Consider the following 55697-nt stretch of genomic DNA (forward strand, 5'->3'; position numbering starts at 1 on the left):
AGTCCTCGAGAATGAGGTGATCAAGGACGTGCTGCGAAAAAAATGGTGAGCGCACCGGCCCGTCGCGAGCAGGTGCGCTACATGGCAGGTAAAGGACTCAGCGAGCGGCGCGCTTTGCGCGTGGTGGGCATGAGCGCCAGCGCACTGCGCTACACACCTCGTCCGGATCGCAATGTCGAACTGCGAGAGCAGATCCAGGCATTGGCGCATCGGCACAGGCGCTACGGCGTGGGCATGATCTATCTCAAGCTGCGGCAAGGCGGCCATGCCGTGAATTACAAACGCGTGGAGCGGCTGTATCAGCAGGCCAAGCTGCAGGTGCGGCGACGCAAGCGCAAGAAGGTGCCGGTGGGCGAGCGGCAACCGCTGATCCGTCCGGTTGCGGCCAATGAAGTGTGGTCGAGGGACTTCATCTTCGACCGCACAGCCGACGGCCGCGTCATCAAGTGGCTGGTGATCGTGGACGACGCGAGCCACGAAGCTGTGGCGATCGAAGTCGAACGCGCGATTTCCGGGCACGGGGTCAGTCGTGTGCTCGACCGCCTGGCCCTCAGCCGTGGCCTGCCGAAGATAGTCCGAACGGACAACGGCAAGGAGTTCTGCGGCAAGGCGATGGTGGCTTGGGCGCACGAGCGGGGCGTGATGCTGCGCTTGATCCGTAAGCTCCCCCGTCAAGCAGACACTTCAAAAGTAGACCTTCGGGCGTGTTGATTGCGGTACTCGGCAGGCGTCAGTCCGCCGAGCGAGTCGTGGGGGCGCTCTTCGTTGTAATCGATCATCCACCAATGGGTGGCTTCGCGGATATCGTCGAGGCGGGCGAAGAGATGCTGGTCGAGCACTTCTTCCCGGAAGGTCCGATTGAAGCGTTCGATGAAGGCGTTCTGGTTCGGCTTGCCGGGCTGGATGTACTGGATCGCCACACCATTGACCTTCAGCCAGCTGGTAAATGCCTCGCCCAGGAACTCGGGCCCGTTGTCGGAACGCACGACCTGCGGCAAGCCATGATCGTGCTTGATCTGCTCGAACACGCGCACGAGACGATGCGAGTTGATCGACGTGTCGACCTCGATATGCAGCACCTCGCGGTTGAAGTCGTCGACCACGTTGAAGGTGCGGAAGCGTCGGCCACAGGCGAGCGCGTCGCTCATGAAGTCGACCGACCAGACCGTATCGGGGAGCCTCGGGACGTACAGCGCGACCCGGGCGCGCTTGGGCAGGCGCCGCTTTGCGGCGCGACGCAGGTTGAGTTGCATGGCCTTGTACACGCGGTAGATCCTTTTCGGATTCCAGTCGCGCCGTGTCCTGCGCAGCACGTCGCTACATTTCCAGAAGCCGCGGCTGGGCCGATCTTCGACCACGCGTGCGATGGCCGCGATCAACTCGGCATCGCGCACTGTCCAGTCCAGCGGCGGCGCGTACCACGCCGCACGCGCAAGCCCGACGCATGCACAGGACCGGCGCAGCGGCCGCGCGTGCACCTCGATCAGGTACCGCACGGCCTCGCGCTTGCGCGCCGGCCCTAGAGTTTTTTTGCGATGAGATCCTTCATCGCCGCGTTGTCGAGCGCCAGCTCGGCGTACATCCGCTTGAGTTTCGAATTCTCGGCTTCGAGCTCCTTGACCCGGCGCAGCTCGGATGCCTCCAGGCCTCCGTACTTGCTCTTCCACTGGTAGTACGTCGCTGTGCTGATACCGACTTGGCGGCAGATGTCCTTGACGGGCACGCCTGCGTCGGCCTGCTTGAGCGTCGCGACGATCTGCGTCTCGGTGAACTTCGATGTGCGCATGGAACCTCCTGGCTGGGGAAACGATGCCAGAAAGATCTACTTATGCGGTGTCTGTCAGGCGGGGGAGCTTACGCCATGACTCGCTCGGTAAGCCGACGCATATCGAGTGACTGTAACAACACCGCCGAAGTTCTACTTTTGAAGTGGTGGCTTGGCGGAGTAACTTTCCGACTTACCACCACCGCTTAAACGATTAATGGTGCTACCCGGCACAATATCTGACTTAATACCACAATGCTCAGACAGAAAAATCTGGATTCTGAACTTCCGATCTCGTGGCTGATCAGCTATCGAAGCCCCACCGAGTGATGCTTGAACTACAACTTTCTCGCCGGGAGCCAAATCAATCCATGCTACTCGCCTATTGTACTCATCAAGATTCACCGTGTAAGCGCTCCAAGTTCGTCCATTGTCGTCGCTAAACTGAGTCTCCACAAACCCGGGATGAACCTTATGAGTTGCACCAACAAAACTTGGGAGACGCAATACTGAATTCCCGACGTTTCTGATGTCAAATGAAGCTTGATCAAACTCCGGAGACATGTGCGACTCCCCTTTCCATAGAACCTCGACTAAGGGGCAATCGACGTGACCAGCACTATTGGCTACATTATTAGTTGAGCAGCCAGAAATAAGAGCTAAAGCCACACTAGCAATAAATCTCATTGGGCACCCCGTATTTTATTAACAGCTCGGTGCAGAGTGTTTCAAAGAGATATCCCACTTCGCCTTAGACGCACGGAATGCCGCCTCAACCGTCGACTTAAGCGACGCATCTAAATCTTCTTCGGAGGCAATTTTACACTCGCTCTCTGTAGCAAACGATCTGCGCTTCATTTCAGCTTCGATTCTCTCACCTGTCTGGCGTTCGCTGCTCACCCAGTCGTCTAGATCATTCACATGATCCATTTCATCTCTTCGGGTAGCTCGCCGTGTCGCTGGCGATTCAAAACGGCTCTTCATAAGAACAATGGGGGAAAAAATCGCTTCAATTTCGTCAAGAATAAACCCGCCTGGTCCACACACGCAGCGCGCTGTAATTGACCAATCCAGAGTCGTTCTCGCGCATGTGTCCTGATTGAACGCGCCTTGGTTAGCACCAGGATAGGAAGTTGTGGGCATGCCAGGAACAAAGCCACCTATCCACTGCACACTTTCGAACCTCCATACCAGCAAACCCAGCGGATCTATGGCGGTTAATGGTGAAGAACCTGAGTAAGCGTAAGTCGCCACACCTCCACGCAATCCAATCGGATCACTCTGGATGTAGCGCCCCGTCTCAGGCTCGTAATCCCGGTGATAGTTGTAGAACAGCTTTGACCCAATATCAAACTTTTGCCCCGGAAAACGCAGGTCGAATCGCAAGTTCCTGCCACCTTGGTCAGGATCTTGATCTGGTGGTGTCGAACCGAATGCTTCGCCCAAAGAACTCCATCTCCAGATCGCTTCATTCCTTTGCCTTTCTATGACGACACGAGGCGTCGCCAAATGATCTGATTGAATTAGATGGATTACTGCCGACGCCCCAGAACCCTCGACCAGCGCCACAGGCCTATCATCCAGCCAAATAAACTGAGAATGATCGACTCCAGCCTCATCAGATAAGCTCAAATACTTACCAAATTCATCAAAGTTAGCGACCTCGACCTCACCTTCCCAAGTTGACCTTATTCTCTGACCAAACGCATTGTAGTCATACGAAGCCTTGGTTACTCCAGCCTCGCGGTATACTTTAAGCCGACCCACCGTATCATAATAGAACTCACGATCCGAGCCGCCGATGCTGCTTAAGTTTCCAGCGGAATCGTACTCCCGAAGGACACCATTAACCGAAGCCAATTTATTGGATTGAGAGCCGTATATGTATGCAGATACTGCATTGCCGTGGGAAAATGCCTCTCTATTTCCCGTCAGGTCATAAGCGTAACTCTCAATACTAACATTTGTATCACCATCCATTGCCCCTGTTAATCTACCAGCCCCATCGTACTTATATCTCAAAAATGCAGCAGGTAAAGGCCCGTCCCGCAAGGCGGCCAACTCGCCAGCTGCGTTGAAATCCATTTCAAGCCAAATACCTCCATCGACCGAGTCTTTCATCGAAATCGGGCTTAAAGATTGATCGTATACCGTCTTAACGGAGCGGCCGCCCGAATAGTCAATGGGTTCTACCCCGTTTCCGCGGACGGTTTGATTAAGGCTGAAAACGCCCGGTCACGGCGGGCTACTCTACGGCGCATGCGCGGGTTGTGGAACCGCTCGAGGTAATCAAACAAGTCCGCACGCGCCTCGTCGCGGGTTCGGTAGTGTCGGCGGTGTACGCGCTCACGCTTGAGCAATCCAAAGAAGCCTTCGCATGCGGCGTTGTCGGCGCAGTGACCCACTTTGCTCATGCTGCTCACCAATGCGTTTCCGCCCAGGAACTTCTGGTAGGTGCCGCTGATGAACTGGCCGCCGCGATCCGAATGCAGGATGACTTCGGCGCTGCTCTGCCGTTGCCACACCGCCATCTGCACCGCACGCACGACCATGTGGCGGTCCTGCCGGTGATGCATCGACCAGCCCACCACCAGCTTGCTGTAGAGATCGACCACTACGCACAGGTACAGCTTGCCTTCCACTGTCGCGATCTCGGTGATGTCGGTGACCCACTTGGTCTCCGGTTCGCTGGCATTGAAGTCGCGATCGAGCCGGTTCTCGATGCCCACCGGGCGTGCACCCGGCTTGCCGCCGAAGCGACGCTTCCTGCGCCGGGGCCATCCCTGCAGATTGGCGCCCGCCATCAGCCTGGCGACGCGATTGAGGCTGATCTGTTCGCCCTCGTCGACCAGATCCTCGTGCATGCGCGGCGCGCCGATCACGCCGCCGCTGTCCTCGTGAATCTGCGCGATACGCGCAAGCACACGTGCGTTTGCGCGCGCCCTGGGCCCCGGCTTGCGGCCGGCCCAGCCATAGAAGCCACTGGTCGACACGTCCAGGCAGCGGCACATCATTCCGATGGAATAGTGGCTGCGGCAGCGCTCAATCACCGCGTACCGTTCGGTGACTGCTTCGCGAAGTACGCTGCCGCGTCTTTTAAAAAATCCCGCTCCTTCGTCACCCGTGCCAGCTCGCGTTTGAGCCTGGCGATGTCTTCATCGCGGGGTGTGCCGCCGCCGGGGAACGCCTTGCCGCCCTCGGCCTCGGCTTCGCGCACCCACCGGGTGAGCATGTTCGGATTGACCCCCACTTCCAGACCGATCTGACGGCAGCTCGTCTTCGATCGCCGGACCAGATCAACCAGCTCTCGCTTGTACTCGGGGCTGTAACGCTTGCGCTTCGACATAGACACTCCTTTTGCTCAGTGTGAGCCTTGATGGATGTGTCCGCGAAATCGGGGTAGAACCCGAAGAACGTCTTCTCGAGAAAGGCTCGTGATCTCGCCGTCGGCCAGGATCACTCCGTCGTCCCGAACCAGGTAAGGCCGTCCGCTCTTGGAATCTCGACCCATGCGGGCGATGGGACTGATTCCGACCTTGTCCGCGTGTTTGGCCATTACAGCGCGCTCAAACCAGCCCAAGACGTCTTTCTTCCTAGCGCCGCCGTTGGGGGCCTCAAACGGGTGAGGGCCTCGTCCAAGCGCCTTCTTGAAGGTGGTCGGGCTCATGCGGAGGTAAAACTGAGCCGTCGATCGCTGCATCCAGAACCCATCGTCGGCCTTGTCCAAGGCTGCACGAACGCCTCGGTAAGCATCTGGATCGTCGAAGCTGCTCTCGAGCTCTTGCCGTTTGCGCCTTGCCTCTGCCCGCTCTTTCGGCGTGGGCGCCAACGCTTCGTCGAACAAGGCCTCCACCGCTTTCAAGTAGCCCGACTGATGGGCCTCCGTCTCCGACGTCGCCATGCTTTAGACGTGATCCTTCGTGAGGATCAGGTCGTAGGACAGCGCTTTCAGTCCTGGCGAGTGAGGCCCCAAGCCATCCAGCTTCTCTCGCACGGAGAAATCCCGGCTGTAGGTGCCGTGGTGCTCGTCGTCAAGCTCGTGCCCCACGATTTGGGCCCGAAGCTCGGAGACCACGCCGATGCCCTGCAGCTCTTGGATCAGGGTCTTGCGCAACGAGTGAAACCCACGCTTGGCGGCGGGCCACCCCTTACCCACGTCACGCACATGGCGGCTGTAGGCTTTGGAGATCCAGTTGCCCTGCCCGTTCTTCGCATCGGCCTTGGCTGCAGGGAACAACCGCGTGTGCTTTGCTTGGCGCAGGCCTTGGACCCACTCCAGGAAACCCAGTCGAATCAGCTCTGGGTGCAAGGGCACGGTCCGAAGACTAACGTCTGTCTTCACTTTCTGATGCTCGCCCTCGTCCGAAATGCGGATGCACGCCACCCCGTCGATCTCCAACACGTCGGACACGAGCAACTGCCCGACCTCCGATGCTCGCGCCCCCGTGTAGAGGCCAATAAGCGACGCCCAGCGGGCTGAGGCCGACAGCCGCTCGAAGGCCGCGGGTGCGAAGAGCGCTTGGACCTGATCGCGATCAAACGCTTTGAAACCGAGCTTGCGGCGGGCACGCTTCTCCCGCGCCGAGTAGCTGACATGACCGCTGGCAGGGTTGTCGCCTTTGGGGTAGTAACCCGATGCAATGGCCCAGTCGAAAAAGCCCCCTTTGCCGCCCACATAGCTTTGCTTGTTCGTCAGCGTGGGTGTCGATGCACCAGCCGCTCGCATGGCCTGATACCAGCGCGCCAAGTCCGATCGGGTGATGCTCGCGACACGGGTCTTGTCGCCCAAAAACTTCACCAAGGCCTCGATGGCCGTCTTCTTGATCGTGTAGGTTTTGGGCAGGGTGCTTCCCTTGAGCGTGGCCAACCACGCATCCCGCGCTTTCCCCAGCTGGATAGGCTCTAGACCGCGATGAGGACGGGGCGGCGAAGGCGCAGGCTCGATGCCGTCCAGCATGTCTTGGATGGGATCGTCACCAACGCGGCGCTGCTGAATCTTCTGAAAGAGCAGAACATCTTTCTCGTCGTCGATCTGCCAGCGCTCGCTCACGGTCCCATCCGGGCCCAAGGTGCGATGGAGCGTTAGGTCCCTGAGGTTGGTGGCGCCGCTCAAGCGTTCGATCAACGCATCCGCATCTTCCCTGGACAACTTCGCCACGCGTCGATCCCTCAACAAACCGAAGAGCCGAGCATAGCTGGCGGCGAGTAGCAGGGCGCGCACGCGGGCCTGCGGAAGGTCGTTCGTGAGCAACGAGCGTTTGAGGAGACGGCAGCCTAGAACCGGCTGCAGGTCGAGAGGGACACGCTGGCGGAACGCCCAGCGCCCCGAGGGGGAGCGGCTCATGTGATGAGGAATACGCATCGGGTTGTGACCCGATTTGTGTCCTGATTTGCCAACCTCGGAATCGCCATTTATCCAATAAAATCAGATAGATGGAATAGATTGGCGGAGAGAGTGGGATTCGAACCCACGGAAGGTTTGACCCTTCGGCGGTTTTCAAGACCGCTGCCTTAAACCACTCGGCCATCTCTCCGATGTTCAACGCCCCGCCCTGCTGCAAGCGCGCAACAGGACCGATCACCCCCAGGAGCGGCCGCCACGCACTCGTGCGCGGCGCGTCGGAGTCAGGCCATTGTCGCACGCACCGCTTCGCCCGAGATACTCGGCGGCGGGACCGCGCCTGCCACCGGCCGCCTGTCGCAGTTGCGGCAGTCGAGACTCGAGGCTTCGATGAGGGGAGGCAGCTTTTCGGCGAGGAAATCGATGAAGACCCGTACCGCCGGCAACAGGCCGCGACGCGACGCGAATACGGCGTGTGCGATGCCTTGCGGCAGATGCCAGTCCGGCAGCACCACTTCGAGTTCGCCATTGCGCACCGCTTCGGCGCACAACGTCTCGGGCAGCATCGTGATGCCGAGTCCCTGCTTGGCCAGCGCCATCAGCATCGGAAAATCGAAGCCGGCGACGCGCGGCTTCAGTTCGACGCGGCGGGTGGTGCCGTCGTTGGCCTGCAGATCCCAGCGCTGCTTCACCTCGTCCTCGCCCATGCTCATGGTCGTGTGCTGGCCGAGCTCGTCGGGATCCTTCGGTCGCCCCATGCGATCGAGGTAAGCGGGGCTGGCCACCAGAAGCTCCTGGATCTGGCCGAAGCTGCGCATCACCAGGCTGCCGTCGTCGTCGAGCTTGGAGCGCACCCGCACCGCCACGTCGAAACCTTCGTTGATGACATCGACGCGCCGGTTGCTGACGTGCAACTGCACGCGTACCTGCGGGTAACGCGCAAGGAACTCCGGCAGCATCTGCGGAATGGATTGCTGGGCGATGCTCACCGGAACGCTGACGCGCACCAGCCCACGGGGCTCGGCGCTCAGGCGATCGACCACCTCGCGCGCGGCCGTGGCCTCGGCGAGCATCGACTGCGCGTGGCGGAACACGCTCTGGCCGACATCGGTCACTGCGAAGCGCCGGGTCGAGCGCTGCAGCAGGCGCACGCCCAGCTCCGTTTCCAGCTGGCTGATGCGCCGGCTCAGGCGTGATTTGGGAATCCCGAGCGCGCGCTCGGCGGCCGCGAAGCCGCCGTGCTCGACGACCATCGCGAAATAGTAGAGATCATTGAGATCCTGCATCGGGAAGCCCTGCCTTCAGAACAATCCCCAGCATTCCACCACGCATATTCCACCAGTGCAACAGACGCGCTGCCGGTCGCGCGGCCTCGAGGCCCTGCGATCAGGCGTTCCCTGATGGGATCAGTCGAGACGCTCTACGCCACCCATATACGGGCGCAGCACCGCCGGGACTTCGATGCTGCCGTCCGCGGCCTGGAAGTTCTCCATCACCGCAATCAAGGTGCGGCCCACGGCCAGGCCCGAGCCGTTGAGCGTGTGCACCGGCTCGGGCTTGCCGGTCTCGGGGTTGCGCCAGCGCGCCTGCATGCGGCGGGCCTGGAAATCGCCCGTGTTCGAGCACGATGAGATCTCGCGGTAGGTCTGCTGCGAAGGCAGCCATACCTCGAGATCGTAGGTGCGTCGCGCAGCGAAGCCCATGTCGCCGGTGCACAGCAGCATCCTGCGGTACGGCAGGCCGAGCTTCTCGAGCACGGTCTCGGCGCAGCGGGTCATGCGCTCGAGTTCGGCGTCGCTGTCCTCCGGGCGCACCACCGACACCATCTCGACCTTCTCGAACTGGTGCTGGCGGATCATGCCGCGGGTGTCGCGGCCGTGGCTGCCCGCCTCGGAGCGGAAGCAAAGCGAATGCGCGCTCATGCGCAGCGGCAGGCGCTCGGCATCGACGATCACATCGCGCACGATATTGGTCAGCGGCACTTCGGCCGTCGGAATCAGATAACGCGTTTCGTCGCCGAACGGCGTCGCGAACAGATCGTCCTCGAACTTGGGCAGCTGACCGGTGCCGCGCATGGTCTCGGCATTGACGATCAGCGGCACGCTCGTTTCCTCGTAGCCATGCTCCTGTGTATGCAGGTCGAGCATGAACTGCGCGAGCGCGCGGTGCAGGCGGGCCAGCTTGCCGCGCAGCACGGTGAAGCGTGCGCCGCTGAGCTTGGCCCCGGCCTCGGCGTCGAGCCAGCCATGGCGCTCGCCGAGTTCGACGTGGTCGCGCACCGTGAAGTCGAAACTGCGCGGCGTGCCCCAGCGCGACTGCTCGACGTTGTCGGACTCGTCGCGCCCCACCGGCACGCCGGGATCGGGAAGGTTCGGCACGCCGAGCACGATCGCCTCGATGTCGGCCTGGATCGCCTCGAGCCGCGCCTCGCTGGCCTTGAGCTCGTCACCGAACCCGGCGACCTCGGCCAGCAGCGGGGCGACATCCTCACCCTTGGCCTTGGCCTGTCCGATCGCCTTGCTGCGGGTGTTGCGCAGGTTCTGCAGCTCCTGGGTGCGCACCTGGATCTGCTTGCGCTCGGTCTCGAGAGACTCGATGCGCGAGACCGGCAATTCGAATCCGCGGCTTTCGCGCAGGCGCGTGGCGGTCTCGGTGAGGTGCTGGCGCAGAAGGTTCGGATCAAGCATGGCGGCTGTTCGTCTATCGCTGAGCGGACCGGCATTATCGCCCGGATCATCCCCGCACGCGTTCGCAGCGGGCGCGCCTGGCGGCGGGAAACCGTATGCAAGAATGCGGCGCCGCCCCCGAGATGCCGACGATGCCCGCTCCACTGCCGATCACCACCCGCCTGCGTCGCGGCATGCGCGACGCGATGCCCAGAGGTCACGCATGGTGGACCGTGCTCGGGGCATGCGGTCTTGGCCTGCTGTTGTTCATGAGCGTGTTTATGGGTCGCGGGCCTGCGGGAGATGACGGCGGCGACGCGAATGGCGAGGTGGGGTCGGAGCAGGTGCTGAACGATCTCCCCGCACCGCTGCCCGCGGCCGCCACTGCAGAGCGCGGATTCGACTATGCGGGTGCGCCCGGCAGCGCCGCGCCGGTCGCGATGGACAGGGAGCTGCCGCAATCAGGCGCGCCCGCCGCGCCGGCAGCGGCCACGACGCCGCCCACGCCTGCGCCTGCGGCAGCGGCACCCGCCCGCGCGGCTTCCAGCGATCCACGCCCGATCTCGAGCCCGTCCCCGCAGTATCCCCGGGCATCGCTGCGCCGCGGCGAACGCGGTGACGTGGTGGTACTGGTACGGGTCGGCGCGAACGGGCGCGTCACCGATGTCGAGCTGGTCAGCAGCAGTCAGCATCCACGCCTCGACCGCGCGGCCATGAGCGCCGCTCGGCGCTGGCGGTTCGAGCCCGCCATGCGCGACGGCCAGCCGGTGCCGGGCGAGCTTCGCATCCCGTTTTCGTTCGTCCCCGAGGGCGGATAAGCGCGAAGCTGCACGCCGCATCCACGCATTGCATGGGAGCCTCATCCCTCCCATTCACAATAGGGTGCGCCATGTACGATCCGGCCCAGCGTCCCGCTGATCCCCCGCCCCACGACCGGGATCGCCGGCGCAAGCGCTCAAGCCCGCTCCTGTGGATCCTGCTGCTGGCCCTCCTCGTCCTGATCGGCTGGTATGCGCTGACGCAGCGGAGCGCTCGTGAAACGGTCGAACTGCCGCCGACGCCGATCATCGGCGACCCGGATACACCGGTCGCGGAACGTGAACCCGAGAGCCGCCCGACCCGCAGCGCCCCGGCGCCTGCACGGCCCCCTGCCCAGCCGGCCGACCGCGCGGCGCGCCCCACCGCGCAGCCGGAGATTCCCTATCCGCCAGCCGCCGCACGCAATCGTGAGGAAGGCTCGCTGACGCTGCTGGTGCAGGTGGACGCGGACGGCAATGCCACCGACGTCAGCATCGCCGAGCGCAGTGGATCGCGCGATCTGGATCGCGCCGCGCAGCAGGCCGTGCGCTCCTGGAAATTCGAACCCGCCATCAAGGGGGGCAAGCCGATAGCGAGCGAAGTCCGGGTGCCGATCGACTTCAGCCTCCAGCAACCGCGCTGACCGCTCGACCCTGACGCGCGAGCCGCAACGCCCGCATCGCAAGGTGCGGGCGTTTTTCGTGCAGCTGCTACACAGCCTCGCGAGGCATCTACGCCAGGCAATGGGCGCGCGCACCCCCGCCGCGCGGATCAGTCCTCGCGCAGACCGAAGCCGGCGGCCTTCGCCATCGGCACGAATCCGGGAAACGAAGTTGCGACGTTGGCGGTGTCGTCGATGATCACCGGTCCGCGAGCACGCTGGCCGGCAATCGCGAAGGACATTGCGATGCGGTGGTCGCCATGACTGTGGACGCCGCCGCCGGCAAAGCCATCCGCACGCCCGGCGATGTGCGCGCCATCAGGTGCCTCTTCGATCGCGACCCCGAGTGCGCGCAGGCCTGCGGCCATGGTCGCGATCCGGTCCGACTCCTTGACCCGCAGCTCCTCCGCGCCAGTCACCCGGGTCACCCCGGCCGCGCAGGCAGCGGCGATGAACAGCGCCGGAAACTCGTCGATCATGTCCGGCACGTGCTGCTCGGGCACATCGATGCCGCGCAGCGGCGCATGACGCACGCGCAGGTCGGCAACCGGTTCGCCGCCCTCCTCGCCCACCTTGGACTCCACGATGTCCGCGCCCATCAGGCGCAACACGTGCAGCAGGCCGGTACGGCGCGGATTCATGCCGACGCGGTGCAGCAGCAGATCCGAACCGGGCACGATCGACGCGGCGACCAGGAAGAATGCCGCGGACGAGAAATCCGCCGGCACGCGCACATCGGTCGCTTGCAGGCGATAGCCGCCACGCAGACGTGCGAGGCCGGGTGCGAAGTCGACAGGCCAGCCGAAGGCGGCGAGCATGCGCTCGGTGTAGTCGCGGGTGGGACGCGGTTCGTGCACGACCGTCTCGCCGTCGGCATAGAGCCCTGCGAGCAACAGAGAAGACTTGACCTGCGCACTGGCCAGCGTGTTGTCGAACTCGATGCCGCGCAGTGCTTGACCGCCGTGGATCCGCAGCGGTGGCGTGCCACCCGCGCCGGTCTCGATGCGTGCGCCCATGGCCGCCAGCGGCCCGGTCACCCGCCGCATCGGGCGCTTCGACAGCGAAGCGTCGCCGATCAGCGTGCTGTCGAAGGCCTGGCCTGCGAGCAGGCCGGCGAGCAGGCGCATGCCGGTGCCCGCATTGCCGCAGTCGAGGGGTCCGTCGGCGCGCCGCAGTCCGTCGATGCCGACGCCGTGCACGATGCGCACGCCCGGCTCGGGCGCCTCGATCCCCGCGCCGAGGCTGCGGAAGATCGCCTCGGTCGCGCGCGCATCCTCGCCCTCGAGAAACCCATCGATGCGCGAGGTGCCGTCGGCGATCGACGCCAGCATGATCGCGCGGTGCGAAACCGACTTGTCGCCCGGCACCCGCACTTCGCCACGCAGCGGCGCGCCCGGAGCCGCGGTCCATGACGCTTCGCTCATGGCACTGCGACCGGATAGGAGCCGAGTACACGGACTTCCCCGGCGAACGCGTCGATCTCGCCCAGCGCGTCCTTCAATGGCGATTCGTCGACATGGCCGTTGACCTCGATAAAGAACGCGTACTGCCACAGCGCCCCGTGGGCCGGACGCGACTCGATGCGGTTCATGCTGATGTCGCGTCGCGCCAGTGGTTCGAGGATGCGGTACAGCGCGCCTGGCTGGTCGCGGATGAAGACCATCAACGAAGTGCGGTCGTTGCCCGACGGTGGGAACGCGCCGCGACCGATGACCAGGAAGCGCGTGGTGTTGTCGCTGCGGTCCTCGATAGGACCGGCGATGACCTGCATGCCGTAGACGTGCGCGGCGTTCTCGCCGGCGATCGCGGCAGCGTCGTCGGACTTCTTGGCCCGGCGCACCGCCTCGGCATTGCTGACCACGGCATGCTTCTCGACGCCGGGCAGGTTCTCGCGCAGCCATTGCTTGCACTGGGCCAGCGACAGGCCGTGCGAGTACACGCGCTCGATGTCCTCGATGCGCCCCGTGCGCGACAGCAGGTACTGGTGCACCCGCAGTTCCACTTCACCGCAGATCTTCAGCGGCGAGGTCAGAAACATGTCGAGCGTGGACTGGATGGTGCCCTGCCCGGAATTCTCGACCGGCACCACGCCGAAGTCGGCATGGCCCGCGGCGACCTCGTCGAACACTTCCTCGATGCTCGCCAGCGGCAGTCCCTTGGCCGAATGGCCGAACTGCTTGTGCACGGCCTGCTGCGAGAACGTGCCTTCGGGCCCGAGATATCCGATCTTCAGCGGCTCCTGCTGGGCCAGGCAGGCCGACATGATCTCGCGGAACAGGCGCACCAGCTCGGCATCGGAAAGCGGGCCGTCGTTGCGGTCCACCACGCGGCGCAGCACCTGGGCCTCGCGTTCGGGGCGGTAGTAATCGACGGCCGCGGCGAGCTTGCCCTTGGCCTTGCCGACCTGGCGCGCGAACTGCGCGCGTTCGGCGATCAGGGTCTGGATCTGGCGGTCGATGCCGTCGATCTGCGCCCGTACCGCGTCGAGATCGGGCTTGGCGATGCCTGCGGTGGCCGCGGCCTTTGCAGCTTCAACCCCTGCCGTCGGCTTCGTCGCTCCGGAAGCCGCCCGTGTCCTCTTCTTCGTATCAGCCATTGCGCTTCTGGAAATCCTGCATGTAGGCGACGAGCGCGCGGACGCCCTCGACCGGCATCGCGTTGTAGATCGAGGCGCGCATGCCGCCGAGCACGCGGTGGCCCTTGAGGCCGATCAGTCCCGCCTCGCGCGCACCCTCCAGGAACGCCGCGTTGCGGGTGTCGTCAGCGAGGAAGAACGGCACGTTCATGCGCGAGCGCACCGCCGGATCGACCTCGTTGCGGTAGAAGCCACCAGACCCATCGATCGCGCCGTAGAGCAGCGCCGATTTCTCGTCGCTGCGACGGTCGAACTCGGCGGTGCCGCCCTCGTCGAGCATCCAGCGGAACACCAGACCGGCGACATACCAGTTCCACGTCGGCGGGGTGTTGAGCATCGAGCCGTTCGCGAGGTGGGAGCTGTAGTTGAAGATATCGGCGCGCGGCTGGCCGGCGCGCGCGAGCAGATCACGGCGCACGATGACGACGGAGATTCCGACCGGGCCGAGGTTCTTCTGCGCGCCCGCATAGATCACGCCGTAGCGGGAGATGTCGATCGGCTCGGACGCGATGCTGGAACTGAAGTCCGCGAACAGCGGCACATCGCCCGTATCGGGCGGGACCGCTCCCCAGGCCGGTCGGTACTCGACCCCGTGGATGGTCTCGTTGGCGGTGACATGCACGTAAGCCGCGCCGGGCGTCAACTGCCAGGACTCGCGCGCGGGAATCGAGCGATACCCGCCTTCCTCGCCGCTGGCCGCGATGTTGATCCGGACCGCCGGCGTCAGCTGCCTGAGTGCGGTCTTGCCCCAGTGACCGGTAACCACGTAGTCGACCGTGTCGCCGTCACTGGCGAAGTTCAGCGGCAGCAGCGCCTGGGCCGTGGTCGCGCCGCCCGCCATGAACAACACCGCATAGCCGTCTGGCACCCCCAGCAGCGTGCGAAGATCGGCTTCGGCGCGCGTGGCGACCTCCATGAACTCGGGGCCGCGGTGGCTCATCTCCACGATGGACGCGCCGGCATCGCCCCATTCGAGCATGTCCGCCTGCGCCTGTTTCAGCACGCTTTCAGGCAGCGCGGCCGGTCCCGGAGCAAAGTTGTACGCGCGCGTCATTGCAGACTCCACAGGACGTATGGTCAGGGTCGGCAAGTATGCCGCAGCGCAACAGTTTGACGTGCCCGCAATGGTTGCGCTGGCAACGTATGTCGACCGGTCCACAACGGGCGCGCCCGCGCCGAGGAGCACCCATGTCATTGCGCGATGCGTTGCGGATCCGGGCGGCGGACATCACCGAAGAGGCGGTCTATCGCGATCGCCGCCGCCTGCTGGCCCTGATGGCGGCGGCGCCGGCGCTCGGACTTGCGGGATGCGCCGAGGCCGAGCCGCCGCCGGCCAGCACCACCCGCATCACGCCCGCGCAGGCGAGCAGCGGATTCCGCACCGAGGAGCCGCTGACCCGCTTCGAGGACATCACCACGTACAACAACTTCTACGAGTTCGGAACGGGCAAGGGTGATCCGTCGAGCGCGGCGAAGACCTTGCGCACCTCGCCATGGACGGTCGAGGTCGGCGGCGAATGCGCCAAGCCCGGCCGCGTGTCGCTGCAGGACCTGCTTCGCGGCATCGCCAGCGAGGAGCGGATCTACCGGCTGCGCTGTGTCGAGGGCTGGTCGATGGTGATCCCGTGGGACGGCGTTCCGCTGGCATCGGTGCTGCGCAAGTTCGAACCGAACGCGAATGCCAAGTACGTCGCGTTCACCACGCTCGCCGATCGCGAGCAGATGCCCGGGCTGCGCTTCCGTTCGATCCGCTGGCCGTACCGCGAAGGCCTGCGGATCGACGAGGCCATGCACCCCCTCGCCTTTCTTGCCACCGGGCTGTACGGCAAGCCGCTGCCGCAGCAGAACGGTGCGCCGCTGCGGCTGGTGGTGCCGTGGAAATACGGCTTCAAGAGCATCAAGTCGATCACCTCGATCCAGTTCGTCGAGCGGATGCCCAGCACTGCATGGAACGATCTGCAGCCGTCGGAGTACGGCTTCTTCAGCAACGTCAATCCGGCCGTCGACCATCCGCGCTGGAGCCAGAAGACCGAGCGGCGGATCGCCGGCACCGGCAATCGCCTGCTGGCGAACCGGATCGAGACACGCCCCTTCAACGGCTATGCCGATCAGGTGGCGTCGCTGTATTCGGGGATGGACCTGCGCAAGTGGTATTGAACCGTGCGGCGCCAGCGCAGCCTCGGCGCGCGACACCCGGCGGCATCGTTGCGGCCAAGGTACTCGTGCATCTGGCATGCCTGGCGCCGCTCGCCTGGCTCGCCTGGCGCGTCTGGCTGGTGCTGGGCGGCGCGAATGTCGACGCGCTCGGCGCCGAGCCGGTGGTCGCGATCGAACACGAGCTCGGCATCGGCGCGTTGCGACTGCTGCTGATCACGCTGGCGATCACCCCGCTGCGCCAGCTCACCGGCTGGCCGGCGCCGCTGCGCTTCCGGCGGATGCTGGGTCTCTACGCCTTCGTCTATGCGAGCCTGCACTTCGGGGTCTGGCTGGCGCTCGACCTGGTCGGTGACCTTTCGCAGGTCGCGACCGAGATCGCACGACGCCCCTTCATCACCGTCGGCTTCCTGGCGTGGCTGCTGCTGGTGCCCCTGGCGATCACGTCGACCAAGGGCTGGATGAAGCGACTCGGGCGCAACTGGGGTCGGCTGCACCGGGCGATCTACCTCATCGCAGCGCTGGCGGTCCTGCACTTCTGGTGGATCGTGAAGTCCGACTGGCGCGAACCCGCGCTCTACGCCGGCATCCTCGCGCTCCTGCTGGGCTGGCGCGCCTGGAAAGCACTGCGCCGGCGCGCGATGACGCACCAGGGGCAGCGGCGCGTGGACGCGCGCGCGGGTTGATCCAGGCGCCCGCTGCGTGCTGGCGGCCTGCAATTCCCCCTCGCGCCCTCAGGCAGCGCCGAACAGCAGCAGCGCCGCGAGCAGCCCTGCCAGTACCGCCGCCGCCAGAAGCAGCCAGGGCAGCGGAAGACCAGCACGTTGCCGCGCAATTCCATCGTCGATCAGCGGCTGCGGGTCGGGCACGCGGTCGTAGCCGCCCGTGTGCGCTGGACGCGCCGGCGCTTCGACGACGAATCGATGATGCGCATCGAACACGACCTGGTCGCCGGCCAGCAGCAAGCCGTCGCGCACGGCTTCTCCGTTGACGAGGCTGCCGTCGGCCGAGTCCAGACCGGTCAGGCGTACAAGGGCGCCGACGCGCTCGAGCCGGGCATGCCGGTCGGCGAAGCCCGGCTCGTCGATGCGGATGTCGGCCTCCGCGTGGCGGCCGACGAGCTTCGGGTGGTCGAGGGTGAAGCTGCGGCCGTGATAGCGCCCACCCACGCCGCGCAACACGATGCGCGGATCGGGCCCGTCTTCGGCGGCATCGAGCGTCGCGTCAGCGGAATGCGGCGCGACAGCACGCTCGGCGACCGGCACGGCCGAGACCAGCCGGAGCTCGAGGCCATCGACGAAGATCGCGTCCCCGGTCCGCAGCATCGCCATGCGCCGGATCTGCCGACCATTGACGTGCACACCGCCGACGCCCTCGCCGACCGACAGCCAGACGCCACGACGGTCGACGTTGAAGCGGACGCTCGGCGCCTCGCCTTCGGAGACAACCGCCAGGTTCCCACGCGCGCCACGGCCGATGCAGTGCACGCCGATATCCAGCGGGAGATCGGCTTGGTCGGGGGTCGGGAAACGCAGCTTGAGCGCGGTCATGCGGCGGCAATCTAGCACGGGCCCACATGACTGCCGCACGCTCACTTGGTCGATGCGGAGGCGCGACGCACAATATGCGCCCACGACACCGGCAGACGCGCATGGCAGGCATCGACATCATCCACCCCCACTCCCTGCCTCCGGCAGACGCCCGCAGCGCCGTCGAGGCGGTGGCGAAGAAGCTCTCCGAACGCTTCGACATGAAGTACGGATGGGAAGGCGACCGGCTCAATTTCAGTCGCTCTGGCGTGGACGGTGCGATCGCGCTGCAGCCCGACCAGCTGCACGTCACCGCGAAACTGGGCTTTCTGCTCTCGGCGATGCAGGGGCCCATCGAGGCCGAGATCCGCCGCATCCTGGCCGAAAAATTCTGAGCGATCCACGCCGCCGCGACGGCCAGGCCGTTCCGATCCGACGCCAGCAGGCATCGACTGCAAGAGGTAAGCGGCGGCGTGCATTCGCGGCGCCGCGTTCGCGTGCACGCCTGCGCAAGCACGCATCGTTCAGATCGCGCTCGGCTATTCTTCGCGGCTGCACGTGTACACGGACACCGGCATGACCACGCAGTGGCTTGGCGCGATCGGGGTGGCAATCGTCATCGGATTCGCGATTTCCTTCTATTTTCTCGGCTTCCAGCGCCGCCGCGACGAGGCCGCCGCCGGCATCGTCGCGCTGTCGGCGATTTCCTGGCGCGGCTTCATCGGCATGGTGCTCCAGGCACTGCGGCGCCGGGGCTATGTGCAGGTGGTCGATCGCGAGGACGTGTCCGGGGACCGCGACTACATGCTCGAGCGCGATGGCGCACGCTGGCTGTTGTCATGCAAACACGGATCGACCTATCTGCTCGGCCGCAACGCGGTCCAGGCGCTGTCGAGCGAGGTGCTGCTCAAGAGCGCCGCCGGCGGGTTCCTGGTGACCCAGGGGCGGATCGACGATGAAGCCCGCAGGGCGGCCGGAAAACAGCGTATCGAGCTGCTCGATGGCGCGACCCTTTGGCCCGAACTGCGCGACCTGATGCCGGCCGACGAACTCGAAGCCATCCGCGCGAAGACCGGTGCGGTCGCCCGTCAGCGCGTGTTGCTGGGATGGTTGTTCGCACTGCTGGCGGGCGTTGCGACGTACCTTGCCCTGCCCGCCCCCGAGCCGGCTGCGACGCCTTCGGCAGCCGGGGAAACCAGTGCCCCCGCCGAGCCGGTGCGCATCGAGGCTCCGCCCCCTGCGCCGGTGGAGCAGCAGCGCAGCGACCTTGCGCGCGCACTGGTCACGCTGCCCGGCGTGGATCGCGCGATCTGGATCACCGGCTCGACCCTGCAGGTGTTCGTTGCCCGCGTCGACGACCAGGCCACCGTCGATGCGGTCTGTGCGCTGGTCCTGCGCCATCCCGATCTCACGTCATCGCGCCTGCAGCTCACGCCGCCGGCGAACAGCGATCAGCCGACCCGCTTCCGGCAGTGCCGAAGCTTCTGAGACTCTATGGCGGGCCGCACTGCGTGCGCCCCGAGGCCGATCTTGTTCCAGACGCTTGTCGCCGCGCGCAATCGCCCGTAGAATTCGCGTCCCGATCGCGCCGCCCTTGTTGGCCGGCGCAGCGGAGACGGTCCGGAAACATGTGGACGCTCCGAGAGATCCGGGCGGTTAGCTCAGCGGTAGAGCATTGCCTTCACACGGCAAGGGTCACAGGTTCAATCCCTGTACCGCCCACCATTTGCACATCGCGTGTACGACAAGCCGGCCCATGGGCCGGCTTTTTCGTGCACCCGGCGTACGCCCGGCCCTGCACCGCGACTCGCGGAATGCTCCGGAATTCAGCGCGCCCTGGGCAATAGCGCCGGCTCCGTGCCTCCACGTCGGCTGCACGATCGCGCGCCTAGTCTGGCGCACCTTCAGGAACTCTTCCGCATGCGCGTCCAGGCTGGCTGCGAACTCTCGATCGAAACCGATGCGGCCAGTCCGGTCATCGCGATGCTCTGTCCGCGCGACGCATCGGCACGATGGCAGGTCAACGGGCGCCCGGGCTTCGAGCGCAGCCTGGGCTTCGACGAGCACGTGGACAGCTTCGGAAACCGTTGCCAGCGTTTCGTGCTGCCCGAGGGCCTCACCCGGCTGCGCATCGATGCGACCGTCGAGACCACGCCCGACATCCGCGTGGCCCGTGGGGCACCCGCGGTTGACCCTGCGGCATTGCCGGCCGACACGTTGCAGTTCCTGCTGCCCAGTCGCTATTGCCCCTCGGATCTGGCGGCGATGTGGACGCGCGCACGCGACATCGTGGGGGCCGCCGCGCCGGGCTACGCGCAGGCCGAAGCGATCCGGCAATGGATCGCGACGCACCTCGAGTATCGCTACGGTGTCAGCAACGCCAGTACCGATGCCCAGGCCACGCTGGCCGAAGGGGCCGGCGTCTGCCGTGACTTCGCCCATGTGGGCATCACACTTTGCCGTGCGCTCGACATTCCCGCACGCATGGTGGTCGGCTGGTTGCACGATCTCAAGCCGATGGACATGCATGCCTGGTTCGAGGCCTACCTCGGCGGCAGCTGGTACACCTTCGACGCCACCCAGTCCGCGCCGCGCGGCGGTCGTGTGGTGATCGCATATGGCCGCGACGCTGCCGACGTAGCCTTCCTGACCAGCTATCGGCCCCTGCGCACGCTGTCGCTGCGGGTATGGGCGGATCTCGACGATCGACCCGGCTTCGACGAAGACCTCGGCCACGCGGCCTGATCCCGGAGCGACCCTGCGATGCAACTCTTCAAGTGCTCGCATTGCGAGCAGGTGCTCTACTTCGAGAACAGCGAGTGCCTGCGTTGCGGCAAGACCCTCGGCTTCGTCACCGAAACCCTGACCCTGGAGGCGCTCGATCCCGACGGCGACGCCTGGACCACCGCCGCGCGGCCCGACCGACGCTACCGCTTCTGTCGCAATGCCAAGCATTCGGCGTGCAACTGGCTGCTCCCCGCGGACGACGCGCAGGCCTACTGCCGCGCCTGCCGCCACAACCGCACGATCCCCAATCTCGACAGCCCCGAGCGCCTGGGCGCATGGCAGAGGATCGAAGTCGCCAAACGCCGCCTGTTCTACACCCTGCTGCGTCTCGAGCTGCCCACTCCCACGCCCGGCAGCGGGGATCCGCAGCCGCTGTCCTTCGATTTCCTTGCCGATCCCGCGACTGGCGCCAAGGTGCTGACGGGACACGACAACGGCCACATCACCATCGCCCTGGCCGAGGCCGACGACGCCGTCCGCGAGGCCACGCGCCTGGCCATGGGCGAGCTCTACCGGACACTGCTGGGGCATTTCCGTCACGAGATCGGTCACTACTACTGGGACCGGCTGGTCCGCGATGCCGGGCCGGCCGAGCTCGCCCGCTGCCGCGCCCTGTTCGGCGACGACCGGCTCGACTACGGGCAGGCACTGCGGCGCTACTACGAGCGAGGCGCGCCCGGCGACTGGCAGGCGGCCCACGTGAGTCCCTACGCGACGATGCATCCCTGGGAGGATTGGGCCGAAACCTGGGCGCATTACCTGCACATCATCGACACGCTGGAGATGGCGTCGGCCTTCGGCATCCGCATCGCGCCCGACGTGACCGACGATGCGACGATGGAAACCGACATTTCCTTCGATCCCCACCGCGTCGCCGACATCCATCGCCTGGTCGATGCCTGGCTGCCACTGACGTGGGCGATCAACAGCCTCAATCGCGCGATGGGCCATGCCGACATCTACCCCTTCGTGCTGGCGCCGCCGGTGGTCGAGAAGATGGCCTATATCCACGGCCTCGTCCGCCAAGCCCGGCACACCGCAACGGGAGGCCGGGCGCCGCGAGGCGATGTCGGCCAGGACGCGGAGCGCGCCTGACTGATCCGCCCCACCTGCGCCACAATCCGGTTTCCCATGCACTTGCCGCGTCTGCAGCGGCGCGTTCCGGAGATCCCATGCCCACACGTTTCAGCGAAATCCTGCGGCAGTCCTGCGAGACCACCTGGACGCGCGCGATCGAGCATCGTTTCGTCCGCGAACTGGGCACCGGTGGGGTCGCCGACGACGTGATGGCGCGCTATCTGGTCCAGGACCACCGTTTCCTCGACAGCTTCCTGGTCCTGCTGGGCGCGGCGATCGCCAGCAGCGACCGCTTCGAATCGCGGCTGACGCTGGGCCGGTTCACCGGCATGGTCAGCGGCGAGGAGAACACCTATTTCCTGCGCGCCTTCGACGCTCTGGGCGTCGACGCGGATGCACGCATGCGCACGCCGGACACGAAGGCGACGGCCGGCTTCAAGGCGATCATGCGGGAAGCTGCCGCTACCCGCTCCTACGCGGCCACGCTGGCGGTGCTCAATGTCGCCGAGGGTCTCTACCTCGACTGGGCCCAGCGCGCGCCCCGCCCACTGCCGCAAAGCTTCGTGCACGCCGAGTGGATCACGTTGCACGACAACGCGATGTTCGCGGATTTCGTCGCCTTCCTGCAGGCCGAACTCGACCGCGTCGGCCCCGACGAGGCTGCGGGCGCCGCCGACTTCTTCCGCCGGACCGTGGATCTCGAACTTGCGTTCTTCGATGCCGCCTACGCACGGAGCGACCGCTGATGACGCTGTTCGAGCGCCTCAAGGCCGCAGCGCCGGATGCATGGCGCAGCTACGTCGCCCACCCGTTCGTCGCAGCGATGGGGGATGGCAGCCTGCCGGAGCACGCGTTCCGGCGTTACCTCGTGCAGGACTACCTGTTCCTGATCCAGTTCGCGCGCGCCCATGCGCTGGCCGCCTACAAGAGCCGCACGCTGGCCGACCTGAGGGCGGCCAAGGCTGGGCTGTCGGCGATCGTGGACATGGAACTCGACCTGCACCTGCGCCTGTGCGCACGCTGGGGGCTGTCGCCGGCCCAGATCGAGGCAACGCCGGAGCATCGGGCCACGGTGGCCTATACCCGCTTCGTGCTCGACTGCGGCATGTCCGGCGATCTGCTCGACCTGCATGTCGCACTGGCGCCCTGCGTGCTCGGGTACGCCGAGATCGGCCGCGCGCTCGCACCGGCGGGAGTGGAGGCACTGCACGCGCATCCGTATCGCGAATGGATCGGCGAATACGCCAGCGATGCCTACCAGGACGTGGCCACGGCCGCGTCGCGGCATCTCGACGACCTCGGCGCGCGCTATCTGGGCGCCAACAGGTTCGACGAACTCGCCGCCCTGTTCGCCAAGGCCTCGCGGCTGGAGGCGGATTTCTGGCAGATGGCGCTCGACGTCAGCGAGGCCTGAGGGCCGCCGAGTGCCGGGCCCGCCCGTCGCGACGGACGGCGCCGGCATGGGGATCGATCGCCCCGCCGGCAGATGCACCTATACGGCCGGCCGACTTTCACCCAGCCGGCGCGTGCGGTGATCGCCTGCCCCGCCGCACGGCGGCGGCCCATGCGTGGTGATCCCGCTCATAGCGCGGCCTGGCGCAGACCAGGCCGCGCGCGGCACTTACTCGCCCAGACCGGCGACCTGGCCGACCTGCTTCTCTTCCTCGGATGCCTCGCGCACGTCCACGATCTCGATCGCGAAGTGCAGGGTCTTGCCGGCGAGCGGATGGTTGCCGTCGATTGTGACCTCGGTCTCGCCGACCTCGACCACGGTGACGAGCATCGGGCCGGCGCCGCCGTGGGCCTGGAACTGCATACCCGGCTCGATGGTGTCGCTGCCCTGGAACGCCTGCTTCGGCACGGCCTGGACCAGGCTGTCGTTGCGCAGGCCGTAACCCTCTTCGGGCTTCACATCGACTTTCAGCGAGTCACCGGCCTTGCGGCCCTCGAGTGCATTCTCCAGGCCCGGCACGATATTGCCGCCGCCGTGGAAGTAGGACAGCGGACGGTCTTGGGGCGACTTGTCGATGACGTTGCCGTCGTCGTCGGTCAGGGTGTAGTGGAAGGTGGCGACGCGCGCAGCGACGATGTCCATGGATGGACTCCTTGGATGGAAGTGAAGGGAGGATGTGCTGCGAGTGCACCGGCGAAACCCACGGTGAGCAGCGATGGAACGCGGACCACGATACCGGCCAGCCCCGATGCGCGCAAATTGCGGGCAACAGTTTCGGCGGCGAGACGCCCGATGGGCGCCCTGCGCCCGGCGACCCATGGACTGACTGCTCGGCGGGCGTCACACCGGTTTCCTCCCCGCCGCGCTGCGTGAACATCTCCGCACGGCATTCATCAATCTTCCGCAGCGGATCGCGGCCATGTCACGCCCCGAGTAAATGCAATCGGCCGCCGATGCGTGGGCGCCAGCGCGGCTCGGGCACGGCCGGAGCCGCAATGCGGTCTAATACCCGCATGTCACATCCCAAGTCTTCTGCCAGGCCGCAGCTGCTGCATCCGCGCAACCGTCACCAGGGTCATTACGACTTCAAGCGGCTTACGCGCGTGTCACCTGCCCTCAAGCCATACCTGCTGCGCACGCCAGCCGGCGACACCAGCATCGATTTCGCCGATCCACGCGCGGTGCGCACCCTCAACCAGGCACTGCTGAAGGCCGACTACGGTGTCGCCCACTGGGAAATCCCGGAGAGCTACCTGTGTCCGCCGGTGCCCGGCCGCGCGGACTACATCCACGGCCTGGCCGACCTGCTGGCCAGCGACTGTGGCGGCGAGCCACCGCGCGGGCCCTCGGTGCGCGTGTTCGACCTGGGCACCGGCGCCAATGCGATCTATCCATTGATCGGCCACGCCGAGTACGGCTGGCGCTTCACGGGATCCGACATCGACCCCACCGCCCTGCGCATCGCCGACGCGATCGTCCGGGGCAACGGCCTGACCGACGCGATCGAACTGCGCGCCCAGACCTTGCGCGGGCATCTCTTCCACGGCGCCATGCGTCGCGAGGAGCGTTTCGACGTCACCCTGTGCAATCCCCCGTTCCACTCCTCGGCCACCGAAGCCTCGCGCAGCGGTCGGATCAAGCGCGCCAACCTGGCCGCGCACTCGGACGGTCCGCCCCGCGCCTCGCGCAAACTGCCGCTGAACTTCGGCGGGCGCGACGGCGAACTCTGGTGTCAGGGCGGCGAAGCCCGCTTCGTGCGCAAGATGATTCGCGAAAGCGTGGATTTCGCGGATCAGGTCCTGTGGTTCAGCAGCCTGGTGTCGAAATCTGCGCACCTGCCGGGCCTGCGCAGTGAACTGCGCAGGGCCGGTGCCGGCGAAGTCCGCGAAGTGCCGATGGCCCAGGGCAACAAGCAAAGCCGTTTCCTGGCATGGACCTTCCACGCCTCCGATGCCCGCCGCGCATGGTGGGCCGACAAGGCTGGCGACCGGACGCCGCCGACCCCGGCGCACGGAGACGCCTGACCCCAGCGCCGGCAGATGCCCGGCCCTGCGCCCGCCCCGCGCTGTCTAGGCTGACCGCTCCCTCCGAAGGACCGGACCGATGCCGAGCGCTCCGAGACTGCGCAGCCTCCTGTGTGCCATGGGCCTTCTCGCGGCGGGCGGGGTCGCCCATGCGCAGACCGGCGAGCAGGGCCTGATCTGGCGTGCGGGCGATCCATTCGTGTTCTGCCGCTACGGCCTGGACCAGACCCCGAAAGCCTGGTTTCCGGTGCCCGACTACGCCACCTCGATCCCCGCGATCACCCCGGGGTATTGCCCAGCGCCGACGACGTTCTGCTACTACCAGACTGGCTGGAGCCTGGAGGAGATCGCGGCCTACTTGACCTATCTGCGCATCTGCCCGCAGGCGGAGCGCTCCGGGCGCTGGGAAGGCACCGGCGACGGCACCCAGGCGCCGATCGCGCACTGAAGCGGTTGTTCACCGCGCGCGGCTGGAACCACGCGACCGGACCCGTTCCGAGCTGCGGTGCCCCCACCACAGCTGCAACTGCGACCCGACAAGGGGCTTGCCGCGACATGCTCCGCGGGCCCGCGTGCCGTGGGCCGCCGCCTTTGCCGGCGCGAAGGCTGTCCCGATCCGCGCGCCCCTGTCCGAGGGCGAGGAATACCTGTCGGGCCGCGCACTACGGTTGCGTGAGGAATACCTGTCGGGCCACGCACTACGGTTGCGTTTCGACGCGGTGCGCGACGACGGCGGGTTCACTGCCGCGCTGGCCTGATCAAGCACTTCCCGGGTCCGCCCCGTCCCACGAGGTTTTCCGATGGCTCTGATCCACTCGATCCTGATGGGCGCCGTCGCCGGCATGCGCGCGATGACGCCGCTGGCGGCCGTTGCCAACGCTGCGTGCAACGGCACCCTGCCGGCCGGTAACGGTGCACCGCGCCTGCTCGGCAACCGGCTCGCATCCACCGGCGCCAAGCTGCTGGCGGCAGGCGAGCTCGCCGGCGACAAGATGGAAAGTGCGCCGGACCGTACCGTTGCGGCGGGCATGCTGGCGCGCATCGCGACCGGCGCCATCGCCGGAATGGCCCTGGCACCGCGCGAGCAGCGTCCGCTGGCCGCAGCGCTCGGCGCCGCCGCCGCGGTGGGCGCAGCCTATGTGACGTTCAACATGCGCATCCGCGCGATGCAGCGCTTCGGGCAGAAGTCGACCGGCGCTGTCGAGGATGCGATCACCGTGGGTTGCGCTGCACTGATCGCCAGGAGCGCGGCCAAGTCCTCCCGCCGTTTCCCACTTCTGCGCCGCCACTGAGCCCGGGCTCCGGCTCCGCCCGCCGGGCGCACGCTCGCCTTTAGCGGGCAGGCGTCAGCCGGGCGCCGGCGCCTGGGTGTCTCGCGCCTTCCGTGGCGGTGGCTTCAGCCTCCCTGCAATAACAGCACCGCCTGAAATTGTTGTCCGTGCCATCACGAATGGCTGATCGCCCCGATCGGAGACTGCGGGCCAGAGCGAGGCGCCCACGATGCGGATCCACCACCTCAATTGCATCTCCACCTGCCCGCTCGGCGGGCACCTGATGGATGGCCGCACGCATGACCTCGTACGCGGCCATCTGACCTGCCACTGCCTGCTCGTCGAAGCACCGGACTGCCTCGTGCTCGTGGATACCGGGCTGGGGCTGCGCGACGTGGCGCATCCGCGCGCGCGCCTGAGCGCATTCTTCCTCGGCCTGCTGCGCCCCGAATTCCGCGCCGAGATGACGGCCGTACGCCAGATCCAGCGCCTCGGTTTCCAGCCGGCCGATGTCCGCCACATTCTGCTATCGCATCTGGACTTCGATCATGCCGGCGGCCTCGACGACTTCCCGCAGGCGACCGTGCACATGCTGGCGCGCGAACGGGATCACGCGGTACTGCAGAAGAGCTGGCTGGACCGCCAGCGCTTCCGCCCGCAGCAATGGGCCAGCCGCGGTCGCTGGCGCACCTACGAGCCGGGCCGAGGCGAGGCCTGGATGGGCTTCGACGGCGTGCCCGATCTCCAGGGCGTGCCACCAGGCGTGTTGCTGGTGCCGCTGCCCGGCCATACGCATGGGCATGCCGGCATTGCGGTCGACGCCGCCCCGCGCTGGCGCCTGCTTGCGGCGGACGCCTATTTCCACGAACGCGAAATGGACGCATCGCCGCAGTGCCCGCCCGGCCTGCGCTTCTATCAGTGGATGATGGAACTCGACCGCGGCGCCCGTCTGCATAACCAGCAGCGCCTGCGCGAGCTGCGCCACAGCGCCGCAGACGTCGACGTCTTCTGCTCTCACGACCTCGCCGAGTTCGAACGGCTGAGCGGCCGCTCGGCGCGCCTGCCGGCGCACGCACTGGCATGGCCCGCCTGAAGCCTGCCTGCGGCCGCGAGGCGATCGCCTGCCCCGGTCTCGGCATCCGGGAACCGTCGCCTCTACAATGCGCGCCCCCCGAAGCGGTCGCAGCGCATGAACATCGTCGTCCTGGAAGAACTCAAGGCCTACATCGACCCGTTGACGAGCGACGAGTACGAGGCCCTGGAGCGTAGCCTGCTGGCCGAAGGCTGCCGCGACGCGCTGGTGCTCTGGGGTGATGTGCTGGTCGACGGGCACAACCGCTACGGCATCTGCCAGAAGCACGGAATCCCGTTCAATACCCTGCAGAACACCCGGTTCCAGTCGATGGAAGACGTGCATCTGTGGATGATCGAACAGCATCTGGGCCGTCGCAGCGTGTCCGACTACCAGCGCGGCGTGCTGGCGCTGCGCAAGCGCGACATCATCGCGGCGCGCCAGCAGGCGCAGCGCACGGCGGCTGTGGAGCAGGCCGGCTCGGCCGATGTCGCCGATGCGCAGACCGATGATCGCCCGCCGTGGGACGATGCCCCCGCCCCGGTGAGCCGGGCCGAACTGGCACGCGAGGCCAAGCTCAGCAGCAACCAGGTGCTGATGATCGAGCGCATCCACTCGCAGGCCACGCCGGAAGTGGTGGGGGCGCTGAAGGCCGGGGAGATCTCGCTCAGCGCCGCAGCGGCGGTCGCCAGTCTGCCGGCAGACGAGCAGCGCAGCGCTGCCCAGGCGGGCAAGGAAGAGCTCAAGCAGGCTGCGCGACGCGCGCGCGAGGCGAAGAAGCGGCCGCGGCCGGACCAGTCCGGCGAGGGCGAGGACCCCGCGCCGGACGCGAAGTCGCTGCAACGCCGGGTTACCCAGCTCGAGCGCGAGAACGCGGAGCTCCGCGCCCAGGTCGAAGCCCTGCAGGCCCAGGTGCAGCGCCTGCGCAGCTGATCCAACCGGGGCCGGGGAGAAGTCGCCAGCCTCCCCGCGCCCCTGACGCCACGGCTGCCGACCAGACCCTGAACGGGCCAGCGGGCGGATTTGCGCCGTAGATGAGACAATGCGGCGCTCAATCGCATAGGAGTCTCCGTGGCCAAGCCCAATTACTCGTTCGAAAAGCGTCAGCGCGAACTCGCCAAGAAGAAGAAGCAGGACGAGAAGGACGCCAAGAAGCGCGCAGAGCGCGACGCCGCCAAGGGCGCCGCGACGCCCGCGGAGTAATCGACCTGCCACGCAGGTCTTGAGCCTCGGGAACCCGTCGCGCCCGTCCCGGGCCTGGTGGGTCCCGCTCCCGGCAAACAAATGGAATGCGCGCCCCGCGCCAGATTCCACGGACGGCTTCGCGGCAGTCGGGCGCCGGTCACCGCCATCGCGCCGTCGTCCTCATCGTCCGATCAGTCGGCGTTCTCCATCCCGCTCCGCAGCGTCGGCGTCGGCGTCGGGAAGCGCACTCGGCATGAGCTGTCCGCACTGACCTGCGCCACTGACCGCCCTGGCCGTTCCGCTTTCGTGCGCCGCGATCGCGCAAGTTGGCCTCCGGCACGTTGCCGCACGCCGGCAGCAATACTCTTGCGGGGTTCGCAACAGGCACCTGCGCCCCGCGAACGTGGATGCCTGCCGCCGTGGGCCTCGGCCCATGCGCGCGCGGCGGCACCATATCTTCGCGGCGGCCACACCCGCGCAGCCTGATGCTGCGGTCATGCCTGAAGGTCCATCGATCGTCATTCTTCGCGAACTTGCCCAGCAGTTCGTCGGCCGCAAGGTGCTGCACGTCGAAGGCAACAGCAAGCAGGACATCGCCCGTCTGCGCAATCGCACGTTGCGGGCGGTGCGCAGCTGGGGCAAGCATTTCCTGCTGGAGTTCGACGGCTTCAGCGTGCGCATCCACTTCCTGTTGTTCGGCAGCTGGCGCATCAACGAGACCAAAGCCGCAACGCCGCGGCTGGGCCTGGGGTTCAGCAAGGGCGATGCGCTGAATTTCTACTCGTGCTCGGTTCGCTTCATCGAGGGCGACCTCGACGCCGCCTACGACTGGGGTGTCGATGTGATGAGCGAGGCCTGGGACCCCGCGCGTGCGCGCCGCACCTTGCGCGCGAAGCCGGACGCCCTGGCTGCCGATGTCCTGTTGGACCAGGACGTGTTTGCCGGCGTGGGCAACATCATCAAGAACGAAGTGCTGCATCGCATCCGCGTGCATCCCGAAAGTACCGTCGGCGCCCTGCCCGCGCGCAAGCTCGGCGAGCTTGTCGCCGAGGCACGCGCCTACAGCTTCGATTTCTATCGCTGGAAACAGGCGTTCCAGCTCAAGAAGCACTACCAGGTGCACACCAAGACCACGTGCCCGCGGGACGGCACACCACTGAGCTATCGCAAGCATCTGGGTCGGGCGCAGCGCCGGGCGTTCTGGTGCGACACCTGCCAGCGGCGCTATGGAACGACCGAAGCATCGATGAGTGTCGCCGACGAGGCAGCGGCAGGCTGAGCGCCCGCGCTGCGGAGTGGCTTCGGAGAGCGGCGATGCCAAACGCCGCGCAGGCATCGCCTAGGCGACTGCGGCGCTCCGGCGCTCCACCCTGAAATCGATCGGCTTGTAACTGAAGTTGTTCGATTGTCCCGCCGAGCACGCGGTCATCGCGACGACCATCGGCATCTCGGCGCGCAACCGCACGAAGTCCCCGGCGCGGCTCAGCGGGGGCAGGACACTCACCACCCCAGCTTCGTCGAAAGCGACGTGCATGAAGATGTTGAAGGCCACCGGGATGCGGTCGATCCCGATGCCATAGGGCGCGAGCGCTGCCGCGAGATTGCCCTCGCAGCCCGGGCGTCCTTCCTCCTCGCCGTAGAGCATCTCGAACATCTTCTTGGAGCACGGCGTCAGGGTGAAATCGTGGCGGCCGCAGGTGTCCTCCAGAATGGTGAACATCGGCGTGCTCCGGTTCGAGTAGAGCAGATCGCCGGTGCTCAGCCAGAGCTTGGAGGCGTAGTCGATCGAGCGGCCGGATGACAGGTACTCCGCCGTATCCGCAAGCGAAAACGCGGTCAGATCACTGACCTGCTGGCCCATCGGATCGATGACGATCAGCTCGTCGCCGGTGTCGAGTTCCACCGCGCGCCCCGAGCACGGGGCGATGCGTTCCACGCTGCCCACCGCCATCAGCGCGGGCTCCGCACGCGGAAGGGACAGGTCCAGCCGGCCTCCGCCTTGCGGCCGCTGTACTGCCGGGTCTCGGCCGCTGCGCCGAAGTCGGCCAGGTTCGGGTTGATCCCGCCCTGCAGCGCGGTGTCGCGCTCGCGCGTCGCGGCCTGCATCTTCTGGTAGCGGCCGTCCTCGCGCAGCCGTTCGAACTGGCGATGCGAATTGAAGACCATCGCAGGCCAGGCGAAACGCCGCGCGATGCGCGACGCGCCCGGATGCAGGCCGATCACGAAGAAGGGATGCCCCGCCAAGCTCAGGCTGAAATGCGGGTCGTCGGGATTGCGGCTGACGTCGGCCGCCCATCGCGTGCCGCGACGCACGTCGAGGTCATGCAGCCGCTGCAGCTGCGACCACAGCAGCGCCTCGAAGCGCTGCTCGTCTGTGTCCTGCGGCCCGTCGAACAGGGCGACGAAGGAATGCACCGTGCGGTCGGCCTGCGGCATGCCATCGACCATCGACGCGAAGGCGCCGAGCGCGTCGAGGACCGGCGCATCGTTGGCACGGTCCCCGAGCTTGCCGAAGGTATGGGTCTGGATCGCACCCTTCGCCAGTGCCGCCTTGGACCCGACGCATGGAAAGGTTGGCGCGTCCACGAAGGCCAGAAACTCCTCCGCGACCACAGTTGACGGCGCTGTCTCTGGGGCAGCTGCGGCGGGCGCCACGTCGGCGCGGGAGGCATGGGGACAGCGCAGCGCGCTGGGACGTGCATTGGTCATTGAAGAAACCTTGGACTACCGCGGCTCGCGGACGTGTACGCAAGGCTAGATCCCGCTGCCGCACCGGCACGTGTAGGCGGCCCCGGTCAGGCGATGTTGCATTCACGCCGGATTGGCGGATGTGTGGCCCGCGTCGTTTTGCCGAGGAGAATGCGGGGCGCCCGGGTCCAGTCTCGCTACACTGCCCAGCCCACGCCGCCGAACTTCTCCATGTCAGAACCCGTCCGCCTCGCCAAGCGCCTCGCCGAACTTGTCCAGTGCTCGCGCACCGAAGCCGAGCAGTACATCAAGGGCGGATGGGTGACCGTCGATGGCCGGGTGGTCGAACTGCCGCAGCACATGGTGACCACCGAGGTGGTGGAACTCGATCCGGCAGCGCGCCTGGCCGCCGTGGAGCCGGCGACGATCCTGCTGCACAAGCCGGCCGGTTATGACGCCATCAGTGGTCCGAAGATGGCGGCAGGCCTGGTGGTGCCTGCGTCGCGCTGGGACGAGGACCCGTCAGGCGTGCGCCTGCTCGAACGTCATTTCCAGCGACTGACGCCGCTGATGCCGCTCGACAACGAGGCCACCGGCCTGATGGTGTTCTCGCAGGATGGCCGCGTCTGGCGTCGGCTGACCGAGGACCGCGACGAGATCGAGCAGGAATTCGTCGTCGAGGTCAGCGGCGAGATCGCGCCCTACGGCCTGCGCAAGCTCGCCCATGGTCTGCAGTACGGCGGTCGCGACATGCCGCCGTGCAAGGTCAGCTGGCAGAACGAGGTGCGCCTGCGGTTCGCGATCAAGGGCGTCCAGGGCGGCCAGTTGCGGCACATGTGCGCGCAGGTGGGGCTCGAGGTGGTCGCGATCCGGCGCATCCGCATCGGCAAGGTCCCGCTTGCGAAGATGCCGGTGGGTACCTGGCGCTATCTGCCGGCCGGCGAGCGCTTCTGAGGCTGCTGCGACCGCGCTTCTGAGTCCCGCCCGGCCTGACCGGGCCAGGCCGACCGGAATCCCGGGCCGACCGGCAATCGCTGTCGCCGCCCGCTCAACCGTAATAGTCGACGCCGATCAGTGTGCAGATTTCCTGTTCGTTGTAGCCGTGGAAGCGACGCCCGCGCGTGGTGTGCTGGCGTGCGAAGAGCTTGCCGTTGGCCTGGTTGCGCTCGCGCTTTTCCTGCACAAGCCACTTCGCGTAGTCGTGGATGAGGTTCCGCTCCCGGGTGGGGTCGCGCTTCAATCGGGCCATCGTCTGCATTCTCGTCGGCTGCGGTCCCGGCGCCAGCGCCGGATATGCGGCGCACAGGATACGCGGCGCTGGCGTTTGCGGGGACAATGGGCCGCCCGCGCGCGATGTCGCGCGCTCGCGGATGACCGGAACACGCATGAGAACCTTCGTACTGCGGGCGCGCGCCGCGCCCACCGACAGCCAGGCCCTGCTGGCATCCATCGGCAAGGACGCCCACAGCGAGATCCTCGCCCATACGCTGATGAACGCCGTGTTCGTGGCGCAGTCGCACCGGCGCGACGTCATCGTTTACCTGGTGCTCGAAAGCACGCGCGATTTCTCGCGCACGGTCCGTTTCGAGGTCGACGCGATGCGCGATATCGGCGGCTTCGACGAACGCGCCCTGCTCGGCAAGATCGCCGCCGCGCTCGATGCGTCGCGGGGCATGGCCAAGGACGAGACGCGCGAAGTGGAACCGGGCGTGGAAGTGCGCACGACGAGTTTCGAGCGCCTGGTGCAGGGCCTGGCAGCGGACCACCAGCTGTTCCTCATGGACCCCAAGGGCACGCCGATCCGCGAGCAGACGTTCGCCGACAACCCCTGTTTCCTGCTCACCGACCATATTCCGATGCCGAAGAAGGCGGTACCGGGCCTGGAGCGGATGGGCGCGAAGAAGATCGCGCTGGGCCCGCAGATGCTGTTCGCATCGCAATGCGTGGTGCTGATCCATTACGAACTGGACCAGCGCTGAGCCGGCACTCCGCAGCTCCGACGGACCGCAGGGCGGGACGACCGAATCAGGCGCCGCGCACCCGCATCGTCAGGCCCTTGAGGAAATTGCGCAGCAACTGGTCGCCACAGGGGCGGAAGTTGCGGTGTCCGGCCTGCCGGAAGAGTGCCGACATCTCCGGCTTGGAGATCGGAAAGCCGGCGTCGGCGAAGATCGCGTGCATGTCGACATCGGTGAGCTCGAACGCCACGCGGAGTTTCTTCAGCACCACGTTGTTGCTGATACGCGCCTCCACCGGCCGCGGCGGCTGGCGGTCGTCGCGGCCGCGACGCTGCACGATCAGGCCGTCGAGCACGTGGGCCAGCACCGCATCGCTGCAGGGCACATGGCCGGGCTCGTCCTCCTTGAGCAGCAGGGCGGGCACCTGCTCCTTCTCCAGCGGGAACGCGGGATCGGCCAGGTGGGCCAGATCGACCAGTTTCTGGTCGCTCAGGTCGAGCATGTAGCGGATGCTGCGCAGGACGTCGTTGTTGATCATCGAAAGCCGGGTTGCGGAACGGGAGCTGCAGTCTAGCGGCGCGGCGGCGCCGGGGACGGATCCGCCGCGGAAATCGCAGCAGATACGCGCCTGCGATGGCGACCGACGGCGGCTCCCGCTCCGGGCCGCCGTACCGACCCATCAACTGTCGACGTCTTCCGCCTGCGACCGCTGCGGCGTATCGACCAGCCTGTCGACGGGGTAGCCCATCGCGCGCGCCTGCTCGATGAGCCGGGCGCGCACGTCCGGATCGAGCTGCGGCGTGCGCGACAGGATCCACAGGTATTTCCTATCGGGGGCCCCGACCATCGCCCAGCGGTATTGGGACTCGTCGAGCGCGATCACCCAGTAGTCGCCCCAGACCATCGGCAACCACGAGAGCCATCGTGGTGCGAAGCGGACCTCCAGCGTGGCGCTGTGACCGCCGACTTTCCGCGCGACGCCGCGGGCCTCGTTGAAGCTGCCATCGGCCCTGCGGCAACGGTTCAACACCGCCACCGTGCCGTCGGCCTCCAGGCTGTAGTGCGCGGTGGTGTCGCCGACGCACTTGCGCTGGAAGAACATCGGCAGGTGCGCCTGCTCGTACCAGGTGCCGGCGTAGCGCTCGAGATCCACTTCGGCAACCGGCACGTTGGGCAGCGCAGGCGGCGCGGCGCCGGCGCTTGCGGCGGCAGACAGGCCGGCGACGACAAGCAGATGGGCGATGGGAAGACGCATGGGCCGCTCCGGCAAAAGCCGATTGTCCGGGCGACGCGCGTACGCGTGGTGTGAGACGTCGCCGCGCCGCCCATCAGACGACCCGATCCGGCCGGCCCGCTACGCGGCTTTAACCGCCCTGCCCGCCTACTGCCGGCACCGCTCGGGAGCACCCACATGACCGTCAGGAACACCATCTGCCTCTGGTACGACGGCGGCGCCCTGGACGCCGCGACCTTCTACGCACAGACCTTTCCCGACAGCGCCGTCGGCGCTACCCATCGCGCACCCGGCGACTTCCCGTCCGGCCGACAGGGCGACGTCCTGACGGTCGAGTTCACGGTGATGGGCATCCCCTGCCTTGGCCTCAACGGCGGGCCAGCGCACCGCCACAGCGAGGCATTTTCCTTCCAGATATCGACCGAGGATCAGGCCGAGACCGACCGCCTGTGGAATGCGATCGTCGGCAACGGCGGCCAGGAAAGCGACTGCGGCTGGTGCAGGGACCGTTGGGGACTGTCCTGGCAGATCACGCCGCGCGCGCTGATCGAAGCGATCTGCGACCCCGACCCCGCCGCCGCGAAACGCGCCTTCGACGCGATGATGACCATGCGCAGGATCGACATCGCGGCGATCGAGGCAGCCAGACGCGGCTGATCCGGACCGCGTGAGAACCATGCTGCGGAGGCGGAGCCGGCCGGCGCTACCTGCGCGCACCGTCTGCGATTCGCTTACGCCCCCAGCGGTATAGTCCGGCGCTGTCGGGTACGTTGCCCGTCCACGAAGTGCAGGGAGTTTGTCATGGGTCTCGTACAGGCGGTGGCGGGTGCGGTCGGCGGGGTGCTGGCCGACCAGTGGAAGGATTTCTATACGGTGCCGGCGGGGCTGCCGCCCACGGCAGCGCTGTTCGCGGCCGTACCGCAGAACACCAATTCCGGCCGCGGCTCCAACACCCGCGCCTCGTCGAACATCATCACCAACGGATCGAAGATCGTGGTGCCGGAAGGCTACGGCCTGCTGCTGCTCCAGGACGGGGCGATCACCGCGTTCGTCGCCGAGCCCGGCGGCTACGAATGGCGCTCCGACGACATCAACTCGCAGTCGGTCTTCGCCGGCGACGGCATCGTCAGCCCGCTGATCCGGCAGAGCTGGGAGCGCTTCAAGTTCGGCGGCCAGCCGGGCTCGCAGCAGGCGGCGTTCTTCGTCTCGCTCAAGGAGCTGCCCGACAACCGTTTCGGCACGCAATCGGAGATCTACTGGGACGACGGCTTCCTCGGCACCCAGGTCGGTGCCATCACGCGCGGCTCCTACACGCTGAAGATCGTCGACCCGATCCTGTTCGTGAAGAACTTCGTGCCGGCGCGTTATCTCGCCCCCGGGCAGGTTTTCGACTTCACCGACATCGACAACGCCGCGGCCAGCCAGCTCTTCAATGAAGTGGTCGGGTCGCTGGCACCAGCCTTCAGCCTGTACACGAACGATCCCGGCAAGGGCAATCGCATCACGAAGCTGCAGCAGGATTCGCTGGGCTTCGCGCAGAGCCTGTCGGCGGCGGTCGAGCAGGCCTACCACTGGAAGGCCGACCGCGGCCTGGCCATCGTCAAGACGGCGATCGTCTCGATCGAGTACGACGCGAACACGCGCGAACTGCTCAAAACCGTCCAGCGCGCCGATGCGCTGGCCGGGACGCGCGGCAACTCCAACCTGCAGGCCAGCGTGGCCCAGGGCATGCAGTCCGCGGGCGAGCACAGCGGCGCCGCCGGGCTGGTTGGCCTGGGCATGGCCTCGGGCATGGCCGGCGGGATCGGCAGCCTGCAGCAACCGGCGACGCCTGCTGCGCCGGCGGCGGACGATCCGGTCGCCAGGCTCAAGCAGGCCAAGGAAATGCTCGATCTCGGCCTGATCACCCAGGACGACTACGACGCGCTCAAGGCGAAGGCGCTGGGCCTCTGACCGGACGCCCACCCATGTCCGATCCCAAGCCGCCACCCCCGGCGCCGGCCCGTCCCGTGGACGGGCCGGGCTCGCCCCACGACGTGCCGCCCCTGCCCGGCACGTTTCCGGTCGATCCGCAGACCCTGCCCGGCCCGATCCGTGACGAGCTGGAAGCACCCGATCCGGTCGCCATCGACACCGCGTCCGAGGAACTCAAGGACGGGCTCAACCGATGCCCCAAGTGCGGGGGCACCGACATCCGCCAGCGCCCCGGCACCGACGTGCTGGTCTGCCTGTACTGCCGCAACGAGTGGCATGGGGAGCGGGCCGAGGAGGCGTTCGGCTTCGGCGAGGGCCTCGACAGCCTCACCGGCACCGTCATGGCCTCGGGTGCGCGCGACATCGATGCCGACGCCGCCAGCCTGATGAGCTTCAAATGCCCCGCCTGCGGCGCGGAAGTAACGATCAATACCGAGAACGCGATGACGGCGCGCTGCCACTGGTGCCGGCACGTCTTCGGCCTCAACGAGCAGGTCGCCAATGGCGCGGTCCCCGATGCGGTGCTGCCCTTCCACATCCGCAAGGAGGATGCGGTCGCGCGCATCCGCCAGTTCGTCGACAAGCGCCGCCTGTTCGCGCTCAAGGCGTTCAAGGAACAGTTCACGCCCGAGAACGTCGTCGGCGTCTACCTGCCCTACATGGTCGTCGATGGCCGGGCGAGCGCGGCCGTGGCCGGCAAGGGCGAGATCAAGACGCGCGAATACACCCGCACCCAGGGCAAGGACAAGACCACGTACTACGACGCGGATGTCTACCAGGTCGAGCGGCGCGTGGACTTCACCGTCGACGACCTGCCGCTGGAATCCTCGAGCGAGCGCGGCCATTTCGATATCCGGGTCAACACCAACAACATCATCAACACCATCCTGCCGTTCGACACCAAGAATGCGGTGAAGTGGAACGCCTCCTATCTCGCCGGCTTCACCTCCGAGAAGCGCGACAGTGACATCGAGCAGCTGCGGCCGCGGCTGGAAGACCAGTTGCTGTCGATCGCCCGCGCGCAGGTCGAAGGGTCCATTCGCCGCTACGACCGCGGCGTGCGCTGGGAACAGGAACAGCTGGACGTGCACGGCACGCGCTGGGTATCGATGTACCTGCCGGTCTGGCTGTATTCCTTCCACCAGCCGGGCAAGAACGGGGGCCTGCTGCACTACATCGCGGTGAACGGCCGCACCGGCGAAACCATGGGCAGTGTGCCGGTGCAGCAGTGGAAGCTGCTGCTGGCCGCGCTCACCGTGGGTACGTTCCTCGAAGGCCTCGCCATCACCTATCTGGCGACCATGTCATGAACGATGAAAGTGCACTGGTACTGCTCGCCGGCCCGATCGGCGCGACCGCGCTGTACTGGGCCCTGTACCGCTACTACCGCAATACCGACAAGTCGCATGCGTTCGAGCGCGAAACCACGGTCGAGGCCAAGCCCGTGACCGGTTCGGACCGCAAGGTCGGCACCGTCACCGGCACGCGGGCGCGACGCATTGCCGGCGACAACTCAGGCGCCTACCGGGCGCGGGTGCAGCGCATCCGCAATCCGGGTCAGACCGGGGCGGCGCCGAGCGCCGAGGACGTGCGCTAGCCCTCGGCGTCGCCACCGGCTGCGCTCGATGCAGCCGCGGCCGGCCGCCCAGGCGCCCGCGAGCACCCCGCGCGCTCACGCTGCCGGTGGTAGATCTGTGCATCCGCGATCCGGAGGTGTGCCGTGGCTTACCGCGTCAAACACAAGGATTCCGAGGCCACGGCGTCGCTCCGCCGCATCGCCCGCGACCAGGTCACCGCCGCACTGCGCAGCATCGACCACGCCAATGACGACACCGCGTCCGCCATCCATGAGGTGCGCAGGCGCTGCAAGAAGATCCGCGCCCTGCTCCGGCTGGTCCGGCCATCGTTCGATGGCTACCGCGACGAGAATGCGGCCTTCCGCGACATCGCGGCGACACTCGGACCGATGCGCGATGCCGACATCCTGATCGCGGCCTTCGACCAAGTCGTCGGCGCTGCCGGCGCGGAGGGAACCGGCGCGCCGGACCCGATTCGCGCGCAGCTCCACGCGCGCCGCGAGGAACTCGAACACGAGGCAGACAGCCAGGCGCTGCTGCAGGACGCTCGCGAAGCACTGACCGCGGCGCTGCAACGCATCGAACACTGGCAGCTCTCACGCACGGGATTCGGCGCGTTCGAAGCCGGGCTCGAGTCGACATATCGCCGCGGGCGCAAGGCGATGCGCACGGCCTGCCGGAATGGAGAAGACGCAGCCTTCCACGCGTGGCGCAAGCGCTGCAAGGAGCACGGATTCCATCTGCGCCTGCTGCGACCGATCTGGCCCGGCCCCATGCGCGCCGAGCACGACTGCGCCTCCGAGCTCGGCGAGCTGCTCGGCCTGCACCATGACTTCGCGGTACTCGCGTCGCGTCTGCGGGCGATGCCCGGCATCGACCCGGCCATGGCCGAAGCGTTGTCCGATCGCATCGCGACGCAGCAAGAGGAACTCGCCAGCCGTGCCTGTTCGCTCGGCGCGCGCCTGTACGCACTGCCACCTGCTGCATTGGCGAAGAGCTGGCGCCGTCGCCATGCTGCCTGGCGGCGCGATCCGGATCCGTGCTGAACACCGGTTGCGATCGAGTGCGCCGAACTGGAGCCCGCTTCACGCAAACGGTGCAGCACGGATCGTTAGGCTGGTTCCACGCAATCGTTCACAACGCAGGAGTCACGCTTTGAAGATCCAGTTGAACACCGACAACCATATCGATGGCAGCGATGCACTGGAGTCGCGGGTCAACGCGATGCTGGAGCAGCACCTGGGGCGCTTCTTCCCGCGCCTGAGTCGGCTTGAGGTGTTTCTGTCCGATCACAATTCCACCAAAGGTGGCCCCAGTGATCGTCGCTGCGCTCTGGAAGCACGCATGCAGAACGACGATCCGATCGGCGCGAGCCATGACGATGAAAATACGGAGAAGGCGATCCGCGGCGCCTGCGACAAGCTCAAGGCACAACTCGAGTCACGCATCGAGAAGCAGCGCGGATACTGAGCGCGCCGCGCGCAAGCGCGTCCTGATCGCGCCACTGCATCATTCAAGTGACAGCGAGGCCAGCACGCGATGCGATGCCGGCTCGCCCCCACCAAAGGCCCCGCACATGCGGGGCCTTTGGTCTTGTGGGCAGCGGTCAGGAGTGGACCAGCGATTTTTCGCTGGACCTGCCGCCGCAGCAGCAAGCTTCCCGAACCCCGGCAGTGGGGTCAGTCACGCGCTGAAGACAGCGCCGCCCAGTGCCGTGACCTGCCGGTGCTCCCTCAAGGACCTTGGCGTTCTGCGGCTTACTGCGCGACGAAAAACGCCCGAATCCGGGAGATCGGACCTGCGCTCTCGATCCGACGAACGCCCGGACATTCACCAGTGCGAGGTCCGTGGCATTGGCGGCCACCGCGCTTCCAATCGGATTGACGGCCCGCCGCGCTGCCCGTCCAGAACTGAGTACTGTCGCCTCCGGCGTACCGACGCCGACATCCCCACACTCGACGCGCAGGTCGATCCGCGCGCCGGAGTCGGAATTTCGAGCGACCCCGGAGGTAGAGGACGCAACGCAGCGGGAGGCCGGGCGACCGCCGCTCGCGCCCGGCGGTCGCCCGGTCCGGCTCACTCTTCCGGCGCGGCGAAAGTCCCGATCACGCGCGCCTTGCCGATCACGTGTCCGCGCATGGCCTCGAGCACGGTGTCGCGGTCCGCGCCGGGGGCCACGTCGAGCGGCGCATCCAGCGCGAACACCTGGAAGTGATAGTGATGCACGCCGGTGCCCGGCGGCGGCTTGGGTCCGAAATATCCAGTCGAGCCATAGCTGTTGCGGCCCTGGCGCAGGTCTTCGGGCTCGGTCAGCCGCGGATGGGTGACCAGGCCTTCCGGCAGCGACGTGATCTGGCCCGGCATGTTCCAGGCCACCCAATGCACGAACGGCTTGGGCATCTCCGCATCGGGATCCTCCATTACCAGCGCATACGACTGCGCGCCCTCGACGGCCGACCAGCGCAGCGGCGGCGAGACCCCTTCGCCGTATTCGCTGTAACGCAGCGGAATGGCCTGGCCATCGGCGAACGCCTCCGTTTGCAACGACGACGACGCCCCACCCCGCTGCCCGGTCTCGGGCCGATCGAACGCCAGCGGCACGCCATGCCCCTGCCTGGCCTGCCGCTCCATCGGACCAGCGGGGACCGGCGCAGGCGGTTGATTCTGGCGCCCGGCGCGCTGGGTACCGCCGTTGTAGGCGATGCGATAGATCATGCCGTTGCCGTCGTCGCTCATCAGCAGGGCGCCGTCCGGCATCACCGCCAGTCCAACCGGCCGCGCGATCTGCGCATTGCCGCCATCGACGAGAAATCCGCTGGCGAAGGATTCGATCGCCTTCGGCTCACCACGCTCGAAGCGTACCCTCGCCACCTCGTAGCCTGCTGCAGGCTTCCGGTTCCACGAGCCGCGCATCGCGACAAAGGCGTCGCCCTGGTATTCGGCCGGGAACGATGCGCCCTGATAGAAGGCCATCTGCATCGGCGCGGCATGCGCGGTGTAGCCCATGACCATCGGCACGCTCAGGTCGCGCCACTGCGCCTTGGTGATGCCCCCCGGCGGCGTGGTCTGCGGATGCAGGCCGCCGTCGGCGAACACGTGCGGCCAGCCATACTGCTTGCCCATTTCGATGCGATTGAGCTCTTCGGGATGCTGCTCGTCGCCGAGGCTGTCGATGTTGTGGTCCATGCCCCACAACTCGCCGGTGACGGGCTGCCAACCGAATCCGATCGTGTTGCGCAGACCGCTGGCGAAAATGCTGCGCGAGCTGCCATCGGGCTTCATGCGGAGAATCGTCGCGTGCTCTGGATTCGTTTCGTTGCAGGCGTTGCAGGTGGAACCGACGCTGAGGTAGAGCATGCCGTCGGGGCCGAACGCGAGCGTGCGGTTGGGATGCTGGCCACCATCGGGCAGATCGTCCACCAGCAGTTCCAGCTCGCCCAGCGTGCCGTCGGGCTGGATGGGCGCCCGCAGCAGTTCCTTGACCGTCACCACATACAGATGGTCGCCGTGCACGGCGAGGCCATGCGCCTGCGGACGGTGCAGCACCTGCGTCGGCGCGCCGTCTGCGCGGCCGTCGCCGTCGGCATCGTGCAGCAACAGCACATCGCCCTGCTCGCGTCGCGACACGTAGATGTGGCCCGCCGGGTGCACGGCCAGGATCCGCGGATTCAGCAGCCCGGAGGCGAATACGCCGATCTCGAAGCCTTCCGGCAGCTTGATCTGCTGCAGATGCGCGGGCGTGGGCTCGAGTGGACCGGGCTTGAACACCGTGTTGCGTGCCGCGGTATCGGTTCCGTCGGCCTGCTGGGCAAACGCGGGCGTGGCGCCGGCCAGCAGGCCGACGATCGCGATGGAGAGAAAACACGGGCGGAATCTGCGCGCTGACATCATGTCGTTGCCTCGGAACGCCTGGAGGAACCGGCACGCTAGGGGCGCAAACGTGGTGCCAGCGCGAAGTCGTCGACCGGCCCGGTGTTTCCTGGCGCGCTGCACGGGCGCCGGCAGCGCTTTCAGCCTGCTTCCGCGCAAAACGCAAGCACGTCGATCCGCAGCACGCGGCGGGATGGCGGACCGGGGTATGCACGCCCGACCCGCTGGAGCGGGCGCCGCTGGCCCGCTGCGGCCTGCGGTGAGCTGCCGCCCTTTTTCGCGACGTCGCCCGGCCGCTGTCTACACTGCCGCGATGCGGAACGGCATCGAACACGAAGGCAGCCCCGATCCCGGACACCGGGCACTCAGCGACGACCGTCAGCTGTTGCGAGGCGTCCTGGCCCACGACATGCGCCGCGACGTGCGCCGCCACCTGCGCCCGATGCTCGCCTGGTATCTGCTGTTCACAGGCTTCGCCACGGTGGCCGCGGCGCCGCTCACGACCTGGTCGCTCGCCGCACTGCTGCATTGGATCGAACAACCGCTGGCGGGTGAATTCGACGGCCTCGCCGGCCTTGTGCTGGCACTCGTCTGGCTGATGCTCGCAGGTGCGTTTTCATGGTTCGTAGTCTCGCTGCAGCAGGCCGGAATGCTGCTGGTCTCGGCGAGCCACGGATGCCGCTATCGCATCGCGGCGGCTGCGCTGCGCGGCATGTTGCGACGCGCCGGACCACTGGCAGCGCTTGCGGCCTGCCAGGTCATCGCGCATGCGCTGCTGGCGCTGCCATGGCTGTGCATCGGTGGCGCGCTCTACATCCGGCTGCTGGGCGGACTGGACCCCTATTACGTGATCAGCGCGCGTCCGCCTGCCCTCTGGTGGTTCCTCCTGGCCTTCGGTCCCGTGCTCGCAATGGGCCTGGCGCTGCATGCGACGCTCTACTTCCGCTGGTTGCTCGCGACGCCCGCGCTCGTGCTCGAGGGACGATCGCCACTGGCTGCACTGGCGCGCAGCCGCGACCTCACCCGTGGTCGCCACCTGCGGATCGCGATGCTGGTGGTCGGCGTCGCACTGGGCGTCGCGGCGATGCCCCTGCTCGTCAACGAACTCTACGCCCGCGCGGCCACACCGCTGCTCGACTGGCTGCCGGACTCCCGGCTGCTGGTGAATGCCGGCATGGTCGTCTACCTCACGGTCCATGCCGCCACGGTACTCGGCGCGCTCTTTCTGGGCACCACCGCCAATGCGCTGCTGGTGCGCGCGCTCTTCCTGCGTCTGGGCGGTCAGCGCGGGACGCGCAGCGTCGATGCGGCGCCGGCCCGGCCGGCGCGCTTCGTGTGGGCCGCCGAAGCAGCCTTCCTGGTTGTCGCGGTGGTACAGGCGGCGCTCGCGGTGGCAACCATGAACCTGCGTAGCGAGCCCACCATCACCGCGCACCGCGGTGCCTCCACGGTGGCACCGGAGAACACCCTCGCCGCGTTCCAGGCCGCCATCGATGCCGGCGCGGATGCGATCGAGTTCGACGTGCGGCTGAGCGCCGACGGACAGGTGGTCGTTTTCCACGACAGCGACTTCCGCCGCGTGGCCGGCGACCCGCGTGCAGTGGAGCAGATGCGCCTGGCCGACATGCGCGACGTCGACATCGGCAGCTGGTTCGACCCGGCGTTTGCCGGCGAACGCATCGCCACCCTGGGCGAAGCGCTTGCCTTCATCGACGGGCGCGCGATGGCACTGGTCGAGCTCAAGCCGGACGCCCGCAATGCCCAGGCGCTGCTCGACGCGACGCTGGCGGAAGTCGCGCGCAGCGATGAGCCGGACCGCGTGATGCTCGCCTCGCTCTCACCCGACCTGGTACGCGCGGCACGCGCCGCAGCACCACAGGTGCAGGTCGCGCTGTTCGCCAATGCCGCGCTACCGGGCACGGCCCGGCGAACCGATTTCGACATGCTCGGCCTCAACCACCTGCAACTCGACTCCGGCGCGGTCGCCGATGCACGCCGCCGCGGATACCGGCTGCAGGCCTGGACCGTCGACGATCCGGTCCGCATGGCCCGTTACCTGGATCTGGGCGTCGACGACATCAGCACCAACCTTCCGGCCGAGGCGGTGAGGGTCCGCGATGACCGCGCCGCGTTGAACGACGCCGAGCGTCTGCTCGCCCGATTGCGCAGCTGGTTCCGCCGCTGACGGAGGGCTCCGCCGCTGCGCGGACGCCCGCATTCTGCGCGCGAACGCGAAAGGCTGTGCCCGACGCATCGGTGCCGCTGCCCCGTCCTTGCGCGCAACGACGCGTGGCTTCGGCAAGCCCGGAGCGACCACGGCACCCTGACCGCAACGTGGTCGAGGGGCGCGTAGTCCGCGCACTTCGACGCGGTGCGTACCGCGAACGGCAGCGCTGGCCGCGATGCCTGCGCGTCGCGCACACTTGCAGCCCCTGCCGCCCGTCGTCGGTCGCGTCCCTGCCCGTCATGCATCCGACCCACCGCATCCGCTGCGCACCTGCGCTCCGCGTCCGCGCAATGCAGGCGCGGGCCTGCGTTGCCGTGCTTGCGCTCGCGGGCGCGCTGCTCGGTGCGGGCTGCGCGAGTACGCAGCTCCCAGCACAACGCGCGGCTTCGGCAACTGCGCCCGTGGATACACCCGGGCGTTCCGGTGGCTTGTCGCGCCTGATGCCCGGCAGCCCGACAAACGCCGTGGGCGCGATCCGGTTCGTCGGCCCGCCGTTCGAGTACCACTACGCAGTCCCGCAGTCCCCGGAACTTCGGGAGATCTACCTGCGCGTGCGCGAGGCCGACCTGTTGCGGTATCTGCCCGAACTCCAGGCGATCGACGGCGTGTTCGCCCTGCCGCGCCGGCTGCGTTACGTCACCGCCGAATGCGGCGAGTCCGGCGCCTTCTACCGTCCGGCCGACGCGGACGTGGTGCTGTGCTACGAGACCCTGCGCACGCTGTACGAGCGCGGGCAGCACCACCAGCGCTTCCTCGGAAGCGACGACGATCATCCACTGCGCTATGTCCGCGCCAATGTGCGCTTCATCGTCCTGCACGAAACCGGGCATGCGCTCGTGGATCTGCTCGATCTTCCGGTCACCGGCCGCCAGGAGGATGCGGTGGACCAGCTCGCGGCCATCCTGATGCTGCATTTCGCCGACCTCGACGAAACCACCGAGCAGGTAACCGGCAATCTGCGTCTGGCCGCGAACTGGATGCTCTCCGACAGCACCGGTGCCTACGATTTGCATGCCTATGCGGACGAGCACGCGCTCGCCGAACAACGCTTCTTCAACCTGCAATGCCTGATCTACGGCACCGATCCCGCGCGCTTCGCCAGCATCATCGACGCCGGCGATCTCACCGCCGCCCGCGCCCGTGGCTGCGTACGCGAGACGCAGCGCCTGGAGCGGGCCTGGCTGCATCTGCTGCTGCCTCATGTCGCATCGGAACACGCGATGTCCGAAGCGGAGGCGCTCCACTACCTGCGACAGCGCAATACCAGGCCAGCGCCTGGCCCGCTACCGACGCCAAAGATCCCGTGAGCCATCGGCGGCGACCACGGGCGTCGCTCCATATCCCCGCACACAGTGCCCAGTCCCTGAACCGGGCGCATGAAACATCGCGCCCGAGGCCTCTCCGGAAGGGCCCAAGCCAGCACTAGGCCGGCGCCGGCATCCCTGCACTCCATACCCCGGGACCGGCCTTGCAATAGGACGCGATGAACGTCTGCTGCGAAGGCATCCCCGCGGCCGCGTGTGCGATCTGCGCGCGGATGCCAGCGAGCAGTTGTCGCAGGGCATCGTCGCCCAGCCCCCGCACCAGCGGATGCGGGGGACCCGGCTGCACGCCCTGCCCCATCAGCACATGCGCCCAGGAATCGACCCGGAACAGTTCGTCGCCGAGCTGCCAGGCATGCGCGCGATCGCGCCATGCGCGCAGGCGCTGCTCCAGCGAGGCCGGGAGTTCCATTTCCCGGCACTCCGCCCACATCGGCCCGTCGCGTCGGGTGGCGTGGTAGTGCAGGATCACGAAGTCCCGCACGTGCTCTGCCTCCGCGCGGCCGAGGTCGTTGAACCGATCGACCAGCGCGGGCGAGATGCCCTCGAACGGAAACAGCTGGATCAGGCGCACGATCGCGCTCATGGTCAGGTGCAGGCTGGTGGACTCCAGGGGCTCGACGAAGCCGCTCGTCAGGCCAAGCGCCACCACGTTGCGGTTCCAGGTCCGGAGCCGACGCCCCGTACGGAACGGCACCAGCCTCGGCTCCCTGAGCGGCCGCGACTCCATGTCGTGCATCAGGCGCGCCTGGGCCTCGTCGTCGGACAGGTAGCGGCTGCAGTACACAAGGCCGTTGCCGACCCGATGCTGCAGCGGAATCTGCCAGCGCCAGCCGGCCTCGTGCGCGATCGCACGCGTGTACGGCACCGGCCCGCCCGCTGACTCCGTCTGCACGGCGATCGCACGGTCGCAGGGCAGCCAGTGGCTCCAGTCCTCGTAGCCGGTCTCCAGGGCCTGCTCGATCAGCAGCCCGCGAAAGCCGGTGCAGTCGATGAACAGATCACCCTCGAGCCGCCGGCCGTCATCCAGTACCACGGCCGCGACGTCGCCGCTGTGCGCATGCCGCTCGACCTCGCCGATCTTGCCCTCGACCCGCACCAGCCCGTGGCGCTCCGCAATCCCGCGCAGGAACCGCGCGTACAAGCCGGCGTCCAGATGGTAGGCGTAGTTGACCTGGGGCCGGGTGTCCAGCGAGAACCGGTCCGCCAGCGCGGCGACACCCTCGAGGCAGAAGTCCGCCAACGTCGATGGCGGCATTCCGCGGCGCCGGCTGTCGAGCCAGAAATGGTGGAACGGCGTGGCCCAGGTGCCCTGCCCGGCCGGCCCGAAGGGATGCAGATAGCGATCGCCCGGCTGACCCCAACCTTCGAACGAGATCGACAGCTTGAACGTGCCTGCGACCGCGCGCAGGAATTCCTGCTCGTCGATCTGCAGGAAGCGGTGGAAGTTGCGGATCGGCGGCACCGTCGACTCGCCGACGCCGATGGTGCCGATCTGGTCGGATTCCACCAGGGTGATGTCGAGCAGGTCGCGGAACTGGTGGGCCAGTGCGCAGCCGGCCAGCCAGCCGGCCGTGCCTCCACCGGCGATCACCACCTTGCGGATCCGTCCCGGTGCCGCGTGTGCTGTATCCATCGATCGATCCCCTCAGCGGTTGAGCCAACCGATCAGACGCGCGCGGATGCGGCGCGCAAGCGTCTCGTCGATGGGCCCCAGAATGTCGCGCGCCTGCACGGGCAGGTGTTCCCCCGCCCGCGTGCCCGGCCCGAAGACGTAGTACTCGAACACGCCGGCCCAGGCGCGCTTCTCGCGCTCGGGCAGGTCGCGCAGGGTCCACAGCGCATGGTGGAGCGCGGGCAGCGGCGAGGCGAGGTAGGCCGGCGAGCGGCGCCACCAGTAGTTCACCAGCACGTTGAATGGCGCGAGGCTGCGCACGTGATGCCACCACATGCCGGGGATGTAGATCGCATCGCCGGGTTCCAGCAGCGCGGTCTGCGCCATCGCCAGCGCATCGCGAAAGCGCGGATGGCGCTCGAAATCGGGCTCGTCGAAATCGACCAGACTGACCACCTGTCCGCCCGGGGTGGGATCGAGCGGACCGGGGTAGAGGTTGTCGATCTGATCTGGCGGGAACACGGTGAAGCGGCGCTGGCCCACGGCGCAGACGGCAATGTTCTCGGGCGCATCGAAGTGGCAGGACGCGACCACCCGGTTGCCGATCCAGATACTGGGAGGCGCGCCGATCCCCAGCGCCGCCAGGTCGAGGTCGTTCTCGTCGCTGAAGCCCGGCAGGGCGGCGGCCAGGGCCAGCGACGCGACGTAGTACGTGGGCGGTACGGCATCGTCGAGGTGGTCCTCGATCGAACGCAGCACGTCGTCCAGGCCGCCGCGTCGCACTTCGAAATTCAAAGCGGTGAAATCGTCGTTGTAGAACGGACGCCCGCCGATCGAGGGGTCACCGTACGAGTACTGCAGGGGTCGGCCGGCGTCGAAGCGGCGCAGATGCGCCATCGCCTCGGCGCTCGAGTCCAGGCCCGCACGCACCAGGCCCCAGTCCCGGGCCACGCCCTTGAGCAGCACGGGCGTGCCTTCGGCGAGCAGTTCGTCGAGCGGCAGCGCATCGGCGCGGCAACCGTGGATGGTGCGCATCGGCGCGGGCACCGCGCTCACGCGCTCAGCCCCGGCCAAGGGGCGGAGCCGCGTCCTGCGCGCGCAGGCGGCGTTGCTTCTCCGCCATCAGGCGGCGCACGTTGTGCAGCGAGGCAAGCACCAGGTATGCCCCTTCCAGGTAGCCGGCGCGGTTCAGGCGTTCAAGCGAGGGACCGTCGAGCGCGGCCAGCGCCTCGCGATCGATCCCGTGCAGTCCACTGACGTCGATCCGGTGCTGGGCGTCGAGTTCCACCGCAAGCGTGAGCGGCTGGATCAGACCCAGCGCATCGAAGGCGGCGAACATGTCCGTGGCGAACTGGGTGCCATCGCGGATGCCGCGAAGCACGCCTGCGATGTGTTCGAGGTAGGGGCTGTTGCCGCCTTGCGGCAGGAATACCGCCTCGCCCTGCGCGTTCTGGACACGCGGGTGATCCAGATCGACGTGGATCACCGGTTCCTGACGGAGCTCGCCATCGACCACCTGCTCCTGGAAGCCGATCAGGAACGGACCCTTGGCCGCAGCGCCCGGTAGGTAGGATGCATTCCAGCGGCCGTCGCGCAGGAACAGGTTCTCCCGTTGTTCGAATCCCAGCAATGCCACCGAGCCCCACTGACCATCCGTGTCGCGACGGAAGAAGATCGGATATTCGCGCTGCAGCTCGGCGTATTCGCTGGGATAGGCCGGCACCATTCCCACGTCGTCGCCGAACTCGGGGCCGAAACCGGTGGCGACGCGCAGATCCCTGTGCGCCACGTTGTTGAGCAACTCGTAACGTCCCATCTCGTCTCCAGGCCCCGATAGCGCCGGCCGTCCCGGCACGATAGCAAGCAATGGCGGCACGCCGCCTGCCCGTACCCCCGTGCGCCGCACCGGGAACCGCTGCTCGCGCAGCGGCCCCCTTCACGACCTCCGGACCTCTACTTGCGGTCAGAACCGGTAGCGCACACCCAGCATGTAACGCGGGCTCTGGTCGACCAGCCGCACCATCTGCTCGTCGGTACGGGCATGCCAGCGCACGTCCTCGCCGGTGAGGTTGATTGCCTCGAACCCGAACGACCAGTGATCGTCCAGCGCGTAGTTCACGCTGAGATCCCACTGATCATAGGGCTCGACGTAGTAGGGATTGCGACTGCCTCCCTGGTTGGCGAGGATCAGGTACTCGTCGCGCCAGTTGTAGGCGAGGCGCACCGACCAGCCGAACTTTTCGTACATGAACACCGCATTGGCGGTATCGCTGAGACCGGTGAGCGAGAACTGGTCGATGCCGGGGTCCCCGGAGTTGTCGTAGCCCACGTCGCCCTTGACGATCGTGTAGTTGGCGAGGATGCCAAAGCCGGAGTCGGCGAAGAAGTACTGGCCGCCGATTTCCCAGCCGTGCAGTTTGGATGCGTTCTGATTGACCGGCCGGTTGACGTTGAACAGGTACAACGGATCGTCAGCCGCGCCGTAGACGTCGTACGCCGCCTCGAGTGCCAGGGCCTGGGCCGACGTGCCGTTGAACGCGCCCAGACCCGCGGGATCGTTGCGCAGCAGGGCCATCGCGCTGAACAGCGAGGTGTCATTGCCCGAACACGCCGCTGCATTCGCCGCCCCCACCTGTGCAACGCAGGCCGAGCTCTGCAGGAACGCCAACGCTGCCTGCGCATCGGGGCCGGAGGTCGGGTCTCTGAGGTCGTACAGCGACTCCTGCGAGATCGTGTTGCCGATGAAATTGTCGACAGACTTCCTCCAGTACGTCACCGCGAAGTAGCTCGCTTCGGCGAAATACCATTCGAGCGCCAGGTCGAGATTGTCCGATTCGAGCGGCTTGAGGGCCGGATTCTGCGAGTTGCCGCTGGCACGCGTCGAAGGATCCAGCAGCACCGAGCCGGAAGGTTGCTGCGCACCCGGTCCCGCATAGAGATTGCCGAATGGCGCACGCGCGATGCTCTTGCTGAAGGACGCGCGGCCCTTCAGCTGGTCGGTGAAATTGATGCTGAAGTCCAGGTTGGGCAGGATGTAGCTGTAGCTGGCGCTCTCGCTGAAAGGCTGGAGCTCGTCGGACAGGTCGATGCGGAAGTCGTTGTTGGACTGCCATTCGATCCGCTCCGGAATGGCGATGACCGACGTGGAGGTGACGTCCGTCGTCTCGTAGCGCACGCCGATGCGGGTATTGGTCGACATGCCGCCCAGTTCGCCTTGCAGGTCCACCTGCATGTACGCCGCGTGAGTCTTCTCCTCGACGCGGTTGTCGGCCGAGTTCTGCGGGCTGACGCCCAGACCGACGCCGTACTGCGCCGCCGCCCACTGGGCCAGCGCCCCCGCGTCACCGCGCCAGGCGGGAAAGCTGGAGATGCCGTAGTCGTCGAACAGGCCCACCAGGTTGAACGGCTGCAAAAGGTTCATCAGCCCGCCGGCCACATCGGAGTCGACGTTGGCCACGCTCCAGTCGCCCAGGGCGGAATACGCCTCGGCCGCCTGCAAGCGATGCATGGTGGACTTGCTGGTATCCACGCCGAATTGGAACCGGCCCTCCTCGAACATCCACTCGCCGTCGAGGCGTGCTGCCTTGATCTCGCTGATCTGCGTCTGCGCATTGATGCGCAGCACCTGGGATCCGATCTCGCCTGCAACGAAGCCTGGATTGACGACGCCGTTGGTCCCGGCGGCCGCGTCCGCGTCGGTCGGATACCAGATCTGGGTACCTACTGGCAGGCCTCGGTTGAAGACCAGTTCCTGCACCCAGCTGCCACCACAGTGCGGACCCGTGGTGCAGTTGTTGGTGCCGGCGATGCTCGCGAAGATCGCGCCGCCACCGGTCAACGGATCGTTGGGCCGGCTCTCGTTCTTGGAGTTGTGCGCATCGAACGTCAGCCGGAAATCGTCGTTGACATCCCATGCCGCGTTGAAGCCCAGCGAGCCGAGCTTGTATTTCTGCATGTTGCGCTGCTGTTCGAGGCCGAAATCCTTGATGCCGGCGATCTCGCGGATATAGACGGGCGTGGCTACCGCCCCCGAGGTGTCGAACTCGACGTTGGTGTAATTGCTGTTCTGCAACCACATGCCCTGCTCGCCGCGGTTCTCGGTGATCTCGTTGGTGGAATAGGTGTAGTCGAGGGTCAGCGTCACGGCATCGGTCGGTGCGAACTGCACCACCGCCTGGCCGTTGATGCGCTCGCGTTCGAAGTCGGCGAACGCGTAGCGCAGGTCGTTGGGGCGAGCGTAGAGCTCGCCGACCGCCGGCGCGTTCACCACTACCGGATTGCCCGGCATGGTGCCGGTCCAGGGCTGGATGTTCCAGTAGTTCTCGGTCGCCTGGACGGAGCCACCCTTGCGCTTCTGATAGCTGGCGCTCAGGCCCACGCCGAAGGTCTTGTCTGGATTGGTGTAGCTGAAGATGCCCGACAGTTCTGGCGTCAGGTCGTTGTCGAACGGCTGGCTGCGGTCGGACCCGACCTTGGCCCCGGCGCTCGCCACCACACCGGTGTGGTTGAACGGACGGTCGGTGAGGATGTTGATCGTCGCGCCGATGCCGCCGCTCGGCACATTGGCCTGGCTGGTCTTGTAGACCTCGATCCCGCTGACGGCTTCAGCCGCAAGCTGGGCGAAGTTGAATGCCCGCGTGCCGCCATCTACACCGCCGATGGCGACCTGCCCGGCTGCACCGAAGGCGTCGGCGCCGGGTATCTGGCGACCGTTGAGGGTGACCAGGTTGAACTGCGGCCCGAAGCCGCGCGCGGTGACCTGCGCGCCTTCGCCGTCGCGGCGCTCGATCGAGATGCCGGTGATGCGCTGCAGGGACTCTGCCAGGTTGGTGTCGGGAAACTTGCCGATGTCCTCGGCGCTGATCGCATCCACGATGCCGGGCGAATCGCGCTTGATGTCCATCGCCTGGGTGAGGCTGCTGCGCATCGCGTTGACCGTGATCGTGTCGAGATCCGTGGCCTCCGGCTGCGACGTCCGTGGCGAGGTCTGCGTCATGCCGCCGGCCTGCGGCTGTGGCGGATTCTGCGCGAAGGCGGGGTTGATGATCAGCACGCCGCCAACGAACGTGAACATCGCCGTCGACTTGAAACGCTTGAACTTCAGGTTCATTGGCTCTCTTCCTTAGCACCGAGATTCGAACGACCGCGAGCAGACGCTCCCGGCACTCATCACGCATCACCCCGCTGTTGGCGCCGACATGACGGCACCGCAGGGATCTTTCCTTCCAGCGTTCTCCTGAACCACACCGCCGTTGGCCCGTGCACGCGGCTTCGACGTCCCTCACCCCACGACGTACACCACCGCCTCCGACAGGGTCCGGGCGGTGTGCGAATGGCCGCACATGCCGTCCAGGACCCGCGGGCTGCCCCCTGAAGGACGCCGTGGTGATAGCGCTACCACTTCATGGCCGCAGGTTTATAGCGGTTCCGAGGGTTTGTCACTGTGCAATGCAACACGGCGTCTGCAGCTCCAGACATCGCCCGCGCACTTCCTGCCTGCCACGGGCCGACCGGCGACAGTGGCTGGCTGATCGGAAACCCTTTCGGGCAGCGCAGCCAGGGAAGACACCCGCAGCGCCAAGAAGACTGCGCCTCCGCGGTGCTTAGCGCTGGCGCCTAGAACGCGTCCGGCAAGCGCCAGGCCAAGTCGGCACGGCAACCAGGCGGATCATTCTGGCGGGAACAGGCCCGCCCCGGCCTCGCGCATGAAGATGCCCAGCGTCACCGGCCCCACGCCCTTGAAGGCGAGCAATCGCCGCTCGAAGCCCTCGCGTCCCCCGGCCTTCTCGGCGATGCCACTGATGCGCCCGTCGTAGTCGGCGATCAGCGTGCGGCACACCAGCGACAGCCGTGTCGCCGTGGATTCGTCGTAGCGCCGGTAGCCCCCCTCGCCCAGCATCCGCACAAGCCGGGCATGGCTGCAGGCGCCCAGCTTGCGCGGCGTGTCGTGGCCATGCACGTCCACGATGACGCGCCAGGTCTCCGCGGCGATGGCCTGCGAGATGCGGTTGCCGAACAGGAAGCTGGCGAGGAACCACTTGAACAGCGAGGACTCGTCGTGTGGATCGACCGCGAAGCCGAGGTCGGGTGGCGACAGCTGGCGACGCATGCGTGCACGTGCTCCGGGGATGCGTGGATGGCGAATCCTGCCGCCGAGGCCGCGCATGATGGCTGGCACAAGGGAAACGGCCGGTCAAAACTGCAGGCGCGCGGTGGCGAAGGAATGGATCCCGTCGAATGACGAACCTGCGATCGTTTCGGCCATGGTCGGTCGCCCTGGCACGGGCGCCTGGTCGGGGCCCGCTGCGGTGCGCCCCTTGCCGGGCCATCCGGCGGCCACCTGGCCCAGGTCATGGCGTGGCCGGACGCCCACGCGCCCGCAGTGCTCGTGCAATCGCCACCCGCCGCCGCGTCGCCGGTCCGGCCTCGACCGCCCAATCCAGGTCGGTGCGGCGAGGCATCGGGTAGCTGCCTGCATGGGTATCTGCGACGCGCCCCATGGACGTGTGCACCGCTGCGGCAGCTTCGACCTACCCGGCAATCCGCACGCGCTCGCCGCCGCTGCGTACCGACGCAAAGGCCGCATCAAGCACGCGCATGTCACGTAGGCCCTCCTCGCCCGGCGCACGCGGCGGCCGGGCTTCGAGGATGGCGAGCGCATCCTGGTCCATCTGTTCGGCCTGCATGCGCGGACTGGCGCCGAGCTGCGCGGTGAAGCGCGTACCGTCGCTGGCGCGGCCCACGTTGCCGTCGTAGGACTGGAACGGCGACAGCTCGTACCAGCCACGTTCGCAGTCGACGTGCAGGGTGTTGAGGTCGCGGCCGAAACTGGTCACGCATGCGGCGGTGATGTCGCCCGGGAACTCCAGCGTGAAGCGCATCGTCTCGTCGACGCCCTGGAAGATGTCGCGACGCGTGGTTTCGTCCCAGGCGCGCACGGCCACCGGCTCGAGGCCCGTGCTGTAGCGCGAGGCATTCACGCAGTAGACCCCCATGTCGTACATCGCGCCGCCGCCGCGCGCAGGGTCGAGGCGCCATGCGTCATCCGCGCCCTGGCGCCAGCCGAACCAGCCGGCATCCGCGCGCAGCTGCACGATGCCCCCGAACGGCTGCGTGCGCGCCATCTCCATGAAACGTCGCGAATTGGGCTCGTGCTGCATGCGGTAACCGATGGCCAGTTGCACGCGATTGTCGCGGCAGGCCCGGATCATAGCTTCGCCCTCGCCAGCATCCATCGCCATCGGTTTCTCGCACCAGACATGCTTGCCGGCGTTTGCCGCGGCCAGGGTCAGCGGTTTGTGCAGATGGTTGGGGGTGGCGATGTAGACGACGTCGATGTCGGGGTTGTCGGCGATGCGATGGATGTCGTCGTAGCCGTAGATGGCGGCATCGGGGACGCCGTAGGTTTCCTGCCATTTCGCGATCTTGTGCGGCGAGCCGGTGACCAGGCCGGCCAGGCGGCAGTGCCGGGTGAGCCGAAGTGCGGGCCCAAGCAGATCGGTGCTGTAGCCGCCCAGACCGACGAGGGCGACGCCGAGCCGACGCGCGGGGGTGGCCGCCGCGGTGCGGCGCGGCAATGCTGCTGCGGCGCCGGCGAGCGCCAGGGATTGCAGGGCGCGGCGGCGGGACATGCCGCTGGACCAGCGATTGGACTCCATGCCACCTCCGCTGCCATCAGGAGCGCCTGATCGTAGCAGCGTGGCCGAGATCGGATGCATCTGCGGAACGGCAGTCCTCCCATAGGTCCTCCTGGGCAACGGAGTCGGCGCCGTGGTGGCGTGCCCGCTTGCGTCGATGACTGGCGGCGATGCAGGGGGAGGCGGTGACTGGCACGGCCGTCGGATCCGCTTCCCGGGCGCGTCATCCGAACCCCGCATCGGATGAAGCCGCCCAGCGCGATGTCCATCACGCGCAGGTGCCCCATCCACCGGCCGACCAGGCATTATCTCAGGGCACCAGGTTGGTGGGGCCGCCACCGACACGCCGCGCCGGGGATATTCTTTGGCGCCCTGTCCCGGTGCCTCCCATGCGCGCTCGTCCCATCCGCCACGCCTTGGTCCTCTCCGCTCTGCTGCTCGCTGCCTGCGGCGGACCGCCGCCCTACACCGGCGGCGATGTCGACGCGTTGCAGCGGATCGACGTGACCGTCGGCGAAGGGACGCCAGCCGCCGCCGGTGATGAGGTCGCGGTGCACTACACCGGCTGGCTCTACGACCAGAACGCCGCCGACAAGCGCGGCGCGCAGTTCGACAGCTCCCACGATCGCGGCCAAGCCTTCGTGTTCGAACTCGGCGCCGGCCGCGTCATCCGGGGTTGGGACGAGGGCGTTGCCGGCATGCAGATCGGTGGAACGCGGGAGCTGCACATTCCCGCATGGCTTGGTTACGGCACGGGCGGCGCCGGCAAGGTGATCCCGCCCGGTGCGTCGCTGGTGTTCGAAGTGGAGTTGCTCGACATCAGGAAATAGGAAGCGATCGATACATGCCGAGCCTCCGGAGGCAGCGGTCGTCGGCGGCCAGATCGCCGAGGTGCCCGACGCATCCTGCGATGTCGTCGCCCAGCACCGCGCAACAGCGCTCGCCGACGGCCAATCCGGAGCCGCCGACCAAGGCCGGATTGGCCGAACGCGCCGTCGATGAGGTTCGGGAAGCCCCCGACACCGGATTCACACCCGCCCCCGGGTCTTCCGCGCAGCGCCTTCGGCTCGCCGCGTCAATTGGTTCTGGAGCGCAGCGCGGATCGCCACGCATGACCGGCATCGTCGTCGATGGCCGCGGCCGTCTTCTCCGGCGCGCCGATCGGACTTCAGTACGG

General features: G+C 67.1%; 54 protein-coding genes, 2 tRNA genes and 2 pseudogenes (1 of these 58 running past the window's edge). 31 read left to right on the forward strand and 27 right to left on the reverse strand.

Annotated features, from left to right (window positions below; translation table 11 throughout):
- A pseudogene (locus EGK76_RS14355) lies at window positions 1-657 on the forward strand (DDE-type integrase/transposase/recombinase); the annotation flags it as partial.
- Window positions 658-671: 14 nt separating this feature from the next.
- On the opposite strand, the gene EGK76_RS14360 reads toward EGK76_RS14355, so the two are convergent.
- From EGK76_RS14360 to serS, 9 genes and pseudogenes are all read right to left on the reverse strand, one after another.
- A protein-coding gene (locus EGK76_RS14360; RefSeq protein ID WP_199730926.1) for an IS3 family transposase occupies window positions 672-1786 on the reverse strand; the annotation gives its coding sequence in 2 pieces (ribosomal slippage) (window positions 672-1534 and window positions 1534-1786; 1116 coding nt in all).
- 132 nt (window positions 1787-1918) lie between these two features.
- Window positions 1919-2329: a hypothetical protein gene (locus EGK76_RS14365; protein ID WP_123833072.1), complete on the reverse strand. Its 411-nt coding sequence runs from the start codon at window positions 2327-2329 to the stop codon at window positions 1919-1921.
- Window positions 2330-2470: 141 nt separating this feature from the next.
- Entirely contained in the window at window positions 2471-3886 is a 1416-nt protein-coding gene (locus tag EGK76_RS14370) for an RHS repeat-associated core domain-containing protein (protein ID WP_123833073.1), read from the reverse strand.
- A 68-nt stretch (window positions 3887-3954) separates the two neighbouring features.
- Window positions 3955-5111, reverse strand: a protein-coding gene (locus EGK76_RS14375; RefSeq protein WP_096296553.1) for an IS3 family transposase whose coding sequence is annotated in 2 segments (ribosomal slippage) — window positions 3955-4862 and window positions 4862-5111 — 1158 coding nt in all. Because the reading frame shifts where the segments join, the coding sequence is not laid out codon by codon here.
- A gap of 15 nt (window positions 5112-5126) precedes the next feature.
- A complete protein-coding gene (locus EGK76_RS14380; RefSeq protein WP_123833074.1) occupies window positions 5127-5666 on the reverse strand; it encodes a hypothetical protein in 540 nt (179 codons plus the stop codon).
- A gap of 3 nt (window positions 5667-5669) precedes the next feature.
- Window positions 5670-7127, reverse strand: a complete 1458-nt coding sequence (locus EGK76_RS14385) for a site-specific integrase (RefSeq protein ID WP_123833075.1) — start codon at window positions 7125-7127, stop codon at window positions 5670-5672.
- Window positions 7128-7209: 82 nt separating this feature from the next.
- A tRNA-Ser gene (locus tag EGK76_RS14390) sits at window positions 7210-7299 on the reverse strand.
- 166 nt (window positions 7300-7465) lie between these two features.
- Window positions 7466-8392, reverse strand: a pseudogene (locus EGK76_RS14395) (LysR family transcriptional regulator); the annotation flags it as partial.
- Between the two features lie 120 nt (window positions 8393-8512).
- On the reverse strand, window positions 8513-9793 hold the full coding sequence (gene serS / locus EGK76_RS14400) for a serine--tRNA ligase (RefSeq protein ID WP_123833076.1): 1281 nt from the start codon (window positions 9791-9793) through the stop codon (window positions 8513-8515).
- Window positions 9794-9966: 173 nt separating this feature from the next.
- Here serS and EGK76_RS14405 point away from each other — a divergent pair, with 173 nt between their 5' ends.
- Both EGK76_RS14405 and EGK76_RS14410 read left to right on the forward strand, forming a co-directional pair.
- A complete protein-coding gene (locus EGK76_RS14405) occupies window positions 9967-10590 on the forward strand; it encodes an energy transducer TonB (protein WP_158613509.1) in 624 nt (207 codons plus the stop codon).
- Window positions 10591-10661: 71 nt separating this feature from the next.
- Window positions 10662-11213, forward strand: coding sequence for an energy transducer TonB (locus EGK76_RS14410; RefSeq protein WP_158613510.1), 552 nt, complete (start codon window positions 10662-10664; stop codon window positions 11211-11213).
- Between the two features lie 128 nt (window positions 11214-11341).
- On the opposite strand, the gene aroA is transcribed toward EGK76_RS14410, so the two are convergent.
- From aroA to serC, 3 genes are read right to left on the reverse strand one after another with little or no spacing between them, the layout of a single operon-like run.
- Entirely contained in the window at window positions 11342-12655 is a 1314-nt protein-coding gene (aroA, locus tag EGK76_RS14415) for a 3-phosphoshikimate 1-carboxyvinyltransferase (RefSeq protein WP_123833079.1), read from the reverse strand.
- On the reverse strand, window positions 12652-13827 hold the full coding sequence (gene pheA / locus EGK76_RS14420; protein WP_123833080.1) for a prephenate dehydratase: 1176 nt from the start codon (window positions 13825-13827) through the stop codon (window positions 12652-12654). Before pheA ends, aroA begins: the two co-directional genes overlap by 4 nt.
- Window positions 13820-14920 carry a phosphoserine transaminase gene (serC, locus tag EGK76_RS14425; RefSeq protein ID WP_123833081.1) on the reverse strand — a complete coding sequence of 367 codons (1101 nt, stop codon included), beginning with the start codon at window positions 14918-14920 and terminating at the stop codon, window positions 13820-13822. The genes pheA and serC overlap by 8 nt, the downstream gene beginning before the upstream one ends.
- A 134-nt stretch (window positions 14921-15054) precedes the next feature.
- On the opposite strand from serC, the gene msrP reads away from it, so the two are divergent.
- Entirely contained in the window at window positions 15055-16023 is a 969-nt protein-coding gene (gene msrP, locus EGK76_RS14430) for a protein-methionine-sulfoxide reductase catalytic subunit MsrP (protein WP_123833082.1), read from the forward strand.
- A 44-nt stretch (window positions 16024-16067) separates the two neighbouring features.
- Window positions 16068-16706, forward strand: a complete 639-nt coding sequence (locus EGK76_RS14435) for a protein-methionine-sulfoxide reductase heme-binding subunit MsrQ (protein ID WP_096300485.1) — start codon at window positions 16068-16070, stop codon at window positions 16704-16706.
- Window positions 16707-16754: 48 nt separating this feature from the next.
- Here the strand turns inward: EGK76_RS14435 and EGK76_RS14440 are convergent, their stop codons facing one another.
- Window positions 16755-17570: an FHA domain-containing protein gene (locus EGK76_RS14440; RefSeq protein WP_096298136.1), complete on the reverse strand. Its 816-nt coding sequence runs from the start codon at window positions 17568-17570 to the stop codon at window positions 16755-16757.
- A gap of 101 nt (window positions 17571-17671) precedes the next feature.
- Here EGK76_RS14440 and EGK76_RS14445 point away from each other — a divergent pair, with 101 nt between their 5' ends.
- The 7 genes from EGK76_RS14445 (at window position 17672) to EGK76_RS14475 (ending at window position 22827) form a co-directional block, all read left to right on the forward strand.
- Window positions 17672-17944, forward strand: coding sequence for a polyhydroxyalkanoic acid system family protein (locus EGK76_RS14445; protein ID WP_096298134.1), 273 nt, complete (start codon window positions 17672-17674; stop codon window positions 17942-17944).
- 181 nt (window positions 17945-18125) lie between these two features.
- Window positions 18126-19037, forward strand: a complete 912-nt coding sequence (locus tag EGK76_RS14450) for a restriction endonuclease (RefSeq protein WP_123833083.1) — start codon at window positions 18126-18128, stop codon at window positions 19035-19037.
- 162 nt (window positions 19038-19199) lie between these two features.
- Window positions 19200-19274 (forward strand) — tRNA-Val (locus tag EGK76_RS14455).
- Window positions 19275-19469: 195 nt separating this feature from the next.
- Complete coding sequence (locus EGK76_RS14460; protein WP_123833084.1) at window positions 19470-20294, forward strand: transglutaminase family protein; 825 nt, start codon at window positions 19470-19472, stop codon at window positions 20292-20294.
- A gap of 18 nt (window positions 20295-20312) precedes the next feature.
- Window positions 20313-21431, forward strand: coding sequence for a putative zinc-binding peptidase (locus tag EGK76_RS14465; RefSeq protein ID WP_096298128.1), 1119 nt, complete (start codon window positions 20313-20315; stop codon window positions 21429-21431).
- Window positions 21432-21508: 77 nt separating this feature from the next.
- Window positions 21509-22159: a TenA family protein gene (locus EGK76_RS14470; RefSeq protein WP_123833085.1), complete on the forward strand. Its 651-nt coding sequence runs from the start codon at window positions 21509-21511 to the stop codon at window positions 22157-22159.
- Window positions 22159-22827, forward strand: a complete 669-nt coding sequence (locus EGK76_RS14475; protein WP_123833086.1) for a TenA family protein — start codon at window positions 22159-22161, stop codon at window positions 22825-22827. Before EGK76_RS14470 ends, EGK76_RS14475 begins: the two co-directional genes overlap by 1 nt.
- Window positions 22828-23034: 207 nt before the next feature.
- Here the strand turns inward: EGK76_RS14475 and EGK76_RS14480 are convergent, their stop codons facing one another.
- Window positions 23035-23508 carry a peptidylprolyl isomerase gene (locus tag EGK76_RS14480; protein WP_123833087.1) on the reverse strand — a complete coding sequence of 158 codons (474 nt, stop codon included), beginning with the start codon at window positions 23506-23508 and terminating at the stop codon, window positions 23035-23037.
- 371 nt (window positions 23509-23879) lie between these two features.
- Here EGK76_RS14480 and rlmF point away from each other — a divergent pair, with 371 nt between their 5' ends.
- The 8 genes from rlmF to EGK76_RS14515 all read left to right on the forward strand — a co-directional run bounded on the left by rlmF (window position 23880) and on the right by EGK76_RS14515 (window position 29697).
- Window positions 23880-24890, forward strand: a complete 1011-nt coding sequence (gene rlmF / locus EGK76_RS14485; protein ID WP_123833088.1) for a 23S rRNA (adenine(1618)-N(6))-methyltransferase RlmF — start codon at window positions 23880-23882, stop codon at window positions 24888-24890.
- A gap of 118 nt (window positions 24891-25008) precedes the next feature.
- A complete protein-coding gene (locus tag EGK76_RS14490) occupies window positions 25009-25338 on the forward strand; it encodes a hypothetical protein (RefSeq protein ID WP_096298118.1) in 330 nt (109 codons plus the stop codon).
- Window positions 25339-25462: 124 nt separating this feature from the next.
- Complete coding sequence (locus tag EGK76_RS14495) at window positions 25463-25648, forward strand: hypothetical protein (RefSeq protein ID WP_096298116.1); 186 nt, start codon at window positions 25463-25465, stop codon at window positions 25646-25648.
- Window positions 25649-25690: 42 nt separating this feature from the next.
- The gene (locus EGK76_RS14500) at window positions 25691-26182 is read left to right on the forward strand and encodes a DUF4126 domain-containing protein (RefSeq protein WP_096298114.1); all 492 of its coding nucleotides are present in this window, start codon (window positions 25691-25693) and stop codon (window positions 26180-26182) included.
- Between the two features lie 208 nt (window positions 26183-26390).
- Complete coding sequence (locus EGK76_RS14505) at window positions 26391-27254, forward strand: MBL fold metallo-hydrolase (RefSeq protein ID WP_096298113.1); 864 nt, start codon at window positions 26391-26393, stop codon at window positions 27252-27254.
- Between the two features lie 96 nt (window positions 27255-27350).
- Window positions 27351-28166 carry a plasmid replication/partition related protein gene (locus EGK76_RS14510; protein ID WP_123833089.1) on the forward strand — a complete coding sequence of 272 codons (816 nt, stop codon included), beginning with the start codon at window positions 27351-27353 and terminating at the stop codon, window positions 28164-28166.
- Between the two features lie 138 nt (window positions 28167-28304).
- Window positions 28305-28436 carry a hypothetical protein gene (locus EGK76_RS15740; RefSeq protein WP_255409794.1) on the forward strand — a complete coding sequence of 44 codons (132 nt, stop codon included), beginning with the start codon at window positions 28305-28307 and terminating at the stop codon, window positions 28434-28436.
- A 478-nt stretch (window positions 28437-28914) separates the two neighbouring features.
- Window positions 28915-29697: a DNA-formamidopyrimidine glycosylase family protein gene (locus EGK76_RS14515; protein ID WP_096298110.1), complete on the forward strand. Its 783-nt coding sequence runs from the start codon at window positions 28915-28917 to the stop codon at window positions 29695-29697.
- A gap of 60 nt (window positions 29698-29757) precedes the next feature.
- Here the strand turns inward: EGK76_RS14515 and EGK76_RS14520 are convergent, their stop codons facing one another.
- Entirely contained in the window at window positions 29758-30369 is a 612-nt protein-coding gene (locus EGK76_RS14520; RefSeq protein WP_123833090.1) for an urea carboxylase-associated family protein, read from the reverse strand.
- The gene (gene gntA, locus EGK76_RS14525) at window positions 30369-31127 is read right to left on the reverse strand and encodes a guanitoxin biosynthesis heme-dependent pre-guanitoxin N-hydroxylase GntA (RefSeq protein WP_096298107.1); all 759 of its coding nucleotides are present in this window, start codon (window positions 31125-31127) and stop codon (window positions 30369-30371) included. Before gntA ends, EGK76_RS14520 begins: the two co-directional genes overlap by 1 nt.
- Before the next feature lie 210 nt (window positions 31128-31337).
- Between gntA and EGK76_RS14530 the strand changes: the two genes are divergently transcribed.
- Entirely contained in the window at window positions 31338-32060 is a 723-nt protein-coding gene (locus EGK76_RS14530) for an rRNA pseudouridine synthase (RefSeq protein WP_123833091.1), read from the forward strand.
- Between the two features lie 94 nt (window positions 32061-32154).
- On the opposite strand, the gene EGK76_RS14535 is transcribed toward EGK76_RS14530, so the two are convergent.
- A complete protein-coding gene (locus EGK76_RS14535; RefSeq protein ID WP_123833092.1) occupies window positions 32155-32355 on the reverse strand; it encodes a hypothetical protein in 201 nt (66 codons plus the stop codon).
- Window positions 32356-32491: 136 nt separating this feature from the next.
- Between EGK76_RS14535 and trmY the strand changes: the two genes are divergently transcribed.
- A complete protein-coding gene (gene trmY / locus EGK76_RS14540; RefSeq protein ID WP_096298101.1) occupies window positions 32492-33085 on the forward strand; it encodes a tRNA (pseudouridine(54)-N(1))-methyltransferase TrmY in 594 nt (197 codons plus the stop codon).
- Between the two features lie 46 nt (window positions 33086-33131).
- On the opposite strand, the gene EGK76_RS14545 is transcribed toward trmY, so the two are convergent.
- Both EGK76_RS14545 and EGK76_RS14550 read right to left on the reverse strand, forming a co-directional pair.
- Window positions 33132-33602 carry a DUF1456 family protein gene (locus EGK76_RS14545; protein WP_096298099.1) on the reverse strand — a complete coding sequence of 157 codons (471 nt, stop codon included), beginning with the start codon at window positions 33600-33602 and terminating at the stop codon, window positions 33132-33134.
- 141 nt (window positions 33603-33743) lie between these two features.
- A complete protein-coding gene (locus tag EGK76_RS14550; protein ID WP_123833093.1) occupies window positions 33744-34319 on the reverse strand; it encodes a lipocalin family protein in 576 nt (191 codons plus the stop codon).
- Window positions 34320-34475: 156 nt separating this feature from the next.
- Here EGK76_RS14550 and EGK76_RS14555 point away from each other — a divergent pair, with 156 nt between their 5' ends.
- The 6 genes from EGK76_RS14555 to EGK76_RS15445 all read left to right on the forward strand — a co-directional run bounded on the left by EGK76_RS14555 (window position 34476) and on the right by EGK76_RS15445 (window position 39319).
- Complete coding sequence (locus EGK76_RS14555; protein WP_123833094.1) at window positions 34476-34955, forward strand: VOC family protein; 480 nt, start codon at window positions 34476-34478, stop codon at window positions 34953-34955.
- Between the two features lie 144 nt (window positions 34956-35099).
- Entirely contained in the window at window positions 35100-36251 is a 1152-nt protein-coding gene (locus EGK76_RS14560) for an SPFH domain-containing protein (RefSeq protein ID WP_123833095.1), read from the forward strand.
- A gap of 14 nt (window positions 36252-36265) precedes the next feature.
- Window positions 36266-37582 (forward strand): TFIIB-type zinc ribbon-containing protein, encoded by a 1317-nt coding sequence (locus EGK76_RS14565; protein WP_123833096.1) that lies wholly within the window; start codon window positions 36266-36268, stop codon window positions 37580-37582.
- The gene (locus EGK76_RS14570; RefSeq protein WP_096298092.1) at window positions 37579-37869 is read left to right on the forward strand and encodes a hypothetical protein; all 291 of its coding nucleotides are present in this window, start codon (window positions 37579-37581) and stop codon (window positions 37867-37869) included. The genes EGK76_RS14565 and EGK76_RS14570 overlap by 4 nt, the downstream gene beginning before the upstream one ends.
- Before the next feature lie 123 nt (window positions 37870-37992).
- Window positions 37993-38895, forward strand: coding sequence for a CHAD domain-containing protein (locus tag EGK76_RS14575; RefSeq protein ID WP_158613511.1), 903 nt, complete (start codon window positions 37993-37995; stop codon window positions 38893-38895).
- Between the two features lie 109 nt (window positions 38896-39004).
- The gene (locus tag EGK76_RS15445) at window positions 39005-39319 is read left to right on the forward strand and encodes an HPF/RaiA family ribosome-associated protein (protein WP_157745367.1); all 315 of its coding nucleotides are present in this window, start codon (window positions 39005-39007) and stop codon (window positions 39317-39319) included.
- Between the two features lie 606 nt (window positions 39320-39925).
- On the opposite strand, the gene EGK76_RS14585 is transcribed toward EGK76_RS15445, so the two are convergent.
- Window positions 39926-41737 carry a YbhB/YbcL family Raf kinase inhibitor-like protein gene (locus tag EGK76_RS14585; protein ID WP_199730927.1) on the reverse strand — a complete coding sequence of 604 codons (1812 nt, stop codon included), beginning with the start codon at window positions 41735-41737 and terminating at the stop codon, window positions 39926-39928.
- 295 nt (window positions 41738-42032) lie between these two features.
- Between EGK76_RS14585 and EGK76_RS14590 the strand changes: the two genes are divergently transcribed.
- Both EGK76_RS14590 and EGK76_RS14595 read left to right on the forward strand, forming a co-directional pair.
- Window positions 42033-43904 carry a glycerophosphodiester phosphodiesterase family protein gene (locus EGK76_RS14590; protein ID WP_158613512.1) on the forward strand — a complete coding sequence of 624 codons (1872 nt, stop codon included), beginning with the start codon at window positions 42033-42035 and terminating at the stop codon, window positions 43902-43904.
- Window positions 43905-44347: 443 nt separating this feature from the next.
- The gene (locus EGK76_RS14595; RefSeq protein ID WP_233580327.1) at window positions 44348-45253 is read left to right on the forward strand and encodes a DUF4344 domain-containing metallopeptidase; all 906 of its coding nucleotides are present in this window, start codon (window positions 44348-44350) and stop codon (window positions 45251-45253) included.
- 115 nt (window positions 45254-45368) lie between these two features.
- Here EGK76_RS14595 and EGK76_RS14600 read toward each other — a convergent pair whose 3' ends face one another.
- From EGK76_RS14600 to EGK76_RS14625, 6 genes are all read right to left on the reverse strand, one after another.
- Window positions 45369-46904 (reverse strand): tryptophan halogenase family protein, encoded by a 1536-nt coding sequence (locus EGK76_RS14600; protein WP_123833099.1) that lies wholly within the window; start codon window positions 46902-46904, stop codon window positions 45369-45371.
- Window positions 46905-46916: 12 nt separating this feature from the next.
- Complete coding sequence (locus EGK76_RS14605) at window positions 46917-47918, reverse strand: cupin-like domain-containing protein (RefSeq protein WP_096300479.1); 1002 nt, start codon at window positions 47916-47918, stop codon at window positions 46917-46919.
- 25 nt (window positions 47919-47943) lie between these two features.
- Entirely contained in the window at window positions 47944-48699 is a 756-nt protein-coding gene (locus EGK76_RS14610; protein WP_096298080.1) for a SapC family protein, read from the reverse strand.
- Between the two features lie 147 nt (window positions 48700-48846).
- Window positions 48847-51993 (reverse strand): TonB-dependent receptor, encoded by a 3147-nt coding sequence (locus EGK76_RS14615; RefSeq protein ID WP_096298079.1) that lies wholly within the window; start codon window positions 51991-51993, stop codon window positions 48847-48849.
- A 558-nt stretch (window positions 51994-52551) separates the two neighbouring features.
- Window positions 52552-52992 (reverse strand): DNA methylase, encoded by a 441-nt coding sequence (locus tag EGK76_RS14620; protein WP_096298077.1) that lies wholly within the window; start codon window positions 52990-52992, stop codon window positions 52552-52554.
- A gap of 421 nt (window positions 52993-53413) precedes the next feature.
- Complete coding sequence (locus EGK76_RS14625) at window positions 53414-54514, reverse strand: Gfo/Idh/MocA family oxidoreductase (protein ID WP_123833100.1); 1101 nt, start codon at window positions 54512-54514, stop codon at window positions 53414-53416.
- A 395-nt stretch (window positions 54515-54909) separates the two neighbouring features.
- Here EGK76_RS14625 and EGK76_RS14630 point away from each other — a divergent pair, with 395 nt between their 5' ends.
- The gene (locus EGK76_RS14630; RefSeq protein ID WP_096298073.1) at window positions 54910-55350 is read left to right on the forward strand and encodes an FKBP-type peptidyl-prolyl cis-trans isomerase; all 441 of its coding nucleotides are present in this window, start codon (window positions 54910-54912) and stop codon (window positions 55348-55350) included.
- Between the two features lie 338 nt (window positions 55351-55688).
- Here the strand turns inward: EGK76_RS14630 and EGK76_RS14635 are convergent, their stop codons facing one another.
- Window positions 55689-55697: the final stretch of an NAD(P)H-dependent oxidoreductase gene (locus EGK76_RS14635; RefSeq protein WP_096300475.1), read on the reverse strand. The gene runs 582 nt beyond the window's last position; only the last 9 of its 591 coding nucleotides appear in the window; its start codon lies off the right edge, out of view; its stop codon occupies window positions 55689-55691.

It is taken from the genome of Luteimonas sp. 100069, assembly GCF_003813845.1.
In the GTDB taxonomy this organism is placed as follows: domain Bacteria; phylum Pseudomonadota; class Gammaproteobacteria; order Xanthomonadales; family Xanthomonadaceae; genus Luteimonas; species Luteimonas chenhongjianii.

What these genes read in the sequence shown, in the direction of transcription:
- EGK76_RS14365 (WP_123833072.1), bottom strand. Translation starts at nt 2,329, where the DNA reads ATGTCTCCGGAGTTTGATCAAGCTTCATTTGACATCAGAAACGTCGGG.
- EGK76_RS14370 (WP_123833073.1), bottom strand. Translation starts at nt 3,886, where the DNA reads ATGAAAGACTCGGTCGATGGAGGTATTTGGCTTGAAATGGATTTCAAC.
- EGK76_RS14380 (WP_123833074.1), bottom strand. Translation starts at nt 5,666, where the DNA reads ATGGCGACGTCGGAGACGGAGGCCCATCAGTCGGGCTACTTGAAAGCG.
- EGK76_RS14385 (WP_123833075.1), bottom strand. Translation starts at nt 7,127, where the DNA reads ATGCGTATTCCTCATCACATGAGCCGCTCCCCCTCGGGGCGCTGGGCG.
- serS (WP_123833076.1), bottom strand. Translation starts at nt 9,793, where the DNA reads ATGCTTGATCCGAACCTTCTGCGCCAGCACCTCACCGAGACCGCCACG.
- EGK76_RS14405 (WP_158613509.1), top strand. Translation starts at nt 9,967, where the DNA reads ATGCGCGACGCGATGCCCAGAGGTCACGCATGGTGGACCGTGCTCGGG.
- EGK76_RS14410 (WP_158613510.1), top strand. Translation starts at nt 10,662, where the DNA reads ATGTACGATCCGGCCCAGCGTCCCGCTGATCCCCCGCCCCACGACCGG.
- aroA (WP_123833079.1), bottom strand. Translation starts at nt 12,655, where the DNA reads ATGAGCGAAGCGTCATGGACCGCGGCTCCGGGCGCGCCGCTGCGTGGC.
- pheA (WP_123833080.1), bottom strand. Translation starts at nt 13,827, where the DNA reads ATGGCTGATACGAAGAAGAGGACACGGGCGGCTTCCGGAGCGACGAAG.
- serC (WP_123833081.1), bottom strand. Translation starts at nt 14,920, where the DNA reads ATGACGCGCGCGTACAACTTTGCTCCGGGACCGGCCGCGCTGCCTGAA.
- msrP (WP_123833082.1), top strand. Translation starts at nt 15,055, where the DNA reads ATGTCATTGCGCGATGCGTTGCGGATCCGGGCGGCGGACATCACCGAA.
- EGK76_RS14440 (WP_096298136.1), bottom strand. Translation starts at nt 17,570, where the DNA reads ATGACCGCGCTCAAGCTGCGTTTCCCGACCCCCGACCAAGCCGATCTC.
- EGK76_RS14445 (WP_096298134.1), top strand. Translation starts at nt 17,672, where the DNA reads ATGGCAGGCATCGACATCATCCACCCCCACTCCCTGCCTCCGGCAGAC.
- EGK76_RS14450 (WP_123833083.1), top strand. Translation starts at nt 18,126, where the DNA reads ATGACCACGCAGTGGCTTGGCGCGATCGGGGTGGCAATCGTCATCGGA.
- EGK76_RS14460 (WP_123833084.1), top strand. Translation starts at nt 19,470, where the DNA reads ATGCGCGTCCAGGCTGGCTGCGAACTCTCGATCGAAACCGATGCGGCC.
- EGK76_RS14465 (WP_096298128.1), top strand. Translation starts at nt 20,313, where the DNA reads ATGCAACTCTTCAAGTGCTCGCATTGCGAGCAGGTGCTCTACTTCGAG.
- EGK76_RS14470 (WP_123833085.1), top strand. Translation starts at nt 21,509, where the DNA reads ATGCCCACACGTTTCAGCGAAATCCTGCGGCAGTCCTGCGAGACCACC.
- EGK76_RS14475 (WP_123833086.1), top strand. Translation starts at nt 22,159, where the DNA reads ATGACGCTGTTCGAGCGCCTCAAGGCCGCAGCGCCGGATGCATGGCGC.
- EGK76_RS14480 (WP_123833087.1), bottom strand. Translation starts at nt 23,508, where the DNA reads ATGGACATCGTCGCTGCGCGCGTCGCCACCTTCCACTACACCCTGACC.
- rlmF (WP_123833088.1), top strand. Translation starts at nt 23,880, where the DNA reads ATGTCACATCCCAAGTCTTCTGCCAGGCCGCAGCTGCTGCATCCGCGC.
- EGK76_RS14490 (WP_096298118.1), top strand. Translation starts at nt 25,009, where the DNA reads ATGGGCCTTCTCGCGGCGGGCGGGGTCGCCCATGCGCAGACCGGCGAG.
- EGK76_RS14500 (WP_096298114.1), top strand. Translation starts at nt 25,691, where the DNA reads ATGGCTCTGATCCACTCGATCCTGATGGGCGCCGTCGCCGGCATGCGC.
- EGK76_RS14505 (WP_096298113.1), top strand. Translation starts at nt 26,391, where the DNA reads ATGCGGATCCACCACCTCAATTGCATCTCCACCTGCCCGCTCGGCGGG.
- EGK76_RS14510 (WP_123833089.1), top strand. Translation starts at nt 27,351, where the DNA reads ATGAACATCGTCGTCCTGGAAGAACTCAAGGCCTACATCGACCCGTTG.
- EGK76_RS14515 (WP_096298110.1), top strand. Translation starts at nt 28,915, where the DNA reads ATGCCTGAAGGTCCATCGATCGTCATTCTTCGCGAACTTGCCCAGCAG.
- EGK76_RS14520 (WP_123833090.1), bottom strand. Translation starts at nt 30,369, where the DNA reads ATGGCGGTGGGCAGCGTGGAACGCATCGCCCCGTGCTCGGGGCGCGCG.
- gntA (WP_096298107.1), bottom strand. Translation starts at nt 31,127, where the DNA reads ATGACCAATGCACGTCCCAGCGCGCTGCGCTGTCCCCATGCCTCCCGC.
- EGK76_RS14530 (WP_123833091.1), top strand. Translation starts at nt 31,338, where the DNA reads ATGTCAGAACCCGTCCGCCTCGCCAAGCGCCTCGCCGAACTTGTCCAG.
- EGK76_RS14535 (WP_123833092.1), bottom strand. Translation starts at nt 32,355, where the DNA reads ATGGCCCGATTGAAGCGCGACCCCACCCGGGAGCGGAACCTCATCCAC.
- trmY (WP_096298101.1), top strand. Translation starts at nt 32,492, where the DNA reads ATGAGAACCTTCGTACTGCGGGCGCGCGCCGCGCCCACCGACAGCCAG.
- EGK76_RS14545 (WP_096298099.1), bottom strand. Translation starts at nt 33,602, where the DNA reads ATGATCAACAACGACGTCCTGCGCAGCATCCGCTACATGCTCGACCTG.
- EGK76_RS14550 (WP_123833093.1), bottom strand. Translation starts at nt 34,319, where the DNA reads ATGCGTCTTCCCATCGCCCATCTGCTTGTCGTCGCCGGCCTGTCTGCC.
- EGK76_RS14555 (WP_123833094.1), top strand. Translation starts at nt 34,476, where the DNA reads ATGACCGTCAGGAACACCATCTGCCTCTGGTACGACGGCGGCGCCCTG.
- EGK76_RS14560 (WP_123833095.1), top strand. Translation starts at nt 35,100, where the DNA reads ATGGGTCTCGTACAGGCGGTGGCGGGTGCGGTCGGCGGGGTGCTGGCC.
- EGK76_RS14565 (WP_123833096.1), top strand. Translation starts at nt 36,266, where the DNA reads ATGTCCGATCCCAAGCCGCCACCCCCGGCGCCGGCCCGTCCCGTGGAC.
- EGK76_RS14570 (WP_096298092.1), top strand. Translation starts at nt 37,579, where the DNA reads ATGAACGATGAAAGTGCACTGGTACTGCTCGCCGGCCCGATCGGCGCG.
- EGK76_RS14585 (WP_199730927.1), bottom strand. Translation starts at nt 41,737, where the DNA reads ATGTCAGCGCGCAGATTCCGCCCGTGTTTTCTCTCCATCGCGATCGTC.
- EGK76_RS14590 (WP_158613512.1), top strand. Translation starts at nt 42,033, where the DNA reads ATGCGGAACGGCATCGAACACGAAGGCAGCCCCGATCCCGGACACCGG.
- EGK76_RS14600 (WP_123833099.1), bottom strand. Translation starts at nt 46,904, where the DNA reads ATGGATACAGCACACGCGGCACCGGGACGGATCCGCAAGGTGGTGATC.
- EGK76_RS14605 (WP_096300479.1), bottom strand. Translation starts at nt 47,918, where the DNA reads ATGCGCACCATCCACGGTTGCCGCGCCGATGCGCTGCCGCTCGACGAA.
- EGK76_RS14610 (WP_096298080.1), bottom strand. Translation starts at nt 48,699, where the DNA reads ATGGGACGTTACGAGTTGCTCAACAACGTGGCGCACAGGGATCTGCGC.
- EGK76_RS14615 (WP_096298079.1), bottom strand. Translation starts at nt 51,993, where the DNA reads ATGAACCTGAAGTTCAAGCGTTTCAAGTCGACGGCGATGTTCACGTTC.
- EGK76_RS14620 (WP_096298077.1), bottom strand. Translation starts at nt 52,992, where the DNA reads ATGCGTCGCCAGCTGTCGCCACCCGACCTCGGCTTCGCGGTCGATCCA.
- EGK76_RS14625 (WP_123833100.1), bottom strand. Translation starts at nt 54,514, where the DNA reads ATGTCCCGCCGCCGCGCCCTGCAATCCCTGGCGCTCGCCGGCGCCGCA.
- EGK76_RS14630 (WP_096298073.1), top strand. Translation starts at nt 54,910, where the DNA reads ATGCGCGCTCGTCCCATCCGCCACGCCTTGGTCCTCTCCGCTCTGCTG.